Below are 57,138 nucleotides of genomic sequence, written 5' to 3' on the forward strand. Positions count from 1 at the left end.
GTGTCACTGACGCTTTGGCAACAGTGCCTGGACAACCTGCAGGATGAGCTGAATTCACAGCAGTTCAATACCTGGATACGCCCGCTGCAGGCAGAAGAAGGAGAGTCCAACGAGCTGCGCTTATTGGCGCCGAATCGCTTTGTGCGCGATTGGGTGAGCGATAAGTATGCCAAGCGGATTAGTGAACTAATGCGTGAGCTCGCGCCAGCCAAGCCGCCGAAAGTGAGTTTGACGGTAGGTAGTCGCCGCCCGGCCACGCAGGCACCTCAGCATCGCGATTTGGGCAACCCCGTATCGGCTTCTCCATCTCGTCCTTCGGCACCGGCTGTTCATACGCCTCCGCGCGGCGATATTGCCGATGAGCGTGAAATAGACAGGCTGCGTGATGAAGCTCCCAGTCGGCGTAACAATGAGCGTCAGGTACAGGTAGAGGGCAGCCTGAAACATGGCAGTGGGCTAAATCCTAATTTTACTTTCGATACTTTTGTTGAAGGTAAATCGAACCAACTGGCTCGCGCTGCCTCACGCCAGGTGTCTGAAAACCCCGGCGGCGCCTATAACCCGCTGTTTTTATATGGCGGCGTGGGCCTTGGTAAAACTCACTTGATGCACGCCGTGGGTAATGCACTGGCAACGCGGCGCGAAAATGCCCGCGTGGTTTATCTGCACTCAGAGCGTTTTGTCGCCGATATGGTCAAGGCGTTACAGCTCAATGCGATTAACGACTTTAAGCGCTTTTATCGCAGTGTTGATGCATTACTTATTGATGATATTCAGTTTTTCGCCGGCAAAGAGCGTTCCCAGGAAGAGTTTTTTCATACCTTCAACGCACTGTTGGAAGGTGGCCAGCAAATGATCCTTACCTCTGATCGCTATCCGAAAGAGATCAGTGGGGTAGAGGAGCGCCTGAAATCACGCTTTGGTTGGGGGCTCACGGTGGCGATTGAACCGCCGGAACTTGAAACCCGCGTAGCCATCTTGATGAAAAAGGCCGACCAAGCTAAGGTCGATTTACCTCACGATGCAGCTTTCTTTATTGCTCAGAAAATTCGTTCCAACGTGCGCGAATTGGAAGGTGCATTGAAAAAGGTCATCGCTGATTCGCACTTCATGGGCAAAACAATTACCCAAGACTTTATTCGCGAATCGCTGAAGGATTTGTTGGCCCTTCAAGACAAGCAGGTGGGCGTCGATAATATTCAGCGCACGGTCGCGGAGTATTACAAGATCAAGGTAGCGGACTTGCTCTCCAAGCGCCGTTCACGCTCGGTTGCCCGCCCTCGTCAGGTGGCGATGGCGCTTGCCAAGGAGCTAACCAATCATAGTTTGCCGGAGATTGGCGATGCCTTTGGTGGGCGTGACCACACAACGGTGTTACACGCTTGCCGAAAAGTGAAATCATTGCAGGAAGAGAGCGCGGATATTCGTGAGGATTACAAGAATCTGCTGCGCCTGTTGACCAGTTAACCACCCTATGGGACGGGCCTGTTACGCGCAGGTCTTTCAGGATATAGAACCGGAGTATTGATGAAATTTTCGATTTCCCGAGAGGCGCTGTTACGTCCGCTGACTCTGGTCGCAGGTGTTGTCGAGCGCCGCCAAACGCTACCTGTACTTTCGAATGTACTGATTCAGGTAGAGGGCGATCAGGTGTCGCTTACCGGTACTGACTTAGAGGTTGAGCTTGTTGGGCGCACGGTGGCCAGCCAGGTGGATCAGGCAGGTGCAGCAACGGTGCCTGCTCGCAAGCTGATGGATATTTGTAAATCACTGCCTGATCAGTCCGATATTCAGCTAGCGGTTGAAGAGGGTCGTGCGGTCTTACGTAGTGGCCGTTCACGCTTTACCTTGTCGACACTTCCGGTAGCCGAGTTCCCCAATATAGAAGATGCGGATGGCAGTCAGGAAATCAGCGTACCTCGCGGTACCTTAAAGCACCTGATTGAAGCCACCTCATTTGCGATGGCGCAGCAAGATGTACGTTATTACCTCAACGGTATGCTGCTGGAAATCCAAAGCAACCTGCTGCGTACGGTCGCGACTGACGGTCACCGCTTGGCGATGTGCTCACGCCCGATTGAAGTGTCTGTTAGTCAGTCACAAAAACTGATTGTACCCCGCAAGGGTATCCTTGAGCTGTCGCGCTTGCTGGATGACAGTGATGAGCCAGTCAGCTTGACGCTGGGCTCCAGCCATGTACGTGCTCACACGGGCGATTTCACCTTCACCTCTAAGCTCATCGACGGCAAATTCCCTGACTATGAACGCGTAGTGCCGCGCAACGGCGATAAAGTGCTGATTGCAGAACGCGCCGCGCTGCGCCAAGTGCTTTCGCGTACCGCTATTCTCTCTAATGAGAAATACCGTGGCGTCCGGCTATACCTTGAGGAAAACAACCTTAAAGTAATGGCCAACAACCCGGAGCAGGAAGAAGCCGAGGAAAATATCGCTGTTGAGTATAACGGCGGCGCGATGGAGGTCGGTTTTAACGTTGGCTATCTAGTCGATGTGCTGACGGTGCTGAACGAAGAGCGCGTGCAGATTACCCTGGCCGACCCCAATAGCAGTGCACTGCTTGAAGAGCCAGGCGGTGGTGATGCACTCTATGTCGTTATGCCGATGCGCCTGTAAAGGGGTTTTGGATCATAGCATTGCATATGCAAGCTACATTAGCGGCGCTTCTGGTAGCAGAAGCGCCGCTTCCTCATTGGGTGCAATACTCTCTATTTGCGGACTATTTTAAGTGGTGATAATAGGATGAGCCTGACACTGCTTAATTTCCATGGTTTGCGTAACCTCCAGCCAGTCGAAATGACGCCCTCATCACGTATTAACGTTATTAGTGGCGCCAATGGCAGTGGTAAAACCAGCCTTCTCGAAGGCGTGCATATTCTAGGTATGGGGCGTTCGTTCCGTACGCGGCAGTTGAAACACGCCATTCAAGCCGATAAGCCTTATATGACACTGTACGGACGGTTAAGCGGTGAGCCTGAGGTTACCCTTGGTGTACGCCACTTGCGTGCCCAGAGAGAGCTAGAGCTTCGTCTAAAGGGAGATAAAAATGCCCGCTTGGCGGAGCTTGTCGAAGCGATGCCGTTGCAGTTAATCAACCCTGACGCTTTTCGACTGCTTGAAGGTTCTCCTGCTGGTCGCCGTGAGTTTCTCGATTGGGGAGTGTTTCACGTGAAACATGACTTTTTGGGAATCTGGAAGCGTACCCGGCGTGCGTTGAAACATCGGAATGCACTGCTCAGGCGTGGTAGAATACATCCTCAGGAAATGGTGGTGTGGGAGCAGGAGCTCGCCACTTGGGGCGAACAGATGGATGCGTTGCGTCGTGCATGGTTTAGTGACTTTTTGCCTGTCTTTGAAGAGACGCTTAAGGTGCTACTTCCACTACCTGGGTTGTCGATTCATTACGCAAGGGGCTGGGATAAAGAGCGCTCTCTTTCGGCAGTGTTACACGATAGCCGGCCCACTGATCAACAAATGGGCTTCACGCAGCAAGGCCCGCAGCGCGCAGATTTGCGTATCAGAGTAAACAAACAGCCTGCTATCGAAGTGCTTTCCAGAGGCCAGCAAAAGTTAGTGGTGAGCGCCTTGAAACTCGCCCAAGGGCGGTTTCTGGAAAGAACAGCACAGCGGCACTGTATTTATCTCATCGACGATTTGCCAGCAGAACTTGATGAGCAAAATCGGCATCAGTTTTGTGGGTTACTTGAAGACATGCAGTGCCAAGCATTTATTACCAGCGTCGAACCTTCTGCGTTAAGTAGTACCTGGCGGCCTGATACTTTGGTGAAGATGTTTCACGTGAAACATACTGAACAAGGGCTGAGCCAGTTAGTGCTGACTAGCTAGCGCGAAGGGTAAACGATACGGAACGAGACAGACTTCACGACGGAGTGGTCAATGAGCGAGCAGGCTTACGATTCATCAAGCATTAAGGTGCTCAAGGGGCTGGACGCAGTGCGTAAGCGTCCAGGTATGTATATTGGTGACACCGACGACGGTACCGGTCTGCACCACATGGTCTTCGAGTTGGTGGATAACTCCATTGATGAGGCCTTGGCTGGGCATTGCAGCGAAATTCGCGTTGTCATTCACCCGGATGAGTCAGTCACCGTTAGTGATAACGGCCGCGGCGTACCCACTGAACTTCACGAAGGGGAGGGGGTATCCGCTGCTGAAGTTATCATGACGGTGCTGCACGCAGGCGGCAAATTCGACGATAACTCCTATAAAGTTTCCGGTGGGTTACACGGCGTTGGCGTTTCTGTTGTAAACGCACTGTCTGCCGAGCTGCGCTTGACCATTTGGCGCCAGGGCGAAGTGTTTGAACAGATGTACCATCACGGTGTGCCTCAAGCACCGTTGGGCGTTGTGGGCAAAACCGAAAAAAGCGGCACCCGCGTTCATTTCCGCCCCTCTCCAGAAACCTTTGGCAATATCGAGTTCCATTTCGATATTCTTGCCAAGCGGTTGCGTGAACTCTCTTTCTTGAATTCCGGTGTTGCTATCCGATTGTTTGATGAGCGCAGCGGTAAAGAAGAGCTATTCCATTACGAAGGCGGCTTAAAAGCCTTTGTTGACCACCTGAATACCAATAAAAGTGTCATTAACCCGGTATTCCACTTTAACGCTATTCGTGAAGATGGCGTTGAAGTTGAGGTGGCCATGCAGTGGAGCGAAGCCTTCACTGAAAACATCTTCTGCTACACCAATAATATTCCTCAGCGAGACGGTGGCGCTCACTTGGCGGGCTTCCGAGCGGGGCTTACCCGCACGCTCAATAACTATATTGAAGCTGAAAACCTACTCAAAAAGGCAAAGGTTAATACTACCGGTGACGACGCCCGTGAAGGCTTGACTGCGATTATTTCGGTCAAAGTGCCGGATCCTAAATTTTCGTCGCAAACGAAAGATAAGCTAGTCTCCAGCGAAGTTAAGACTGCCGTTGAGCAAGAGATGAGCCGCCTGTTTTCTGAGTATCTGGTTGAAAAGCCTAACGAAGCCAAAGCGATCGTTAATAAGATGCTGGATGCGGCGCGTGCTCGTGAAGCCGCCCGCAAGGCGCGTGATATGACCCGCCGTAAAGGCGCGCTGGATATTGCCGGCTTGCCCGGTAAGTTGGCGGATTGTCAGGAAAAGGATCCAAGCCAGTCTGAACTCTACCTGGTGGAGGGTGACTCGGCAGGGGGTAGTGCCAAGCAGGGCCGTGACCGGCGTACCCAGGCTATTTTGCCGCTCAAGGGTAAAATCCTGAACGTCGAAAAAGCGCGCTTTGATAAAATGCTCTCTTCAGCTGAAGTAGGCACATTGATCACTGCTCTTGGCTGTGGCATTGGCCGTGAAGAGTTCAACCCCGATAAGCTGCGCTACCACTCCGTCATTATCATGACCGATGCGGACGTGGATGGCTCGCATATTCGTACGCTCCTGCTGACGTTCTTCTTCCGGCAGATGCCGGAATTGATCGAGCGCGGCCATATCTTCATCGCCCAGCCGCCGCTGTATAAAATCAAGCGCGGTAAGCAAGAGCTCTACCTGAAAGATGAGCAGGCGATGGTGGACTACTTGACTACCACAGCCCTGGATGGCGCTGGCCTGCACGTTAATGCCAATGCACCAGGCATCTCGGGTTCTCAGTTAGAAACGCTGGTAAACCAGTACCGTAACGTCATGAAACGGATTGATCGCTTGTCACGGGTTTACCCCAATGAAGTGCTCAAGCAGATCATTCATACGTCTGCGCTTAAAGGTGAAGAAAGCCTGAAAGATCGCGTAACCATGCAGAACTGGATTGATGAAATTCAGAAGACCATGGATGACATGGTTGCCTATGAAGGTGGTCCGCGTTATCACTTCCACCTTCAAGAAGATTCTGAACGTGGACTTTTCCTACCTACCGTATCGCTGGTGGCTCACGGTGTGACCACAGAGTACACGTGGGGACTCGACTTCTTTGAAAGCGCTGATTATCGGGGCATCGCTGAGTTGGGCGAAACGCTGGATGGCTTCCTTGAAGAGGGCGCATTTATTGCCCGGGGTGAGCGTCAGAAGCCTGTATCTCACTTCTCCGAAGTGCTGGCATGGCTGATGCAAGAGGGCCAGCGTGGTCTATCGGTGCAGCGTTATAAAGGTCTGGGTGAAATGAATCCGGATCAGCTGTGGGATACGACGATGGATCCTGATAGCCGCCGTATGCTGCGTGTGACGATCGAAGATGCCGTGGGTGCTGACATGATGTTCAACACGCTGATGGGTGATGACGTTGAACCACGTCGCGACTTCATCGAAACTAATGCGCTGGTGGCTAACCTGGACGTATAAGAGACGTTTGCTACTACCGTCATGTGTTTCACGTGAAACATATGACGATCATTAACGAAAAGCGCCGCTAATCTCTCCTAGCGGCGCTTTTTTATTGCAGATCGGTATCTACTGCTTCGTGGTGATCAGCCAGTCCACAAAGTGGGCTAAATCATCGAAAGCATGTGCTTTTTCAAGCCCAATACCCTTGGCTTCTGTTTTTGCTCCTTTTCCAGTTCTAACCAGTACGGTACGACAGCCAACTGCTTCGCCTGCTTGTAAATCTCGCAGACTGTCTCCTACCATCCAGCTCCCTGCCAAGCTTGCCAGCCCCAACTGCTGCTGAATCTGATGCAGCATTCCAGGCAATGGTTTACGGCATTGGCACTTGTCGTCAGGTCCATGGGGGCAGTAGACGATGTGAGTGATGCGTCCGCCTTCCTTTTCCACCAACGCTAACAAGCGATCATGCATACTCTGGAGCGTTGCTTCATCATAATAGCCGCGGGCGATGCCTGACTGATTGGTCGCTACCACTACCGTAAATCCCGCATGACTGAGGCGAGCAATGGCGGCAATTGAAGAGGGGTAGGGAACCCATTCATCAAGGGATTTTATATAGGCATCAGAATCATGATTGATGACGCCGTCACGATCCAGAATGACAAGTTTTTCGGCACTCAGCATAGAAATCCTATTGATACGGTTGTCGGCGATACTTTCTGTCCGCTATTGTTATCGACTATCTTACCTCGGACTCGCAGCAGTGTTTCACGTGAAACATATATTCCCAGTTAACAAAAAAGCCCAACCGTTTATACGGTTGGGCTTGTAGCGACTAATTAAGCGATGACTACTGGGGAAGAAGTGAGATATCGGCCACTTCTAGGAATAGCGCTTGAAGGCTAGCGAGTAGGGCCAAGCGGTTGCGTTGAATAGCTGGGTCATCCGCCATCACCATGACCTGGTCAAAGAAAGCATCCACCGGTTCACGCAGGGTAGCAAGAGTGTCCAATGCTTGCTGATAGTTGCCTGCAGCAAACAGCGGGGCCACTTGTGTCTGGCTTCGGCTCACCGCATCGAACAAAGCGCGTTCGGCATCTTCCTGTAAAAGGTTTTGATCGACCTGGGTACTACCATTGTGCTCTTGCTTAGCCAAGATGTTAGAAACACGCTTGTTAGCGGCTGCCAACGCGGCTGCTTCATCACGCTGGGCAAAGGCCTTCACGGCGCGCAGACGGCGAGCGAAGTCGAGAGGATTGGTCACCGGGCGAGCGCGAACCGCAAGGTACATTTCAGCACTGATCCCTTCTTCCTGGCCCCAGGCGCGGAAGCGATCCAGCATGTAGGTCAGCACATCCTCAACCAGGCCATCGGCCTTGGGTAGGCTCTGGTGCTGCTCAGCGGCAACGGTGAGTAGCTCGCGCAGGTCAAGGTTCAGCTCGCCTTTGATCAGAATGTTAAGCACGCCAATCGAGGCACGACGTAACGCAAAGGGGTCCTTCGCGCCAGTGGGGCGTTGGCCAATGCCGAAGATACCTACCAGGGTGTCCAGCCGGTCAGCCAGGGCTAACGCCTTACCGGTCGCGCTCAGGGGAATGACATCAGTGGCGAATCGCGGCAGGTACTGCTCTTCAAGCGCTTGGGAAACCTCCGCGGGTTCGCCATCCTGCTCGGCGTAGTAACGGCCCATGATGCCCTGCAGTTCGGGGAATTCGAGCACCATTTCGGTCACAAGGTCACATTTGGCAAGCGCCACGGCGCGCTGGGCCTGAGCCACATCGCCGCTAATCTGCTCGGCAATAAAGGTCGCAATGGCGGTGCTGCGGCGCGCTTTGTCCGCCAAGGTGCCCAGCTGCTGCTGGAAAACAACGCTTTCTAGCTGGGGAATGCGCGAGGCCAGTGTGCGCTTGCGGTCGGTATCGTAGAAAAACGCTGCGTCGGCTAAGCGCGGGCGAATGACTTTCTCGTTACCGGCAATGACCTGATCGGGGTCGGCGCTATCGATATTGGCGATGGTAATAAACAGCGGTTTCAGCTTGCCAGCGTCATCCAGCAGGTGAAAATATTTCTGGTTGGCCTTCATCGAGGAGATCAGGCACTCGGCGGGCACTTCCAGGAAACGCTCATCAAAACTGCCGGTAAGTGCGACGGGCCATTCCACCAAGCCGCTAACTTCAACCAGAAGGCCTTCATCAATAACGGCGGTGGCTTCTTGCACTTCGGCTTCTGCCAGCACCTGCTCGCGGATACGTTCACGGCGCTGTTCGCGATCGACTAGCACATAAGCATTTTCCAGCGTAGCCACGTACTCATTGGCATGGGTCAACTGGATGGCATCAGGGGCGTGGAAGCGATGACCGTAAGTAGTGCAGCTTGCCTGCAGGCCTAGCGCTTCAGCAGCCACGACGTCGCTACCATAAAGCGCCACCAGCCAATGAACCGGGCGCGAGAATTCAACCCGTGAAGCGCCCCAGCGCATATTTTTAGGCACAGGGAGGGCGCTGATGGCTTTGCGGATAATCTCGGGCAGCAGCGCTTGAATAGACTCACCCGGCTGCTGCTCGCGGTAGCCAAGCCAAGTGCCTTTATCGGTTTCCAAATGAATCAGCTCATCGACGCTAACCCCGCAGGAGCGGGCGAAGCCTTCTGCAGCTTTCGTGGCAACGCCATCCTTAAAGGCCGCCGCCAGTGCGGGGCCACGGCGCTCAACGTCGCGGTCAGGCTGTTTGTCGGCCAGTTCACGCACTTGAACCGCTAAACGACGCGGGGTCGCAAAGGCTGTCACGCTGGCGAAGGGAACGTCGGCTTCTTGCAGGCCTTTCTCAATGCCTGCGGCAAACGCATCGGAAAGTGCATCCAGGGCCGTGGGTGGTAGCTCTTCTGCACCCAGTTCTAGTAAAAGCGTATTAACAGCCATTAGTCGTCTCCCTGATCGGCGAGTAGCTCTTGTAACAGTTCGCGGCGAAGTGTTTCTGGCGCCATAGGGAAACCTTCTGCTTTACGTGAATCAAAGTAGGCGGTAGCTACATCACGGGCCATGGTACGAACGCGCAGAATAAAGCGCTGGCGTTCGGTGACCGAAATAGCGTGACGGGCATCCAACAGATTGAACGTGTGCGATGCTTTTAAGACTTGCTCATAGGCGGGCAGTGGTAGGCTGGCAGCGAGCAGTTTGCCACACTCTTTTTCCTGATGGTCGAATGCGGCAAACAATTGGTCCACATCAGCGTGTTCAAAGTTGTAAGCTGACTGCTCGCGTTCGTTTTGCAGATACACATCGCCATAGGTGACCTTGCTACCGTCTGGGGCAATGGCCCAAATCAGGTCATAGACGCTGTCGACGTCCTGCAGGTACATGGCGATACGCTCAAGCCCATAGGTCAGTTCGCCGGTAACCGGGTAGCACTCAATGCCACCTGCCTGCTGAAAATAGGTAAACTGGGTGACTTCCATGCCGTTTAACCAGATTTCCCAGCCCAGGCCCCAGGCACCTAGCGTTGGGGATTCCCAGTTATCTTCGACAAAGCGGATGTCATGAATCAGTGGGTCGAGACCGAGCCGCTTGAGTGAGCCCAGATAAAGATCCTGCAGGTTGCTTGGCGATGGCTTCATCACCACCTGAAACTGGTAGTAGTGCTGAAGGCGGTTAGGGTTCTCGCCATAGCGGCCATCAGTAGGGCGCCTTGAAGGCTGCACATAGGCCGCGTTCCAGGTTTCGGGGCCAATCGCCCGCAGAAAGGTGGCGGGGTGGAAGGTGCCCGCGCCGACTTCCATATCGAGCGGTTGAAGGATGACACAGCCTTGTTCTGCCCAGTACTGCTGCAGAGCAAGGATCAAGCCTTGAAAGGTCGACACATCAGGTGTCGATTGGTTTGTCGAAACACTCATCGCGGAAAGCACCGTTGGCCATGAATTCATAAGGCGTCAAGTATACAATCCTAGGCAGATGGGTTATAGGCACGTATGCCAACAAGCCGCGTTAGGTAAGGAGAACAGTATGATTGTGGTAACAGGCGGTGCCGGTTTTATCGGGGCCAACATAGTGAAAGCACTGAACGCCCGTGGCCGAAACGATGTAATGGTGGTCGATGATCTGCGCGATGGCACCAAATTCGTCAACCTGGCCGACTGCACGCTGGCGGATTATCTGGATAAAGATGATTTCCTTGCCAGGATAAAAGCTGCCCTGAAAGGGGAGAGCGTCGACTTGCCTATCATTGATGCCATTTTCCACGAAGGCGCCTGCTCGGATACCACCGAGTGGGATGGTCACTACATGATGGAAAATAATTTCGAGTACTCCAAAGTGCTGCTTAACTACTGCGAGCAGCAAGGGATTCCCTTCCTGTACGCCTCATCGGCGGCGACCTATGGCGGCAGCGAGGTTTTCAAAGAGGTACCGGAGTGCGAAAAGCCACTCAACGTTTACGGCTATTCCAAACTGCTGTTCGATCAGCACGTGCGTGCGCGGTGGAGCGAGTTGACCACACAAGTGGTGGGCTTTCGTTACTTCAATGTCTACGGCCCCCGGGAACAGCACAAAGGCAAAATGGCCAGCGTGGCGTACCATAATCATCTGCAAATCCGTAACGGCGAAACCCTGAAATTGTTCGGCGCCTATGGCGGTTATGAGGCGGGTATGCAGAGCCGCGACTTCGTTTATGTGGGCGATGTGGTCGATGTGAATCTCTGGTTTCTGGATCATCCAGACCAGTCGGGCATCTTCAATCTTGGTACTGGTCGTGCAGAGCCTTTCAAAGCGATTGGTGAAGCCGTTATCGACTTCTATGGCAAAGGCGAGATCGATTACATTGCCTTCCCTGAAGAGTTGAAAGGGCGCTATCAGAGCTATACCCGGGCTGACATTAACCAGTTACGCGCTAGTGGCTGCGATGTGGAGTTTAAAACCGTTGCTCAAGGGGTTAAGGCCTACTTGGGGTGGCTAAATGGCTAACTCGGCTCAGCGCTTGCTGGTAATTGGCCCTTCGTGGGTCGGTGATATGGTCATGGCACAAAGCCTGTTTATGACTTTAAAAGCCCGCCAGCCAGGCGCTACGATAGGGGTGGTCGCGCCCGCGTGGTCGCAGCCTATTTTAGAACGCATGCCCGAGGTAGATGAGGTGTTGCCGCTGGCAGTTGGTCATGGCGAATTTGGCTTGGCTAGCCGCCGCGAACTCGCCAGCCGCCTAAGGGGGCGATTCGATCGCGCGATTGTATTGCCGCGTTCGTGGAAGGCCGCGCTGGTGCCTTTTATGGCACGCATTCCCGAGCGTGTCGGGTTTATGGGCGAGCATCGCTACGGTCTTCTCAAGGAGCGCCGTAAGCTCGACAAGCAGGTGCTGGATCAAACGGTAAAGCGCTTTGTTTCGCTAGGGCTGCCCCTTGAAGAAGCGACCAGCGGCGACTTTGTATTGCCCAAGCCGCGGCTGCAGATTGATCGCGATAATCTGGTTAATTTACGCCTGACGCATTCGCTTTCATCACGCACGGCGATTGGCATGATGCCGGGCGCTGAATACGGCCCCGCCAAGCAGTGGCCGATCAGTTACTTTCACACGTTAGCAAAACGCTTGGTAGAAGAAGGTTTTGAAGTACGGGTGTTGGGCGGCGCCAAAGATCACCCAGCGGGCGAGGAAATAACGCAGGGGCTTGCCCATGCCCATAACCTGTGCGGCAAAACACAGTTGGCCGATGCCGTTGACTTGCTGGCGGACTGTCGGCAAGTGGTCACCAATGACTCGGGATTAATGCATGTGGCCGCAGCAGTAGGCGTTCGCATCCATGCGCTATATGGCTCTTCATCGCCCGCCTACACGCCGCCGTTGACCGATAATGCAGTGATTCACTACCTGGCGCTCTCTTGCTCTCCCTGCTTTCAGCGCACGTGCCCATTGGGGCATACCAACTGCCTTAACCAACTGAGCGTTGACCAGGTCTACGAACAGATTCACGCGGCTCATCAACGGGAGAGCGTGATAGCTAATGGATAAGCTCCACTTCATCGGCTCGGTCAGCGGGTGTCTCTACGGTTTGCTCTTGAGAAGAGGACGCGTCGAGCTCACGGCGCTGGGGTGAGATACCTTCCCAGAGGCGGTGCTGCAGCGCTGTCTCTTCCTGTAGGCGCTCATTGAGCACTTCAATACCATGTGCTTCCACCAGCGTACGCTGATCACTAAATAATGACGTGCCCAGCCCCGCACGCTGGCCTTCCAAGCGAAAGCCCAGCGCATCCAACACGGTGGGGAAGACATCCAGCATGGTGGCATCACGGCGAATACGCTGTGGCTGAATATCATCACCCAGCATGATAAGCGTGTTGTCGCGGTCTAAAGCGGTCAACTGATCCCACACCGACACCCGCATGGTCAGGTGGTCGCTGAGAACCACGACCAATGTGTTGTCGAGAAGCCCCTCTGACTCCAAACGCTCAATTAAATCTCGGGCCAGCCACGTTGAGCACTCTACGGAGTAAAGAATATCCTGCCCGTCAAATTCGCCCTGTTGTTCTACACAGGATTGAGAGGGGTAACCATTGGGCGCATGACCTGCTAAATTAAGAGTTACCACGCCCCAGGGGCCTTTATTCTCTTTGTCGAGACGCCGTATTTCGTCGGCGGTAATGTCATAAAGCGTGTCGTCATAAAGCCCCCAACTGTTTACATATTCGGGATCTGTCAGCTGTGGCTCTAACTCTTCACGCCCTTTTACGGTGTTGAACTGGTGGCCGCGATAGAAAATCCCCTTGCCTGCAAACTGAGTGCTGGCACCACCCAAGTAGCTGAGCTGGTAGCCCTGCGCCGCGAGTATATCGCCAAGGCAATCAACGCCGGGAACGACCTTAGAGAGAGGGTCAAACTGACTGTCGTGAAGGAGGCCCGCAGGCATTAAAGGCACGCCACATTGGCTGGCAATCATTCCCGCCATTGTCCAACCGGTGTTATCCATTTGGCGGACACCTTCAAAGACCGCGCCTCGCTCACCCAGTGTGTTGAGATTGGCATAGGCATCCTCGAATATATCGTTGGCGTAGGTGCGCTCAATGCTTTCTAGATACAAAAGGAGTAAGTTCGGGGCGTCACTAAGCGCTTCAGCGGGGGGCGGCTTATAGCGACGATCAAGCCAAGCACCATCGTCGGTAACAATAGCTGCGCTGCGTTGGCCCAGACCAAAAAGCAGCGGGTTGCTTGCCAATAACAAAATAGCGAAAAAGCGCTCGGCTAACCGCCAGCGCTGGTCATGACGGGACAACCACGTGACGGATGCCAGCACGCCAATCATGATCAGCGTATAAAGCACCGCGGTAAGCATTTTACCGGCGCCGCCGTGCTCGGCCATGCCTGCCTGGAGATGAAAAAACACCGCGCCCAGGTCGACAATGCCGAAGCTATCTGCCAAGTAGACGTAAACGCCCCACAAGCTAAGCGGCAACAGCGACCAGGGCCACATTTTGCGATAACGGGCATTGGTGGGTTGGCCCCAGCGCAGCTTTAAGCCCACACCAATCCATACGGCCGCCACAAAAAATAGCGTCCACCAAGGCAGGCGGGTTAGTACCGTGACGGTATAGCCCAGACAAAGGCCGATAGTGATGATTGCTATTTTTCGAATAGCACGAGGATTCATATGCAACCTACTTTTTCAGGCAAATTCATTTCATTGATTAGCTTTGAGACCATCACTGTTTGAGGTATCACTCAGAGGCATGGCTGCGGCAAAATTATAATCACCAGCATAAACTTTTTGTGCACAGTAGGTGAATTTATCTTTTATTAATCTCCATTTACGTTTGGCGTAAAGGTTTGCTAATACACGGCTGTTGAGAAGTAAGTATGCTTTAAAATTTGTTTTTTTGGGTGAGAACCCATCAACCATAACAATTCTATATTCATCATGAGTGCCGTCTAGAATGAAATTATCAATATTAAAATCTGATGCCGGAACTCCAAAAGTAGAGAAAATCTGGATCGTTTCTTCCACTAATTCTATCGCTTTTTTAACGGTGAGCTCTCTTTTAAATAAAATCTTCCTTAACGTTCGCGATTCACCTTTATCATCGCTAATTCGATCTACCAACAAGCCAGGTCCTTTATCCGTCTTTATCCAATTATAACAAAGGCTTATTGGACATTCTCCTTTTGCTGATTTAATTTTTTCTGATACATACCATTCTGTTAGGCTTTGCTTATGGCCTTCTTTCCAATGTTTTAGATCGCGAGAAACTTTAATTAGTTTTGAAGGTTTTTTTGCGTGGTAGTAGCAAATACGTTTATTGCCATAAGATAAAATATTAGCATCCTTTAAAATTAGCTTTTCGCTGCATTCAATTTTCTTGACTATACTTTTGTATGAAAAATACATGCATTATCCTTTGCGTGTGATTTTTTGTCACTAGCTTAAATGTCCAAAAAATTAAGTGACGTAATTGTCTACAGAATGACAACAGAGGTGTTAGTTAAAACGACAACTACTGAAAGACTGTCGGGTATACTCAAAATATTTCTGCATAACCAATAGGCTGATTAAGCGTTCCCGTTCTGTATCCATGAATTGAGAAAAGTAGCAGTTCGCATTGGCAATGATCCTTTTGGCGGCGTCGGGGTTTTCTTGGTAATAGGTGACTTTCTCCTCAAGATCCGAGTAGTCCTCCTTGAGCTCAACATAGTGATAGCCGGGTAACAGAGTGCCCTCCATGAACCATGTCTCAAAGCGAGGCCGTCTCATCAAGCAGAGGGAATTAGAGGCCATTATCCATTTAAGGTTTGTGGCAACATCCTTTCCTTCGATACTGAGTACGAATTTATACTTCAGCTGCTCCTGCACCGACATGAATTGACGATGCCAAGGCTGACCCAGAGCATTTTTGTGAACATCACCCACGTTGCATAAAGGGTGATCATGAAAATCCCGCACGAATTGGCGTCGATGATCTTGGTGGCAAGCTCCCCGCCACACGACAAGATCAAGCTTGTCATCATAGGGAATAGGGTCTTTGACCGTATAGTAGTGACGTACGCGATTTAACTTAAGTAATACCGAGTTTTGATTATGCTTATTAATAGGGCGACTTTTTACCAAGGTAGCCACGCTTGGTACCGTTGTTACATCGCCGAAGAGATAGCAGAACTTCAGCTCGGGCGAAAAGTAACGCAATAGGCCCAGCAGGTCCAAGTAGTAGGTTCCGCTTTTTTCACGTTTAAAATTAGATAAGCTTATTGCCTGATCAGGTAGTTCAGTGCAGTTATCGAGACTATTACAGTAATTAACGCGATAAAGTATTTTTTTCTGCTCTTCTTTCGATAAGCGCTTTAGTGAGCGTAACAAGCGTTTCCGCTGCCACTGTAATAAAGCAGTGGGGATCAGGCGATGAGCAGTATGTTGAACATAAAAAACCAGCTTGTGAAGGTTCTTATGCGCTTTCGCAACAAGCATAGCCATTAACTCACGATTGCTTGATAGAGATGCCAATATGATGCTGTCATTGACTGAGGACTGTATTGATCTAAACGCTCAGTGGCTCTATGAACCAACCGCTGCTGAAGAGCGGCGTCGTCTCTTAATCGCATAATACTGTTGGCTAATGCATTTGCATCATTGTTTGGTATGAGTAACCCCGTCTGCTCATGCTGAACGATATCGGGTATACCACCAACGTCAGTAGCGATGACAGGAATACCTAACTGCATTACATCCAACAAAACGGAGCCCAAGCCTTCATTGCGTGAAGGAAATGCAAACACATCCAGGCCAGCTAGATAGTCGGCAATATTGCTTTTAAATCCTAGCCAGGAAACATTGCTAAGTGACGAGGATTCTGCTTTTAGCGTTTTTGCATCTTCGCCGTCACCTAAAAAAATAAACTGTATATCAGGCGCTTGTCGCTCAAGTTTCTGCGCCGCCTGCAGTAATAACCGCTGCCCTTTATGGCGATCAACCACGGCCCCTGCGTGGCCTACCAAAAATTTATTGGCAAAATCCTCGCGAAAAATACGTGTGGCGTCAGGTGAAGGGGCTAGCCGAGCGTAAGCACTTGCTATTAATTTAACGTCGCCCCACTGATTTGCTTCCAGAAGACGCTTTATAACATGGGAAAGAGCAACTCGTGCGGAGGCATGAGAATAACATTGCTGGTTAAACCACTTACGTTTGACAGGCGAATCAACGCGTCGAGTAATTAAATAGGGTGTGCCTGTTAGGCGATAGTGTAAGTAAGCCCAATGAACACCTTTTGCATCATGAGCGTGAACAAGCTGGGTATCACCTAATCGATAGTGTCCAGCCAATTGATGATTGGCTGATTGAAAACGGAGCCCCTTTACGTCGAGCAGGTGCTGACGCATGGGAGAGTCCTGTCGGCAAACCAGTGTCTGTGTAACGTGATTCGAAGGCTGCGCTGCCAGCGTCTCAATTAATAGCTCAGTCTGGCGCTCGCCACCGCGAAAACCTCGTGCCAGATTTACATGAGTAATGTGCATGAATCACCAAATCTTATTAAAGTCTTCTGCTTCAAGCACTTTAGGGTCACGCTGGTATTCGAGTAGCTTGGCGTACTTCAAGTAGCTATTGAGTCCTGCGCTGATTGCTACGGTCATTCCATCGACCCCGCCCATAAAGCCTCGCTGAAATATATATTTGCGTACAAAGGCATTCAGGCCATGTACAAACGGTGAAAATGCATTGGCGCGCTTTCCTTTCTGGAACATGATCTTCGCTGCACGACCACTGAAATTGCGTCCTGGCTTCGCAAATAACTGCCCCAGGTTTTCGAACGAGTGGTGCACAATATCGGCGTTGATTCTTTTGGGATTCGCGGCTACTACGCTAGCGTGCTGCTTAACGTCCGCAAAGCGTGCATGCTGTCGGTTGTAGAGACGAATACAGTAATCGGGATACCAGCCACAGACCCTGATCCAGCGCGAACCGATCATGTTTCGCCGACGAAAGGCAAACGCATCATGCTCGGTGGCCGCAAGGTCAAGCTGACGAATGGCTGCGACCATTTCTGTTGTTAAACGTTCATCGGCGTCCAGGCTGAGCACCCAGTCGTGCTCCACATGCTCAAGTGCAATATTTTTTTGGATGCCATCACCGAGATAGGCCTGTTGAACCACCCTGGCGCCTAGCTCGCGAGCAATGGTAGTGGTTTGATCCTGGCTTCCTGAATCTACCACCACGATGTCGCCACATACTTGGCGAACTGACGCAATGCAGTCGGCAATATTGGCTTCTTCGTTAAAGGTAATAATATTGGCCGAAATCATGAAGCAGGCATCTCTTGCAAAAAGGCAGAAGTAATTTGTGCTGGGGAAAAGCGTTCCAGCCAACGCTCATCAATCGCGTAGCCGTCAGCTACAAGAACAGCATCGACACGGGCTGCTAAAGCCTCTGGTGTCATTTCACACAGATAAGCCTCCAGCTCGCCGGTCATAATATCACGTACCCCACCTGGGCAATCGACCGATACAATTGGCGTTTGGCAGGCCAGCGCTTCCAGCAGCACGATGCCCAAGCCTTCATGCGCAGAACTCAAGATAAATAGTCGTGCATGATGCATCCAAGGGTAGGGGTTTAATTGGCGGCCGACAAACGTAACGCGTTCAGCAATACCCAGCTCAGCGACTAGCGCCTCCAGCTCGCTGCGTAATGGCCCCTCACCGACAATGACCAGTGGTAGATGAGTTTGCATTTTGGCATATGCCCGCAGCAGCAGGTGGTGGTTCTTCTGCGGCACCAAGCGCGCGACGTTAAGTAAATAAGGGGTGGTGGGCCGTTCGGGTGTGTCTTCGTGCATTGCGCTTTGGATAGCCGCTATGGGGCATGGATTGGTGATCGTACGCAGCGATAGCGGCTGCACCGTCAGCGCTTGCATAGCCGTGGCAATCTGCTTTTCGACGCCGTGCGAGACGGTTATCAAGTGTTTGTCATGAAACAAGCAACGTGCCTTGAGTCGCTCCAGCCAGGGAGTATGTCCAGGAGAGGTTTTAACTATATTTTCCAGGACGTAACAGGCGCGGGGATCTTTGAAGGACCATACCGTTTCAAAGGTGCCAATGCCGCGAAAAATAATGCGGTCAAAAGTGCCATATTGGCGCTCTAGCCTGCGTATCTCACGACGAAAAAGCTTTCCGCCCCACCAGCCTGACAGTAGAAAATAGCTTTTTCGTACCACGCTATTCAGCAGGCGTGCGGCAATCTCGATCATGCCCCCTACCCCTGACATCCACATGGCCTGAGAAAGAGCGAAGTGGTGAATGTTTACCTGTTCGTTACCTGGTTCAAGTTGAGGAGGGCGCGGCTTGAAGTACATTAGGTGGCTTTCATGGCCGTGCTCGGCAAAGGCATCCGCAAGGTTTACCGCGACTCGCTCCATGCCGCCAATTTTTAAAGTACGCACGACAATTAATACCTTCATGTAGGCGAGTCCTTTTGGTGTGGCGGAAGTTGCATGACAGGGTTGTTTAGTCGCGCTGGCGCCGATTATTAAACCAGGATAGCGCATGCTTCAGGCGCTATGACAGGATGACTTAGGAGATGTGAATAATTTCATGACATTATTGAGTGAAAGTGCCCATACAAGTAATAGGCAAGTGAGAGAAGGCTATCGACGTGCCATGGTTTTCGTTAGCGAAGGAGCCCAGATTATTTCTAAAACAGGTCTGAAAGAGAAAGGTCATAGAAAGAGTCTAAACAATAATATCTATCTTAATCAATAAATTACACCATTATTTTGATTCAAAAAACAGCTCAAGATGCCCAAGACCTTATCCACCTAGCCATCTGTTTGCAATCGCATCTGCTGATGCCCTGCTAAGATTTCGCAGCAGGTTATCCCTATATGAATTAGGCTAGCACCAGTGTGGTTTCTGGTATCCTAATGCCTTTGAAAGAATCAAATGATAACACTTGGTGAGCAACGAGCGACTCGCTGGGTATTTCGAGGCAGGCGGAGAACTCACAACAGGAGTAGGCTGATAGATGGAACGGGTTAGAGAAAGGCCGCAATGCGGTTGGAAGACAAAAAATAATGCTGTTGGTTGGATCGCATTATCTATTTATGCTTTTTCGTGGCTTATCAATTTTGACGTCTCACGTGCGGCGGAGTCAGTATTCCTTTTATGCTTTGTCATTGCTTGGTTCAGAGAGCCTGACCCAACGGTTAAGTGGAATAAAGTTTTTCTACTTTTAATCGCTTTTGTTGCACTTCAGGTCGGAGTGCATTTCTTTGCGATAGAACGCTTTCCAGATGTAGCTGATGGGCAGATCAAAGCTGCACGGCATATGACCAAACTCTTCCTTTGTATCGCAGTGGCCTGGTGGCTGAGAGGCTCTATAAATGCCGCTAAGTATTTATTGTTTATCTTTTTAGCTGGAATCGTCACTTCTTTAGTTATTAATTCAAACACTGAAACTTGGATGGCGGGGCTATCAGGCGTTCGAGTCGATTTTGGGTACACTAATGCCCAACATACAGCCTTTTACTTGGGTCTACTGCTGATCATGGGAGGGGGCTGGTTTGTCAGCTGTCTTCGCTGCGGCGCTAATAAACCCGAATGGGGTCTGGCATTGGTCTTGACGCTACTTGGTTTGGTGGGCGTCGTTGTGACCCAAACTCGGGCGGTCTGGTTAGCCCTGACCGTGATATTACTAAGCTTAATTGTCATTAACTTATTTCGTTTCGTTAAGCAAAGAAAGCGACGTTGGTTGCGCCCCAAACTAGTGTTTCCAGCTGTTGCCCTAGTAGGTGTGTTCACACTTATAATGATCACGATGGTGCCGGTCATTGAAAAGCGGCTGTTAGATGAGCAGGATGTGATCGAAACTATCGGACAAGGCAATCTAGATGACATCCCTCTCAGTAGTATTGGGATTCGTATTCATACCTGGGTGTATGGATGGGGAAAAGTTAAGGAAAGGCCCCTGACGGGATGGGGACCTAAAAGCCGAAACTCGCTGATTGATGAAGGGCCTTTTCCCGAGTGGATAAAAGAAATGTTTGGACATTTCCATAACGTCTACCTGGAAATCCTATTGGCGTATGGTGTCTTAGGGCTGGCAGCGCTGACTGCGCTGACGGTGATGGTGCTCCGAGGAACAATTATATTACTTGGGGGGGGGCACCAATATTTGGGGATGGGAATGCTCGCATCGTGGGCCTTTTTCTTCATCATAAACTTATTTGAGTCCTACCTGATTTTCAGTTCCGGTATGTATTTTTTCATCATTTTCGGTGGGATCGGGATGTCTTTCTATCTGTTCGGTGAAAAACGCCTGACCAATACAGAGGCACAATGAATATTGTTCTGTGTGCAGATGATTCCTATGCTCGGTATGGTTCTGTGGTTATGGCTTCGATTATTGCCAATGCCATTAATATTGAACAGATCCGCTTTTTCATGCTGACGCCTGGCGTGAGCGAGGAAACTAAAAATAGCCTACGCGAATCCGTTGAGCGATCCGACGCTGCCCTTGATATCATCGACGTCGACGTGGCGGCGTTGCAAGGACTCAAGGCGGGTCGCTTTGGTCTCGCGGCGCTGCTTCGCCTGCTGATGCATCGTTATCTGCCTGCCGATTGTAAACGCATCATCTACCTTGACTGTGATGTGTTAGTTCGAAGCGACCTCTCCGAGTTATGGTCTATGCCGCTCCATGGTTATATCGCTGCGGCTACCATTAACCTATATAGCTCTTCCAGCGGGGGGGCTCGAAAGTTACCAGATGGCTACTTCAACTCAGGGGTAATGCTGATCGATCTGATGTCTTGGCGTGAAAAGCGTGTGGGTGAAAGGGCTCTGGAGTGTCTTGAGAGAGAGGGCGACAACTTTCGGTATCCAGACCAGGATGCCCTGAATCGGATACTGGAAGGGGATTGGTGCTCGCTACCGGTTGAGTGGAATTTTCAACCGACGGCCTATGCGGCTGTAGAGAAGCGCTACCCGCATCTGGTTCCCCATATGGCCTCTCTGGAAACGGCTATTCGCCATCCGCGTATCGTGCACTTCATTGGGTCGATTAAGCCATGGCATGCCAAATGTGTGCATCCTTTCCAGGAAGACTTTATTGCCTATTCTCGCCATACTGCTTGGCCTATTGATAGCAAGGCATTGGCGTCCTCGCTATCGTGGAGGGAACGCATCCGTATAGCACTCAAGCAGCCTAAGATTCGCCGTCGTCGTCGATTAACCCAGGCCTAGTCCTCATAATTCAAAAACTGTAACCGAGTTCAATAAAGCGTAGGTCAGCTTGTTGCTCTATATCCTTGAATGATAGGGGAGGTTGGCGTAGCAGGTTTAAATTTGTGTATAGACCTCTCCAGTCTCTCTAAATTCGTTTTCCTCCACTTCCCTGGAGAGCGCAGCCTGCAGCGGTCAAAATCAATCAGCCAAGGCTCACCACTGGGGTCGATCAAAATATTACGCGCGTTCAGGTCGACATGATCTAGCCCTGCTTGGTGAAAGCGTCGAATTATCCCGCCGACGCGGTGTAACAGCGCTTCATCAGCTTGATCGTTGACCAACAGCTCGGCCAGCGCTTTTGCACCGGCAATACGCACGGTAATCAACGCGGCCTCATAAGTAAGCCCATAGCGGATAACACAGCCTGCTACAGGACGGGGCACTGGCAGGCCTTGCTCGAAAAGCGCAGCAGTCAATCGTAGCTCGCGAAATGCTCGAGTGCGCTCAGCGCCGGTCCATAAGTAGCGTTTTTCACTGAGCTTGGCTGCAATGCCGCCTCGGCAATAGGGCCTTAACACCCACTGTTCGGTCGGAGTTACCTGTAAAAACAGGCTGCTGCCCCGGCCTGGGGCTTCACCCACTATTAATCCCTGTTCACGCCAGTATTCATCAGTGAACAGAGCAGGATCCATTTGGTGTGTTCCCGGCGCGTCACATAAACTGTCTACATCATGTAAAATCAGCCCATTTTTCTGCCGGAGTGCCGCTAAGCGCATGAAGCCCTCTCTGCCTGTTCAGCCTAACCACATTGCCATTTTGCGCCTCTCCGCTCTAGGAGACGTGTGCAATCTCGTGCCCACGGTACGGGCGTTGCAGCGCCAGTGGCCCGATGCGCGCATTACCTGGATTATCGGCAAGGGGGAGCACAGTCTACTGGCGGGGCTTTCCGGGGTCGAGTTCGTTGTTTACGACAAAGCGACCGGTATTGCCGGAATGCGTGCGCTTTGGCGACAGCTTGCCGATACGCGCTTCGATGTACTGCTGCATATGCAACAGGCCATCCGTGCCAGCGTGCTGTCCCTTGGGCTTAAAGCCAAGGTGCGTGTGGGCTATGACAAGGCGCGCGCCAAAGATGCTCAGCACTGGTTCACCCAGCATCAGCTTGCGCCGCACCCTAATGCCCATGTATTGGAGTCATTCATGGACTTCGCCCGGGTGCTGGGGGTAGAGGATGAACGGTTAGAGTGGAATCTGCCGGTCACCGACACCGCACGCAATGAAGCACAGGTTATCAGTGGTGAGGCGCCTTACCTAGTGATCAACCCTTGCAGCAACGTGCGCCTGCGCAACTTTCGCAACTGGTCAGTGGAGGGCTATGCCAGCGTCATTGAGCATGCCTGGGTGCAGTACGGTCTCAAAAGCGTGCTGACCGGTGGCGGCAGTGCCCTGGAGCGGGAGATCGGCGATCAAATCGAAGCGCTTTGCCAGCCGGGTAGTGTGATTAACGCCATTGGCGGCACCTCCCTGAAAGGGGTGTTGGCCCTGATTGATCACGCTCAAGCGGTGATCGCGCCGGATACCGGGCCTATTCATATGGCCAATGCGATGGGAACCCCAGCACTGGGCCTGTACGCGTCGACCAATCCCCAGCGGGCCGCCCCCTATTTATGGCGCGACTTTGCGGTCAACGCCTACCCTCAGGCGGTTCGCACCTATCTGCATAAGTCAGTAGACGAAGTGAGTTGGGGCCAACGGGTGCGCCACCCAAGCGCCATGATGCTGATAAAAGCCGACGACGTTATCGCCAAACTGGATACATTGCTGGCGCATGCCGCTTCAACTGCCAGCCCAAGGAGCATTGATGAAAATTGATTTAACCGCGTTAGAGCACGCCCGTGTGCTGGTGGTCGGCGACGTGATGCTGGATCGCTACTGGCATGGCGGTACCTCACGCATATCTCCGGAAGCGCCCGTGCCGGTGGTGCGCGTGGAAGATGTTGAAGACCGCCCAGGTGGTGCGGCCAATGTGGCGTTGAACATTACCTCGCTGGGTGGCCACGCGGTGTTGGCGGGTGTCGTCGGTAATGATGAAAACGCAAAACTGCTCGAAGCCAGCTTAACCGCTTCCGATGTAAGCACTTACTTCCAACGCAGCGCTGAAATACCCACAATTACCAAGCTGCGTGTGATGAGCCGTAACCAACAGCTATTGCGTTTGGATTTCGAGCAGCCATTGGACGGTGTCGAGACTAGTGAGCTAGTGACTCAGGTAGCAAAGGCGCTGCCCGACTGCGACGTGGTGATTCTTTCCGATTACGGTAAAGGCACGCTGAACCAGGTTGAGAACCTGATAGCCAACGCCAGGGCCCAGGGCAAGCGGGTGCTGATCGACCCGAAAGGACAGGACTTCAGCAAGTATCGCGGGGCGAGTTTAATTACACCCAACCTGACGGAGTTTGAAGCGGTGGTCGGTGCCTGTGCAACTGATGCGGAACTATCCACGAGAGGCGAAGCGCTACGTGCCGAGCTTGAGCTGGAAGCGCTGCTGGTGACGCGCAGCGAAAAGGGCATGACCCTGATTCGTGAAGGGCACGCGCCGCTGCATTTGCCGACCCGGGCTCAAGAAGTCTTCGATGTGACAGGGGCAGGGGATACAGTGATTGGCTTGATGGGACTGGCATTAGCGGCAGGGCATGCCTTTCCTGAAGCGATGATGCTGGCCAATTTGGGGGCAGGGCTGGTAGTGGCCAAACCGGGCACAGCCACGCTCTCGATCGCCGAGCTCTACACCGCGCTACACGGCGATAAATTAGCCGAGTTTGGGGTAATTGAGCCTGCTGTACTGATAGAGGCTGTAAGGGCCGCCCAATTGCGCGGTGAGCGGGTGGTCATGACCAACGGCTGCTTTGATATTTTGCACGCAGGCCACGTCGCTTACCTGGAGCAGGCGAAGCGCCTGGGTGACCGTTTGATCGTTGCGGTTAACGATGATGCCTCCATTGGCCGCCTGAAAGGGCCTAAGCGTCCGATTAATCCGCTTAACCGGCGCATGCAGGTGTTGGCGGGGTTAGGGGCCGTCGATTGGGTCGTGCCGTTTAGTGACGATACCCCTCAGGCGCTGATCGAAGCGGTGCTACCCGATATATTGGTCAAAGGCGGCGACTATCGTCCAGAAGATATAGCCGGGGGCGCGGCCGTTGTCGCTAATGGTGGTGAGGTTAAAGTATTGGGCTTTGAAGATGGCGTTTCGACCTCGGCGATGATTAGCTCCATTCTAGATCGCGAGCGCTAATGTCTTCATCCGCCTGGCCCCGGCTTGCCTACTCTGCGGCGTTGTATGCGCTTTCCCCGCTGATTAGTTGGCGTATCTGGCGTGAGCAAGTACTCACTTACTCACGCTTTCAGCGGCTGGGGTTACGCCTCGAGCCGCTGCCCCCCGCGCCACGTATTTGGTTGCACTGTGCCTCGGTGGGAGAAGTACGCGCCGCTCGACCGCTGATTGAGGGACTACTAGCGCGTTATCCAGCGCATAGCCTGCTGGTCACAACTATGACCGCGACCGGGGCCCAGCAGTCCCAAGCGCTCATTAGTGAACAAACACCCGCCGATCAAGCAAGGCTTGCCCACCGTTTTCTGCCATTGGACTTTCCTGGTGCAGCTAAACGCTTTGTGCGTAGCGTTCAGCCCGAACTCGCGATCCTGTTTGAAACCGAGCTATGGCCTAACCTGATTCACGCCTGTCGCCAGCAGGGAGTGCCTGTGGCCGTAGTGAATGGTCGCTTATCGCCCCGCGCCTTTAAGCGTTACCAACGTTTGCGTCCACTAATGGCCAGCACGCTCGCCGAGATTAGCTGGCTAGCCGTCAAATCACCGGCAGATGCCGAACGCTTTAATGCCCTCGGCTGCAGCGCGGGTATCACCCACACAGTTGGCTCGCTGAAATTTGAGATGGCTAGCCAAGATAGGGTGCTGGAAGAGGGTGAGCACTTACTTCAACAGTGGGGAGAACGTCCAGTTTGGGTAGCAGGCTCCACCCGAGAAGGCGAAGAAGCGCTTCTGCTTAACGCCCATCGCCAATTGCTGAAAAGTTGCCCTAATGCGTTGCTGGTATTAGTTCCACGTCACCCCCAGCGCTTTGATGACGTCGCTAAGCTTTGCTTAACAGAAGGCTGGACACTAAGTCGTCGCAGCCAGCAACAGCTCGTAACGGCGCAAACCCAGGTTTACCTGGGGGATACACTCGGGGAGCTGGCGATGCTTTATGCCGCAGGCAGTGTGGCCTTTGTAGGGGGCAGCCTAGTGCCGCTGGGCGGACACAATGTGCTTGAACCGGCGGCACTAGGCCGGCCGGTGCTTAGCGGCCCCTCGATTGAGAACTTTGCCGACGTGGCTGAGCCGCTTCAAGCAGCAGGTGCACTAACACTGGTCGATAGCCCGGATACGTTGGCAGACGCCTTGGCGGGCTACTTTGCTAACCCTGAGCACGCCCAGCAGGCTGGGCGTGCTGGCTGCGCGGCGATTGAAACACAAAAAGGCGCATTGGCCCGGACGCTGTCTGGATTAGAAGCGCTGTTGCCCCGATAACGCAGTGCCTTTATTGACGCATTTTGATTAACGCGCCATTCGCTCTACGCCATCCGCTGTACCCAGCAGTAGAACATCGGCGCCACGGGCGGCAAACAGGCCATTGGTGACCACTCCAACGATGGCATTGATACGCGCCTCCATGGCTACCGGGTCTTCGATCAAAAATTCAAAGCAGTCGATGATTTGGTTGCCATTGTCGGTGACTACCCCCTGGCGATAAACCGGCTCGGCACCAAGCGCTACCAGCTCGCGGGCGACATAAGAGCGAGCCATGGGGATGACTTCAACCGGTAGCGGAAAATGACCTAACTGAGGCACGTACTTTGAGCCATCGGCAATGCAGATAAAGCGTTCGGCACAGGCAGCCACAATTTTTTCGCGAGTTAGCGCAGCACCACCGCCTTTAATCATATGTAAGTTGGCATTTACTTCGTCTGCGCCATCGATGTAAAAAGGGACTGTGCCAACGCTGTTGAGCTCAAACACCTCAATGCCCAGTTTCTCAAGGCGCTCGGCGCTTGCCTTAGAGCTCGCCACCGCGCCTTTAAAGTGATGGCGTAGGGGGCCCAGGCGATCAATAAACAGGTTAGCCGTGGAGCCGGTGCCAATGCCTAAGATGGTATCCTTTTCCAATTGAGATTTAATTTCTGCAATGGCGGCATCCGCCACGGCGGCCTTTAATTCATCCTGGTTCATAGCTTGGTTCATAAAAAGCCTTGTGAGTCAGAGGAGAGTTAGAGAAAAGAGATAGTGGCGCTAGTATAACGACCTAAACGTTGCCTGCCGATGGAAACGCGGCTAGACGCCGCTATACGTAATCTGCTACCAATGAAAGCTTTGTCCGCTCACGTTTTTCTCTTGGGATACCCGCATGCTCGAAGCAACCGTCAAAAAGATCCTCCAAGCCCGCGTTTATGAAGCCGCTTGTGAGACACCGATTTCCCCTGCACCCTTTTTGTCGCGTCGTTTCAACAACCAGATTTTGATTAAGCGCGAAGATCTACAGCCGGTATTTTCGTTCAAGATCCGTGGCGCTTATAACAAAATGGCGCAGCTCACCCAGGCTCAAAAAGATAAAGGTGTCATTGCCGCCTCCGCCGGTAACCACGCCCAAGGGCTGGCCATGGCCGCCAAGCTGATGGGGGTCAAAGCCGTCATTGTGATGCCGCGCATAACCCCCGATATCAAGGTGCAGGCGGTGCGTGCCCGGGGCGCCAAGGTCGTCCTCAAAGGGGATGCTTTCGCCGCTGCCGTCGAGCATGCACAAGAGCTGATCAAAGAGCATGGCTACACCTATATTCCGCCGTTTGACGATATCGATGTTGTGGCCGGTCAAGGCACCATCGGCGTGGAAATTCTGCGCCAACACGCTGGGCGTTTAGATGCCATCTTCGTGCCGGTTGGTGGTGGTGGGTTGATCGCCGGTGTCGCGGCTTATGTGAAGTACCTACGCCCGGATATCAAAGTGATCGGTGTGGAAGCCGAAGACAGTGCCTGCCTAAAAGCCGCATTGGAGGCGGGTGAGCGTGTGGTGCTCGACCAAGTGGGCGTATTTGCCGAAGGCGTTGCGGTGGCGCAAATCGGCGAGGTGCCGTTTTCGTTGATCAAAGATCTGATCGACGGCGTTATCACCGTTAATACCGATGAAATGTGTGCGGCGGTGAAAGATATTTTTGAAGATACCCGTGCAGTGGCAGAAACTTCTGGCGCGCTTTCGCTGGCGGGGCTGAAAAAATATATCCAGCAGACCGGTGCTGAGGGCGAAACGCTGCTGTGCATTAACTCAGGCGCCAATACCAATTTTGACCGCCTACAGCACATTGCCGAGCGCACAGAGCTAGGCGAGCAGCGTGAAGCGATCCTGGCGGTGACCATTGCCGAGAACCCCGGCAGCTTTAAAAAGTTTTGCCGCACGCTGGGCAAGCGCATGGTGACCGAGTTTAGCTATCGCTACGCTGACAGCAGCGAAGCGCATATCTATGTAGGCGTGCAGGTGAAGCCCGGCGGTGAAGATCGTCAGGCAGTAATCGACAAGCTGCGTGACGGTGGCTACCAAGTGGAAGACCTGACCGACAATGAGTTAGCGAAGTTGCATATTCGCCACCTAAGCGGCGGCCGTCCCAGCGAGCGTTTTGAAGAAGAAGTGTACCGTTTTGAGTTCCCCGAGCGCCCCGGTGCGCTGATGAACTTTTTGACGCAGTTACCCCACGACTGGAACATCTCGTTGTTTCACTATCGCAACCATGGCGCAGCCTATGGTCGCGTATTGGTGGGTATGCAAGTGCCCAACGGTGATCGCACCCATGTGGCGGAGTATTTAGACGCCATCGGTTACCGTTACTGGCGCGAAAGCGATAATCCGGCCTACCGACTGTTTATGGCTTAAAGTTGCCTTGCGGTGAGTAAAAGGTATGAGCAAATAGTTGTGTGTAAGTGGTTGCTTACCTTAAACGTCAGAGCTGCTAGTGGCTTAACGTAACTTAATCCTCAGAAATGGGGCTAAAAAATGTCGTTAAACCAGTTGTCAACGGTGGCCTAATAGCCCTATAGTCGTGAGCGAAATTAAGCAAATCTGCCACCCTTTTAAAACAGTAAAGTGTGGTGGATTTAGCACATTCGGCAACGGCAAAGGTGTTGGAGAAGCGGCATGCGGCGGAAGAAGCCTGATATGGTAATGGCGTTGATGGTGGTTTTTGCATTAGGTGTACTTGCTACCGGCTATGCGCAGGCGTTGTCGGGAAGCTAATCCCCGCAAGGTGACAAATAGCATATGAGAGAGGCTGATCCTTTATTGGGTCGGCCTTTTTTGTAGCGGTTTATTGGCGGCGTACGCAGCCTTGGTCGCTGACGACTACCTGTAAAGGCACATCCCATGGCTCCACAGGCAGAGAAGCCACCTGTTGACAGGCATGGGCGACGCCGATCAGGGTAGGCGACGGCCCAGGGCGATGCATGAACGCCAAGCTACGGTCGTAAAATCCGCCCCCCATGCCCATGCGGTTAGCATTACCATCAAAGCCAACCAGCGGCACAATCAGCGTATCTAGCGCCCAGGCCGGTAGCCGGTTGCGCTGCTGAGCGCTAAAGCGTAAATCGGGCTCCCAAATACCAAAGCGGTTTTTTACCATTGGGGTATCGGGCCGGTAGGCGACGAACCAGAGGGTATTCGTGCTGAAAGGACGTAAAACAGGTAAATAAACCTCGACGTTACGTTTGCGCAGCCAGGGAAGCAGCGGCATTGGGTCAATTTCACCGTTGACGGGCAGGTACAGGCTTATACGCCGTGCGCGGCGGATTTCAGGCAGGGTTTTCAGGTGCTGACACAAGCGCTGGGCCGCAAGGCGCTGCTCATGCTGAGAAAGGGCTTGGCGTTGGCGACGTAAAAAGCGGCGAAGTGCGCGCTTATCCTCGTCGTGATGGAGGCTTTCCATGCATAGGTTCTCTCTTGCAGGGGTGTTCTCCAGAGTGCCGCTGTCGTTCTGGCCCTGAACCTACTGGTTCAGGTGGGTGGCCGCAGCCAAACCGTCAGGCTTTCCGACGCACGGACATGCACACGGGTCTGGCTAGCATTTGGCCCCCTGGGTATTACGCATAGGCTCGAGGGACTATAACGACTGGCGCACACCCCAGAGAACCCCGCCATCCTAACAGAGCGATGGCTAATGCCAAAGGGCTGGGTGAAACGTTCGCTGAGTTTTTAGGCCGTTTGTAGCGCTTTTAAACAATGTCCAGGGGAAACAACGTATGGGTAAACAACGCCTGAGGTAAACAATGACTAGGGCTGGCGTGTTTTGGCCAACGCCCGTTCAAGGCGATCATTTAACCGATTCAGGTTCGCCTCACCGGCGCGGTGTTCGTCCATGGCTTCAAGCAGCTCATGGGTGATATTGAGGGCCGCCATGATAGCAATTCGCTCACTACCCAGTACGCTGCTTTGGGCATTGATACCCTGCATAGCGCGATCAAGATAGCGCGCGGCGCGGTCAAGTTTGGCTTCTTCGCCCGTGTCGCAGGCAATGATATAGCCGCGCCCTAACAGGGTTATTTCTTTGGTTGGCCGCTTGGCATTACTCATCAAAGACTCCAGCACGGGCCAGCAGGGGGCCCAATGCGTTAACATCACAGCACAGGAAGATAGGTGCCACTCACTATAAGAGAGGCGCTTGTGCGCGGTCAACGCGCAAGCCCTATCACCCATACTCCCAGTGCCACAAATGAATACGAGGTTATCAAATACTATGTCATTGATTGATGAGCGTCAGGACTTTTCTGACGTCGCGGATGTTTTTCTACTGCATGGCAGCATGCAATCTCCGGCTTTCTTGGATGGCCGTTTGTGCGCGCTGCTGGCGCTGCGCGATGTGAGTGCTGAGGACTGGTTGGACGAAGTCTGCCAGAGCTTAGGCGTTGAACAGCCACGCGATCAGCCAAGTGCCGAGCGGCTATTAGGCTGGCGGCGGCAAACCGTAGAGGCGCTCAGCGCCAGCGACCTGGACTATACGCCGCTGCTGCCGGATGAACTGTTCTCACTGGCCGAGCAGGCGCAGGGCCTGAAAGAGTGGACGCTAGGCTTTATCGAGGTGGTCGACGAGGTAGCTGACAGTGAATTGCGTGAGCGTTGGTCACAGGCGCTGCGCGAGGCACTGAGTGACCTGGAAGGGTTAGGCCGCATCGATACCGATATTGATGACAGCCCCGAGAACGAAAATGACCTGTTTGCGCTGACTGAGCATGCTCGTATGGCCGCCATGCTGCTGTATACCGAGCAGCACCCCGGCATGCCGCAAGTAGAGCAAACCGACGCCCCCGTTCATTAATCACTTAGCCTGGAGCCTTTATGCTGTCAGAGACCGTGCTGCCCGAGATGTTACCTCGCCCCCCCGCCATTAGCGTAGCGGAGTATCGCCAGCGCCGTGATGCCTTGATGGCGCAGCTACCGGATAACGCCGCGGTAGTGCTTCCCGGCGCTGGGCTGATGACCCGCTCACGGGACAGTGAATTCGCCTTCCGTCAGAACAGTGATTTTTACTACCTGACCGGCATTCGCGAACCGGACGCGCTGCTGGTGCTGCTGCCGGGGCGAGCAGAAGGCGAAAGCGTGGTGTTCTGCCAGGACCGAGACCCCACCATGGAAGCGTGGACAGGGCGTCGGCTGGGAGCCGCTGGCGTGGTGGCCGAGCATGGGATTGACCAGGCATTCGAAAACGCGGATCGCGATGAGCAGCTGGTCGAGCTGCTGACGGGGCGCGAATTGCTCTATCTACCCCTTGATAATGGTGAGGCAGTCGCCGTGGCTGAAGAGGCCCTACACAGTGCTCAGGCAGGGCTTAGGCGCGGGCGGCCAGCGTTGAAGGGCTGGTTGGACATTAGTCCATTGATCCACGCCATGCGGCTGATCAAGAGTGAGGCCGAGATTGCCCTGCTCAAGCATGCGGCGATGATATCCGCACGGGCTCATCGGCGTGCCATGCAAGTATGTCGCCCTGGGCTCAGCGAATTCCAGCTCCAGGCCGAACTAGAGCATGAGTTTGTCTGGCAAGGCGCCAGTGGCCCGGCCTACAGCACGATTGTCGGCAGCGGTGCCAACGCCTGTGTCCTGCACTATATTGAAAACAGCGCGCCGCTGTGTGATGACGGTCTGGTATTGATTGATGCGGGCGCCGAATTTGAGCTGTACGCCGGCGATATCACCCGTACGTTTCCGGTCACTGGGCGGTTCAGCGATGCTCAGCGGGCGCTGTATCAGGTTGTACTCGACGCCCAGGTGCGCGCCGTTAGCGCTGTCCAGCCGGGTGCCACACTGGCGAATATTCATCAGGGCGTGGTGCATGACTTAACCGCTGGGCTGATTGAACTTGGCCTGCTGGAAGGTGACGTTCAGGCGCGCATTGATGATGAGAGCTATCGACGCTTTTATCTGCACTCGACGTCACACTGGTTGGGGCTGGACGTACACGATGTTGGTACCTATCGCCTGGACGAGCAAACGCCGCGCCCCCTTGCTCCAGGCATGGTACTCACCGTAGAGCCCGGCCTCTATATTCCCAGCGATGACGATATTCCTGATGCCTATCACGGTATTGGCATTCGTATTGAAGACAATGTGGTTGTGACGAAGGATGGGCATGCTGTGCTGACGGCGGACGTGCCCAAGCAGGTGGCTGATATTGAGGCCTTAATGGCTAAATAATAACCAGTATTTAGAGCATTAATTGTACGTTATGTAAATTACGTTACGAATTATTAGTTGCCTCTAGAGTGCGGCGGTATGGCGAGGGAGAAGCCGATGCAACGGGCTAAACAGATGACTGATCATGACACTGCTCAAGCGCTGACCCATGACATTGTGATTGTGGGCGGTGGGTTAGTGGGGGCGAGCCTAGGCTGTGCTCTTGCGCCGCTGATTGAGCGCTACGGCTGGCGGGTAGCCGTGATTGAATCGGCACCGTTAACGGCGCAGTCGCTGGAAAGCGCCTGGCAACCCAGCTTTGATGCACGGGCCAGCGCGATCGCCGAAGGCTCTGCTCAGCGCTTCGAGCAGTTGGGTGTGTGGGAAGCGATGCGTCATGAGGCGACACCGATCAAGCGTATTCATATCAGTGAGCGTGGACGCCTGGGGGCGACACGGCTGAGTGCTGACGAGCTGGGCGTCGCGGCACTGGGCCACGTGATTCCCAACGCCTGGATGGGGCGTGTACTGCATCGGCATCTAGCCGAGCTACCGCTGGAGTGGCACTGCCCCGCGAAGGTGGAGCAGCTAACCCCCGTAGCGGGCGGGCATCATCTCAAGCTCTCGGATGGTAGCCAGCTTACTGCTGGCTTGACGGTATTGGCAGATGGGGGGCGGTCTGGGCTTAAAGAGCAATTGGGTATTGGCAGCCGCCGAGAGCCTTACCAGCAGACAGCTTTGATCGCGCATGTGGGCGTTAGCCAGCCTCATGAGGGGGTCGCTTACGAACGCTTTACCGCCCAAGGGCCAATGGCCCTGCTGCCACTGCCGGGTCAAGCCATGGAGTTGATATGGACGCATCCTAGCGGTAGCGAAAAAGCGCGTATGGCACTGCCGGAGCGTGAATTTCTGCTTCAGCTACAGCAGGCGTTTGGTGATCGAGTGGGCCGGTTTACGCAGCTGGGTGCCCGACATGCTTATCCGCTCTCACTGGTAACCGCCGAGGAACCGGTACGGCCGGGGCTGGCGGTATTGGGCAACGCTGCCCACGCTCTGCATCCGGTCGCGGGGCAAGGGTTTAACCTAGCACTGCGCGGGGTGATGGATCTGGTCGATGCCTTGGAGCAGGGGGAACTGGCGAAGCGACCGCTGGGGGATATGGTCACACTGCAGGCCTTCGAGAAGCAGCGCTCACGGGATCGCGCCAATGTGATTCGCTTTAGCGACGGCCTGGTGCGGCTGTTCGGGCTCTCCTTTCCGCTGTTGCCCCATGCTCGTGCGGCTGGCTTGATTGGCCTGAACCTGGTGGGGCCGTTAAGACGAGGACTGGCCAGACGTGCCATGGGCCTGGAACGCTAGGCTATCTACAATCAATAGCTGCGCTCGCTGGCGCTAGTTAAAAGGATTTCTATGCAGACTGACTCAGCTACTGCAAAGCCGCCGGTTGAGCGCTTTGAGGCCATCATTGTCGGCGGCGGCATGGTCGGTACCGCGCTCTGTGCGCTGTTGGCACAGGCGGGGATGAAAGTCGCGTTGGTCGAGGCAAGGCCTGCGCCAATAGGTCTTGATAAGGCCACTGGCCCGCTACCTGCTCCGCGCGTTAGCGCATTAACGCCGGTTTCCCAGCGCTTGCTGGCGCATGTGGGCGCTTGGCCCGCCATGCAGGCAACCCGTGTAACGCCCTACCGCGGCATGCAGGTGTGGGATGCCGAAGGCAGTGGCGAAATCGCTTTTTCCGCTGATGAGGCGGGCGTGGCGGTGCTTGGCCATATCGTTGAGAACACGGTCACGCTGGCCGCACTCAATCGTCAAGTGCTAGACCATCCCAACGTCACGACGTTTTTTGGTGCTAGCCCGCAAGCGCTGCAGCGTGCCAATAGCCATGCTGCCAATGGCAATCGTGCTAGCGGGGACTGGCTGATACTTGACGATGGGCGCCAGCTACACGCGCCGCTTATCGTGGCCGCCGACGGTGCTCACTCGGTGCTGCGTGAGATGGCGGGTATTGAGGTAGCCAGCGACGATATGCAACAGCACGCTGTCGTGACCACGGTGCAGTGCGCCAAGCCTCATGGCGGCACGGCGCGGCAAGCATTTATTGATGGCCGGCCGCTGGCATTCCTGCCTTTAACCGTGGAAGGCAATGAGCATTACTGCTCTATCGTCTGGTCAACCACCCCAGAGCACGCCGATGAATTGAGCGCGCTGTCTCGTGGCGCACTGGGGGAGGCGCTTGGGGAAGCGTTTGGTCATCGTCTAGGAGGCGTTACTGCCTGCGACAAGGCCCACCGTTTTCCGTTAGTGCAGCGCCATGCCCGGCACTATGTGCAGCCGCATTTTGCGCTGGTGGGGGATGCGGCCCACAGTATTCATCCGCTGGCAGGCCAGGGGGTGAATCTGGGGCTGATGGATGCGGCGGTACTGGCCGAAGAGGTGGTACACGCATGGCAGCGTGGCGCTCCTTGGGGAGAACTGAGTACGCTAAGGCGCTATGAGCGGCGTCGGCGCTTTGATAATAGCGCCATGCTGGGGTTGATGAAGGGCTTTAAGGTACTGTTTGGCAGTCACGATCCGGCGTTGACGCTGATGCGCAACCTGGGCATGAGCGGCATGAACCAGTTGGTGCCACTGAAGCGTGTATTGATGCGGCAGGCGACCGGAGAGCGTGGCCGCCTGCCGCTCACGTGCCGTTAAATTAGGCTGTCGTTAACGCCGCTGGCGATCCACCACATTAAGTGCCTTGAGTAGGTTGAGTGCTTCGCTAAGCTGGTAATCGTCAAGTAGCCGCTCGGCCATCTCCTGTCGATCACGGGGCGCCTGCTGGGCGCTTAGGTGGCCTTCAAGGTCGGCTTCGCGAATTTCACGGCGGCTTTCGGCGACTTCCAGGCGACCGCGGACCACTTCTACATCGGGTTCAATACCCTGGGCCTGGATAGAGCGCCCGTTGGGGGTGTAGTAGAGCGCTGTCGTCAGCTTCAAGCCTTCGCCATTGCCTAGCGGCATGATCTGCTGCACTGACCCCTTGCCAAAGCTATCGGTGCCCATGATGACGCCGCGTCGTTGATCCTGCAGCGCACCGGCGACAATTTCTGCCGCTGACGCACTGCCGCCGTTGATCAGCACCACCAGCGGCACATCACTAGCCGGCGTGGTGGGGGAGGCAGAGAACGACATTTCGGTATCCGAGAGGCGACCCTCGGTATAGACGATCAGCCCTTCGTCCAGGAACAGGTCGGTAATGCCAACGGCGGCCTGCAGCACACCGCCGGGATTATTACGTAAATCGAGTATCAACCCTTCCAGTGGCTGATCCTGTGCCATGCGCTCCAGCGCTTCGCGGGCCTGATCAGGCGTGCGCGATTGGAATTGGCTGATGCGTAGGTAACCGTAACCCGGTTCAAGCAGCTCGTGCTTAACGCTCTCGCTGCGAATAATTTCGCGGGTTAGGGTGAACTCGCGCGGCGTGTCTTCCCCTGAACGCAGCACGCTAATGCGAATCTCTGTGTCGGGTTCGCCGCGCATCAGGGTTACCGCTTCCTGCAGCGACATGCTGTCGGTAGGCGTACCGTCGATGGCCACGATAATGTCGCGGGACTGTAAACCGGCGCGTGAGGCCGGGGTGTCATCGATAGGCGTGATGACCATCAATTGGCCGTTCTCTGTGCCCACTTCGATACCAATGCCGCCAAATTCGCCCTGGGTCGACTCTCGCAGGCTTTGGTACTCCTCCTCGTCCAGGTAGGCGGAGTGGGGGTCAAGCTCGCTCAGCATGCCGCGCATGGCATTGCGCAGCAGCGTGCGATCGTCGACCTCTTCAACGTAAGCACGTTTGATGCGTTCAAACACCTCGGCGAAGGTCTGGATATCTTCAAGGGGGAGTTCGTTAGAGACAGGCTCATCCACCACGCTGCTACTGGCTGGTTGAGCAAGTAACGGTAGCGGGGCCGACAGTAAAACAATCGGCAGCAGGGTAGCCAAGAAGCGCTTGGCGGGGGTGGATACCCCGGTAACAGATAGCGTCATGCAGACTCCGCAGGGCGATAGGTGGCGTCGTGGTGCGTCACCTTGAAATAGTAGCTGGAATAACATTAACAACTGAGTCATTTATAAACTGAGATATTTATAATAGTGCAGCTTATCCCGTCAGCGGCGCGCAATCCAACGCTGCGGATTAATGGGTTCACCGCCTCGGCGCACTTCAAAGTAAAGCGCGGCGCGGTTCTGGCCACCGCTGACCCCCACACGGCCGATTTCATCGCCGCGGCTGACCTGCTGTCCAGGTCTAACGCTGAACTGCTGCAGGTGTGCGTGCAGCGTCATGATTTGGTCGCCATGATCGATAATGAGCAGGTTGCCAAACCCCCGCATCCAGTCGGCAAACACTACGCGGCCGGTATGAACAGCGGTCACCGGCGTGTCTGCGTTGGCTTGAATGACAATGCCGTTGTAGTGCACACCATCGCGATGGTGGAAATTGCTACTGATGGAGCCCTGTACTGGCCAAGGTAAATCACCTTGGGTACTGACAATATGCGTAGTGGGCGATGGTTCGGCAAGTTTTGCCATCTCGGCTTGGATATTGCGCAGCACCCGTTCGGCTTCTTCGCGGCTTTGATTGAGATCGGTTAGCCGCTCTTCTTCGCTGCCGTAACGGTCATCCAGGTTAGAAACAACGCCACGCCGTTCGGTCGTGCGCTCGGCAAGCAGCGCGCTTTGTTCTTCAAGCTCCTCGGCCAAGTCATCAAGACGCGCTTGCCGCTCGGCTAATTCACGCTGGGTATCGGCCAGGGCAGAATCGAGGCGGGCAATATCACTCAAACGGCGATTGCGAGCGTCCGTTAGCCGGTTTAAGTACGCCTGCATGCGATCAAGCTCAGCCGGATCGCCTTGGTTAAGCAGTAGTTTGAGCTGCGGGGTTGGGCCTAGTCGGTAAAGCGCTGAAAGCTGCTGGCTTAACGCGGCATACTGGTCATCGCGTTCACTCTCAAGCCGGTCGCGGTGCTGGCGTAGCTGAGTCGTTTCATCATTTAGCTGGCGGCGTTCAGCTTGCAAGGCGTCTAAGCGCTGATGCGTCTCGGCAAGTTCGGTTTCGACCTGCTGGAGCTCGCGTTCTGCGTCATCGCGGGCCTGCCCGGTGGCACTGAGGCGCTGGGCGACGGATTCGATCTCCTGGCCAATCGCATCCAGCTGCTGGCGCGCCGCGCCTTCATCCTGTTGGGCGATGCCTGCCGGCGCATAAATAAGCGCCAGCAGGAGTACCCCTGCCACATGCCAGCAAGTGCGCATTATTTAAAGTGAATCAATGATTTTCCAGTCATCGCCTCGGGCTGTTGCTGATCCATCATGGCTAACAGGGTGGGCGCTAGGTCGCATAGTTTGCCCTCCTCAAGCGTGGCAGGGCGTTCACCGGCGTAAATCAGCGGCACTACAAAGGTCGTGTGGGCGGTTTGGGGAGCGCCCGTTTCGGGGTGCACCATTTGCTCGGCATTGCCGTGGTCGGCAGTAATCAAGCAGGCGCCGCCAGCGCGCTCAATCGCTTCAACGACACGGCTCACACAGGTATCAACGGTTTCAATGGCCTTTACCGCGGCGTTGAAATCACCGGTGTGGCCGACCATGTCACCGTTGGCGTAGTTGCAAACGATCAGGTCGAAGCGGCCGTCATCAATGGCCTCTACCAGTTTGTCGGTGATCTCAAAGGCACTCATTTCAGGCTTTTCATCGTAAGTTCGCACATCACGTGGCGAGGGCACCAGGATGCGCTCTTCGCCTTCGTATTCGGCTTCATTACCGCCCGAAAAGAAGAACGTCACGTGCGGATACTTCTCGGTTTCGGCGATACGCAGCTGTTTCAAGCCGCGCTTGGCGACGACTTGCCCTAGGGTGTCGTTGAGATCCGACGGCGGGAAAGCGGCAGGGGCAGGGATATCAGCGGCGTACTGGGTCATCATCACCAGCCCCTTGCCCGCAAGCTTAGGGCATACACGCCGCTCGAAGCCCTTGAAATCCGGCTCGGCAAAGGCGCGAGTTAACTCACGGGCGCGGTCGGAGCGGAAGTTAAGGAAAATGGCGGCATCGCCATCCTGTAGCGTTACCGCATGCTCTTTGGTGCCGTCTTTCTGCGGTATGCTGCTCGCTGCTACAAATTCGTCAGTTTCACCGCGCTGGTAGGCGTCGCGTAGCGCGGTTTCGGCGCTGGTGGCGTAGTGCTCCGCATGACCATCGGTCAGTAGGCGGTACGCTTGCTCAACACGTTCCCAGCGGTTGTCACGGTCCATGGCGTAAAAGCGACCAATAATTGAGGCTACAAAGCCGTTATCAGCGCCCACCAGTTCTGCCAAACGGGCATTGGCGCGCTCTATTGATGATAGAGCGCTTTGCGGTGGCATATCGCGGCCATCGAGAAAAGCGTGAATAAAAATACGCTGGGCACCGCGGCGTGCGGCCAGTTCGGCCATGGCAATAAAGTGCTCTTCATGGCTATGGACGCCGCCGGGGGAGAGCAGGCCAATCAAGTGTACCGGCTTGCCGTTGGCGACGGCTTCGTCAATCGGCTGGGTAAGGTTTTCATTGACGTCCAGGTCGCCGTCTTCAATCGCTTTGCTGATGCGGGTGAAGTCCTGATACACGATACGCCCGGCACCGATATTCATATGCCCGACTTCCGAGTTACCCATTTGGCCTTCGGGGAGCCCCACGTTAAGGCCATCGGTATGAACGAAGGTGTGCGGGCAGGTTTCCCACAATTTATCTATCACCGGTTTATGGGCAGCGGCGACGGCATTATGGTCGCTGTCGGGGTTGTGGCCGTAGCCATCAAGAATAATCAGCGCCACTGGGCGCGGGGTACGCGAAGTATCCATAAAAACCTCGTTAAGATTGGCAAGCCGAACGACTCGAAAATTCGGGGTCGCGACGGACGCACGCTTGGGGCATCATAACGCAGGCAACTGCCAGGCGTCATGAGTTAGGAGCCTGCTCGGCTTAACACTGATCTACTGCGAATCCCGGTATTTTGGCCAACTTTTATCGATCAATTTCGTTAAATAGCGCGCTATTCGCCTCAATTGATCGATAAATTTGGCTCAAAATCCGTGCTTCTCGCGACGATCGGCTAAGCCGGACAGGCTCCTAGGCCTGCGCGGGAAGCTATCTGACGTGTATACTTGTCGCGTTTTGGCAGCGGTTAGGCCGCTTTTTTCTGCATTGACCAAGAGATTGTGTTCGCGATGATCGATCAGGTGTTCGAATTCGTACAGAACCACCCCCTGCTAGTTGGGGCATTTTTGCTGGTGCTAATCGCGTGGATCATTTATGAAACGCGTAGCGCCTCTACAAATGCACTGACCGCCTCGCAGGCCACTCAGCTTATTAACCGCGAAGACGCGGTGGTGCTGGACATACGTGAAAGCAAAGACTTCAAAGCCGGGCATATCGCGGGGGCGCGCAACATTCCGCAAAGCAACCTCGATAGCCGCATGAGCGAACTGGAAAAAGTAAAAGCCCAGCCGATCATCGTGGTATGCAAGCACGGTCAGAGTTCTGGTGCCGCACAGGCCAAACTCACCAAAGCAGGCTTTGAGCGCGCTTATAAGTTAAGAGGCGGTATGGCGCAGTGGCAAGGCGATGGCCTTCCGGTGGTTAAGAAGTAAGCGACGTTATTTTTATTTAATGAACAATCAGGAGTTATATCATGGCGGAAGATAACAATACCCCACAGGCCGGTGCCGCAACGGATGAAAAGCCGCAGCTGAAGTTTTCGCTGCAGCGCATTTATGTAAAAGATATTTCGTTTGAAGCGCCGAACTCCCCGTCGGTATTTAAGCAGGCGTTCAAACCCAAGGTGAACCTGGATCTGAATACCACCAGCACCAAGATTGCTGACGACCAGTACGAAGTCGTTGTCAAAGTGACCGCTCAGGTGAACGATAACGAAACGGGCACAACGTCTTTCCTGGCCGAAGTTGAACAGGCCGGCCTGTTCCGCATTGCCGGTATCGAAGGCGCACAGCTGGAACAAACCCTGGGTGCCTTCTGCCCTAACCTGCTGTTCCCCTATGCGCGTGAATGCGTGGATAACCTGGTCAACCGCGGTGGTTTCCCGCCACTGATGCTGGCACCGGTTAACTTTGAAGCAATGTACGCTCAGCGTAAGCAGCGCGAAGCCAAACAAGCCGAAGAGAACACCCACTAAGCGATGTCAAACGCCATGTCAGCAACCCACGCCGCTGATTGGTATGCCCAGCATGGCAAAATGCCACGCCTCTATGTGCCTGTTGATTTTGTGGCAGGTAAGGAGCTGGCACTGCCTGAAGGGCCTGCTCGTCATGTCACCCGTGTATTGCGCATGGGTGAAGGCACGCCGCTGGTGCTATTTGACGGCCAAGGACTTGAGGCAGGGGTGCGCTTGGTGGACGTTAGCCGTAAACAGACGCTAGCGCGAGTCGAAGCGGTGTGGACGGGCAGTGGTGAATCGCCACTGTCCGTCCATTTAGGCCAAGCCATCTCTAAAGGCGACCGAATGGATTATGCCATTCAAAAAGCCGTTGAGTTGGGCGTGGCGGCCATTACGCCGCTCTACACCGAGCGTGGCGATATGCGATTGAAAGGCGACCGTGAAGATAAAAAGCTGGCGCACTGGCAAGCGGTGGCTGCCAGCGCCTGCGAGCAGAGCGGTCGAGCGGTAGTTCCGCCAGTGCATCCACCCATGGCACTCCAAGCATGGCTTGCAGAGCGCCAGGAGCCGCTGCGCTTGATGCTGCATCTAGCGACCGGCAATGCGTTTGATCGCCAAGACCGACCGGCGTCGGTGGCACTGCTGATTGGTCCAGAAGGCGGTTTGAGCGAAAGCGATATCGCTGCCGCTCAAGTCGCTACCTTTACGCCGCTAACGCTCGGTCCCCGGGTATTGCGAACAGAAACAGCACCAATAGTGGCGCTTTCCCTGCTACAACACTACTTTGGCGATTTGTAAGCACTTACTATCAGCAAAGTTCTATCAAATTGCCTTTTTCCTTCTTTCGCTTGCCCCTGAACTCTCTCCATTTTGATATGTCTGCTTAAGCCCCTTAAGCACGATGGGCTTAAGCATCGGTAGCGTTTCTCCCGATAACCCGCTAATCACCGTTAAACGGAGTTGTCGGCCATGTGCGTAGCCCAGCCAGCAGGGCAGCCATATCGGTACGGGCGTGCTATCCAGCATCTGGATTCGCCAGTGGCGCGGGGTGGCTATGCGTTCCCATAGCCACAGTCGGTCCAGCGCTTTTGGCGTTGGCGGTGAACCGCTATCAATTTTAACGCCTGCACTGGGTTCTTCTTTTTGAGCGGGTAGTTCGGCCCCCACCAGTAGCAGTGCTCGGCGCATTTCATGAGCAGAGAGTAACCACGCCCCTGGCTTGCCATCAGCCACTCCCAAGCCTGCGGCCCACAGGCGAACCCAGGCCGGTTCGCAAGCATTGGCCCCAAGACGCTGTAGCCGCTTTTGAGCCGCTGTCGTATCAATACGCCGGTCTAGCGTTAAGCACTCAACCATTCGTCCACCACTCATTCGCCCAGCCCTGTAGTAGCGCTAACATGCCCAGCATGATGCAAAACCAAGCAAACAGACCGATACAGCGTCGGCGCGTCAGGCTGGCCTCTTTGCCAATCACCTGGGCGTTATCAGCTCTGGATGCCAGCACGGCCTGCATGTCTGGCGCAGCTTCTGCCATCATTACATCGCTCAACTGTTCTTGGCTGGGGGCTGGCGCTGTCAGGCTAACGAGATAGCCAACGCTCATCGACACCGCTACGCCGACCGTGTTGTTGTACAGCCAGGAGATATCGAGTAGCGCAGAGACTGCCCATACGGCAAACATGCCGGTAATGAGTCCAGCCATGGCGCCGCGCGCATTGGAACGGTGACTGAAAATAGCCAGCAAAAAGGTACCGAGCAGTGCCCCATAGAACCAGGAGCCAATCTGGTTGACCGCCTCGATCACGGGCCCTAGGTTACCTGCAAAAAAAGCAAACAGCGTGGCATAGAGCCCCCAGAAAATAGTGGCTAGCCGTGAGGCTTTTAAGTAATGGGCATCGCTGGCATTGGGTTTGAGATAGCGGCTGTAAAAATCCCGTACGGTCACCGCCGACAGCGAGTTGAGCGCCGAATCGAGGCTCGACATGGCCGCAGCAAACACCCCGGCAATCACCAGCCCGGCCATGCCTGAAGGGAACGCGTTGACGACATAGCGGGGCAACAGCTCATTGAGGTCATCAGGGGGCGTTAGCCCATGCTGCTGGTAATAGGTCGCCAAAATGACGCCAATAAATAGAAATAGCAGCATCTGTGGAATCAGTAGATAACCGCCAATCAGCAACGAGCGCTGGGCATCGAGCACCGAAGGGCTGGATAAGACACGCTGTATCTGGCTCTGATCGGTACCGAAGTAAGCCACATGCAGGAAAAACCCACCGAATAGCCCTGCCCATAGCGAGTAGGTCACGCTGGGGTCGAAGGACAAATCAATGGCGTTGAACATGCCGCTGGCCGCACCAAAGCTGAACACATCACCCCAGCCGCCGGGAAGGCTGGTTACCAAAAAGAAGATGCTTAATAGTGCGCCAAACCAGAGCACGAACATTTGCAATACATCCGTCCATATGACGGCGCTGATACCGCCCATGACGGTATAGCTGATGGCCAGTACCGCCATGATGATAATAGTAAGGTTGACGCTCCAGCCGGTTACCACTGCAAGCACTAACGCTGGCGCATAAAGCACCACGCCAGTGGCGAGGCCGCGGGCAATAAGAAACAGCAGGGCGGTAAGGGTACGCGTGGCCGGGCCAAAGCGACGTTCCAGCAGTTCGTAGATGCTATAGATGCCCGCGCGGTGAAAAATAGGCACCAACACTAAAATCAACACGATCATGGCCAAAGGTACATTGATAAACGTCACCAAGCGTTCAAGGCCGCCCTCGAAGCCCCAGCCAGGTGCTCCGATAAAGGTGATGGCACTGGCTTGAGTCGCCATCACCGAAAGGCCAATCGCCCAGCCCGGTATTTTGCGGCCGCCTAGAAAGTAGTCCTCAGGATTGTGCTGGTCTTTGCCAAAACGCGAACCAATCCAGGCAATAAGGCCGATATAACCGATCAGCACTACCGTATCAAAAAGCGTGAACCCTTCCATGTTCGCTCCCCCTACGCCTAATTTCGTCTAGTGTTTTGATAGTAGCAGGTTGTGAGGTGGTTGCTTTTCAGGTGCCACAAGCGTTTTCGACCACTAAAAAATCGACAACTCGCTTTGCCCTGTGTGTGCCAGACACCATAATGTTGTTCTATATTTCTTGAAGGACGTTCCCCATGGCCCGTGAGTCACACTCATCCCCCCGATCCGCCAGCGATGCATCTGCCCAGTTGGGCGAAGTGGCGTATCTAACGGTCACGGCCGTCAATAACATTGGCGCATTTTTGCAGTGGGGGCAGCCAAAAGATGTGTTGCTGCCCTTTAGCGAGCAACATTTTCGCCCTGATCCCGGCAAGCGCGTGCTGGTAATGCTGTATAGCGACGACCAGGGGCGGCCTGTTGCTACGATGAAACTGGATCGTTTTTTGACCGATGATGCCTGGGCATTGGAAAAAGGCGATGAGGTCGCCGTCGTGGTGGCGGAGCGTACAGATCTGGGTATGAAGGTCGTGGTAAATCACCGCTACTGGGGGCTTATTTACCAAGACGATGTCACTCAACCCTTGCGCCGTGGCCAATCAGTTAAAGGTTATGTGAAGCAGCGTCGTGAAGATGGCCGCCTAAATATCTCGCTACTACCGCCAGGTGCTGCCCGGCTCGATGTGGTGGGCGATAAGATAATGCAGGCATTGCGTGAAAGTGGCGGCTATTTGGCGCTGGGGGATAAAAGCCCCGCCCATGAAGTTAAAGCACGCTTAGGCGTGAGTAAAAGTGCCTATAAACAGGCCATTGGGCGGCTTTACAAGCAGCAGTTGATCACCCTCGAGCCTGACGCTATTCGCTTAGTGCCCGGCGCGCTGAGTGAGTAGTTAGCTGGGGCAGTTGGAGCCTAGCGGGCAGTGCGGCATACTGGGCCTCTATTGTTCATGTTTGGATAGTGCCCCCGATGAGCCAATCAAATCTGCATCTCGGCGTTGTGATGGATCCCATCAGCGACATCGCTTACAAGAAAGACACCACCATGGCCATGCTATGGGCCGCCCAGGAACGAGGCTATACCCTGCACTATATGGAGCAGGAAGATCTTTTCTTGAATGCGGGGCAAGCCTACGCGCGTATGCGGCCGTTAACGGTGCACCGTGATCCCAACCACTGGTACGATTTGGGCGAACCTTCTGCGCGCCCATTGGTTGAGCTGGACGTAGTGTTGATGCGTAAAGACCCGCCCGTCGATGCTGATTTTACTAACGCCGTACATCTTTTGGGCTTTGCCGAACGTGAAGGGGTGCTGGTGGTTAACCCAACGGCGGCGCTGCTGCAGTGTAATGAAAAGCTGTTTGCCCAGCAGTTCCCTCAGTGCTGTGCACCCACGATAGTCGCAAGCCGCGATGACGTTCTGCGCGCCTTCCACGCCGAGCACGGCGACGTGATCTTCAAACCACTGGATGGCATGGGCGGTACCGGCATTTTTCATATTGGCCCAGATGGTCGCAATATCGGCGCAGTGATTGAGCAGCTTACCTTTCGCGGCCAACGCCAAATCATGGCGCAGCGTTATCTTCCCGAAATTAAGGATGGCGATACGCGCATTCTCTTGGTCGATGGTGAACCCGTACCCTTTGGCCTGGCACGTATTCCGTCAGCGGGCGAAACCCGTGGCAACTTGGCTGCTGGTGGGCGGGGCGTCAGTCGTGAACTCACCGAACGTGACCATTGGCTTATTCAACAGGTGCAGCCAATGATTCGTGACAAGGGCTTAATGTTCGTTGGTCTCGATGTGATCGGTGACTATATTACTGAAATCAACGTCACCAGCCCCACCTGCGTACGTGAAATAGATGACCAGCGGGGAACGAATATCGCCGGTTTGCTGCTGGATGCCATTGAGCGCCGCTTAGCCTAAGCGCGGCTTCACTCTTATAATGACACTTATTACGTTATGCCTGTTGGAGTACCAACAGGCAGTGGGAGACGCATGCAAAGTTTGAAACATCACTTTTTAATGGCCATGCCACATTTAGAAGATCCTAATTTTGCCGGTAGTCTGATCTATCTTTGCGATCACGATAGCAACGGCTGCATGGGGGTGATTACTAACCGTCCGTTAGAGATCACCCTTGAAGCCCTGTTTGATCAACTGGAACTGGGTGGTGAGGCAAGCCCGCACCGCAATGCACCAGTCTATTACGGCGGGCCGATGCACAAAGATCGTGGCTTCATTCTGCATGTCGGGGATAGCCAGCAATGGGACTCGAGTATCCAGGTGGAGGATGGCATCGCGCTGACTACCTCGTTGGATATTCTTCAGGCCTTTGCTGCTGGCGAGGGGCCCGAGCACTTTTTAGTTTGCTTAGGCTGCGCAGGCTGGGAAGTAGGGCAGTTGGAAGAAGAGCTAAAGGAGAACAGTTGGCTAACGGTAGAAGCCGAGAGCAGCGTGCTCTTCAACACCCCACCCGTTGAGCGCTTAACTGCGGCGGCTGGTTTACTGGGTATCGATCTTAACCTAATGACCCGAGACGCGGGGCACGCCTGATGGCTGAAGCGGGGCAGCGCTTAATCTTGGCCTTTGACTACGGCACTCGGCGTATCGGTGTGGCGGTGGGCAACGAGTTACTGCGCAGTGCGCGCGAGCTCACTCCGCTGACGGCACGGGATGGGATTCCCGATTGGAATGTCGTGTCACGGCTACTTAACGAGTGGCAGCCGGATCTGTTGGTGGTGGGGTTACCGCTGAATATGGATGGTAGCGAATCAGAGATGAGCACTCGCGCCCGCAAATTCGGCAATCGTCTGCATGGCCGCTACGGCAAGCCGTGTGAAATGGTCGATGAGCGTGGTACCACGCGGGAGGCGAAAATGATCGCCCGTGAGGCGGGGCATAAAGGCAACTATCGGCAAGATAGTGTCGATGGCATTGCGGCTATTCTTATTCTTGAAGGCTGGTTTGCCCACCAGGAAGGTTTGCCAGGTGGGCGTCTTTCACTGTAACGCCTATGAAGCCCTTCTTTTAGCGATCTAGCGTGCCTGTTTGAGTTGGCACGTACCAGCGCACCGGCCGTAACTCCTGCTCAATTAGTTCGTCGACCTTTAGTAACGTTGCGAAAATTGCCATCCGCATGGGAATGCCGTTATCGGTTTGGCGGAAAATCGCCAGACGCGGGTCGCCGTTCAGATCCACGTTTAAATCATTCGCACCGGGGCGGCTGTCCCTAGGCAACGGGTGCATCACTATTGTGCTTTGGCTGCAGCGCTGGTCCAGAAAATCGCGGTTGACCATAAAGTCGTCGGAAAGCCCCTGAAAACTCTCATTCAACTCGTCGGTAAAGCGCTCTTTCTGAATACGCGTTGTGTACACCACATCTAAATCTGCAAAGTCGTTGGCTAATGAGTCGCGCTGCTCAATGCGATGGCCGCGCGATGCCACTAGATCAATCAGTTTTGAGGGCATTTCAAGACCTGGCGGTGATACCAGCGTAATGCGCAGCGGATCATAAAGTGATAAGAGCTTGATCAGTGAATGGACGGTGCGACCGTATTTCAAATCCCCAGTGAGTAAGATATGGGCATCGGTCAGCGATTTACCCAAGCGCTGAAACTCTTTATCAATCGTATAAAGGTCAAGCAGCGCTTGGCTGGGGTGCTCGCCAGGGCCGTCGCCGCCATTAATCACTGGTACATTAGTAGCTGCAGCAAATTCAGCCACTGAACCCTGATCGGGGTGGCGCATCACAATGGCGTCACAGTAGCCACTCATTACCCGGCTGGTGTCGTAGAGTGACTCGCCCTTCGCCATAGAGGAGAAGGTAAAGCCAGTGGTATCGCACACGCTGCCGCCCAAGCGGCAAAAGGCTGCATTAAAGCTGACCCGTGTTCTTGTGCTGGCTTCAAAAAATAGATTGCCGAGTACCGCCCCTTCCAACACGCGCGTCACTTGGCGTCGTTGAGCGATTGGCTCCATGCGCGCAGCAACACGCAGTAAATGATCAACGCTTTCACGGTTTAATGAGTCGACAGTTAGCAGGTGGTGGCTCATGGCGGACCTCAGCAATGTGGTAGATGAGGCTAGTGTAACCGCCAACGAGGTTGGCGCCGAAGGGGTTTAATCCACTAGGAGCGGCTAATCTGTAATTTTTCTACAAAAGCCCTTGCCAACGCGTCCGCGAAACCGTAAAGTACGCATCCGCTGCCGGGGACGCCAAGCGTTACCAGCGGTGAATAAGGTGTAAAAGCCTTGGTTTGTCAGGAAGTTAGCGCAAGTTTTATCGCTCGCTTCATCCGCTAAATACAGCGGTTGACAACCACCAGGAAATGCGTAGAATACGCCTTCCTCGCTGAGGCAAGCCAAGTCAACGGCAAGCCGGTTACTTTCACAGTAACCATGACAGCGAAAACGCTCTTTAACAATTTGATCAGGTAATTCATGTGGGCGCTTGCTGACGTTGGTGACAAATCACCAAATATCAAGGCAAGCGGTCATGACAATGTAAATTGAAATGAATTCGTTTGAACCTTGAGCCAAGTTTGATTCGCTTTTGCTGCCTTCGGCTAGTCCTTGGGTAAGCGAGTAAGAATCACAATGATTGTAAACTGAAGAGTTTGATCATGGCTCAGATTGAACGCTGGCGGCAGGCCTAACACATGCAAGTCGAGCGGTAACAGATCTAGCTTGCTAGATGCTGACGAGCGGCGGACGGGTGAGTAATGCATAGGAATCTGCCCGATAGTGGGGGATAACCTGGGGAAACCCAGGCTAATACCGCATACGTCCTACGGGAGAAAGGGGGCTCCGGCTCCCGCTATTGGATGAGCCTATGTCGGATTAGCTAGTTGGTGAGGTAACGGCTCACCAAGGCGACGATCCGTAGCTGGTCTGAGAGGATGATCAGCCACATCGGGACTGAGACACGGCCCGAACTCCTACGGGAGGCAGCAGTGGGGAATATTGGACAATGGGGGCAACCCTGATCCAGCCATGCCGCGTGTGTGAAGAAGGCCCTCGGGTTGTAAAGCACTTTCAGCGAGGAAGAACGCCTGTCGGTTAATACCCGGTAGGAAAGACATCACTCGCAGAAGAAGCACCGGCTAACTCCGTGCCAGCAGCCGCGGTAATACGGAGGGTGCAAGCGTTAATCGGAATTACTGGGCGTAAAGCGCGCGTAGGTGGCTTGATAAGCCGGTTGTGAAAGCCCCGGGCTCAACCTGGGAACGGCATCCGGAACTGTCAGGCTAGAGTGCAGGAGAGGAAGGTAGAATTCCCGGTGTAGCGGTGAAATGCGTAGAGATCGGGAGGAATACCAGTGGCGAAGGCGGCCTTCTGGACTGACACTGACACTGAGGTGCGAAAGCGTGGGTAGCAAACAGGATTAGATACCCTGGTAGTCCACGCCGTAAACGATGTCGACCAGCCGTTGGGTGCCTAGCGCACTTTGTGGCGAAGTTAACGCGATAAGTCGACCGCCTGGGGAGTACGGCCGCAAGGTTAAAACTCAAATGAATTGACGGGGGCCCGCACAAGCGGTGGAGCATGTGGTTTAATTCGATGCAACGCGAAGAACCTTACCTACCCTTGACATCCTGCGAACCCGGAAGAGATTCCGGGGTGCCTTCGGGAACGCAGAGACAGGTGCTGCATGGCTGTCGTCAGCTCGTGTTGTGAAATGTTGGGTTAAGTCCCGTAACGAGCGCAACCCTTGTCCTTATTTGCCAGCACGTAATGGTGGGAACTCTAAGGAGACTGCCGGTGACAAACCGGAGGAAGGTGGGGACGACGTCAAGTCATCATGGCCCTTACGGGTAGGGCTACACACGTGCTACAATGGCCGGTACAAAGGGCGGCGAGCTCGCGAGAGTCAGCGAATCCCTTAAAGCCGGTCTCAGTCCGGATCGGAGTCTGCAACTCGACTCCGTGAAGTCGGAATCGCTAGTAATCGTGAATCAGAATGTCACGGTGAATACGTTCCCGGGCCTTGTACACACCGCCCGTCACACCATGGGAGTGGACTGCACCAGAAGTGGTTAGCCTAACGCAAGAGGGCGATCACCACGGTGTGGTTCATGACTGGGGTGAAGTCGTAACAAGGTAGCCGTAGGGGAACCTGCGGCTGGATCACCTCCTTAAACGATGCGTCACGCGTCGGTAAGCGTCCACAATGAATTACCTGATCAGATAGCTGCTGATACGCAGTGATAAGTGCTCTGTTTTTTCACGTTAAAAAGAAAAAATAGCTTTTAAGGTTTTGTAAATCTTTAAAGGTCTTTTTCTTCTTTTTAAGCCGAAAGAACGCTTATCACTGCTTATAGCAGTCGCTCTTTAACAATGTATATCATGCTGACAAGAACATACCGCAAGGTATGGTCTTAAATTGTGATACGTCTCAAGCGTATCCGGCAAAATGAAACGTGATCATTGCGAGTCCAGACTCCTTGGGGTTATAGGGTCAAGCAATGAAGCGCACACGGTGGATGCCTAGGCAGCCAGAGGCGATGAAAGACGTGGTAGCCTGCGATAAGGCTCGGTGAGGTGGCAACAACCTGTGACCCGGGCATTTCTGAATGGGGAAACCCACCGACCATAAGGTCGGTATCGTACACTGAATACATAGGTGTACGAGGCGAACCAGGGGAACTGAAACATCTAAGTACCCTGAGGAAAAGAAATCAACCGAGATTCCCCTAGTAGCGGCGAGCGAACGGGGACCAGCCCTTAAGCATGTGACTGATTAGGCGAATGCGTTGGGAAGCGCGGCCGTAGCGGGTGATAGCCCCGTAGTCGAAAATCTGATCATGTGAAATCGAGTAGGTCGGGGCACGAGAAACCTTGACTGAAGACGGGGGGACCATCCTCCAAGGCTAAATACTCCTGGCTGACCGATAGTGAACCAGTACCGTGAGGGAAAGGCGAAAAGAACCCCGGAGAGGGGAGTGAAATAGATCCTGAAACCGTGTGCGTACAAGCAGTAGGAGCAGACTTGTTCTGTGACTGCGTACCTTTTGTATAATGGGTCAGCGACTTATATTCAGTGGCGAGGTTAACCGTATAGGGGAGCCGTAGGGAAACCGAGTCTTAACTGGGCGACACAGTCGCTGGATATAGACCCGAAACCGAGCGATCTATCCATGAGCAGGGTGAAGGTTGAGTAACATCAACTGGAGGCCCGAACCAGGATCTGTTGAAAAAGATTTGGATGACTTGTGGATCGGAGTGAAAGGCTAATCAAGCTCGGAGATAGCTGGTTCTCCTCGAAAGCTATTTAGGTAGCGCCTCACGTAGTACCGCCGGGGGTAGAGCACTGTTTCGGCTAGGGGGTCATCCCGACTTACCAACCCGAGGCAAACTCCGAATACCGGTGAGTAACGCGTGGGAGACACACGGCGGGTGCTAACGTCCGTCGTGAAAAGGGAAACAACCCAGACCGTCAGCTAAGGTCCCGAAATCCTGGTTAAGTGGGAAACGATGTGGGAAGGCTCAGACAGCTAGGAGGTTGGCTTAGAAGCAGCCATCCTTTAAAGAAAGCGTAATAGCTCACTAGTCGAGTCGGCCTGCGCGGAAGATGTAACGGGGCTAAACCAGGTACCGAAGCTACGGGTTCATTCTTAGGAATGAGCGGTAGAGGAGCGTCGTGTAAGCCAATGAAGGTGAATTGAGAAGTTCGCTGGAGGTATCACGAGTGCGAATGCTGACATGAGTAACGATAAAGGGAGTGAAAAACTCCCTCGCCGGAAGACCAAGGGTTTCTGTTCGACGCTAATCGGAGCAGAGTGAGTCGGCCCCTAAGGCGAGGCCGAAAGGCGTAGTCGATGGGAAACGGGTCAATATTCCCGTACCGGACATGGTTGCGATGGGGGGACGAAGAAGGCTAGGTGAGCCAGGCGTTGGTAGTCCTGGTGAAAGTGAGTAGGCAAGCGGTTTAGGTAAATCCGGACCGCTCTTTCAAAGAGAATGCCGAGACACGAAACGAACTGACCACGGTCAGGAAGTCACTGATGCCACGCTTCCAGGAAAAGCCTCTAAGCTTCAGATCATGTGCGACCGTACCCCAAACCGACACAGGTGGTCAGGGTGAGAATCCCAAGGCGCTTGAGAGAACTCGGGTGAAGGAACTAGGCAAAATGGTGCCGTAACTTCGGGAGAAGGCACGCCGGCGTAGGGTGAAGAGACTTGCTCTCTAAGCCCGAACCGGTCGAAGATACCAGGTGGCTGCAACTGTTTATTAAAAACACAGCACTCTGCTAACGCGCAAGCGGACGTATAGGGTGTGACGCCTGCCCGGTGCCGGAAGGTTAAATGATGGTGTTAGCCGCAAGGCGAAGCTCTTGATTGAAGCCCCGGTAAACGGCGGCCGTAACTATAACGGTCCTAAGGTAGCGAAATTCCTTGTCGGGTAAGTTCCGACCTGCACGAATGGCGTAATGATGGCCACGCTGTCTCCACCCGAGACTCAGTGAAATTGAAATCGCCGTGAAGATGCGGTGTACCCGCGGCTAGACGGAAAGACCCCGTGAACCTTTACTATAGCTTCACACTGGACGCTGATGTTGCCTGTGTAGGATAGCTGGGAGGCTTTGAACTCTGGACGCCAGTTCGGAGGGAGCCAACCTTGAAATACCAGCCTGGCATCATTGGCGTTCTCACTCAGGTCCGTTATCCGGATCGAGGACAGTGTGTGGTGGGTAGTTTGACTGGGGCGGTCTCCTCCTAAAGAGTAACGGAGGAGCACGAAGGTACCCTCAGCACGGTCGGACATCGTGCATTGAGTGCAAGAGCATAAGGGTGCTTGACTGCGAGACAGACACGTCGAGCAGGTGCGAAAGCAGGTTCTAGTGATCCGGTGGTTCTGTATGGAAGGGCCATCGCTCAACGGATAAAAGGTACTCCGGGGATAACAGGCTGATACCGCCCAAGAGTTCACATCGACGGCGGTGTTTGGCACCTCGATGTCGGCTCATCACATCCTGGGGCTGAAGTCGGTCCCAAGGGTATGGCTGTTCGCCATTTAAAGTGGTACGCGAGCTGGGTTTAGAACGTCGTGAGACAGTTCGGTCCCTATCTGCCGTGGGCGTTGGATGTTTGAGAAGGGCTGCTCCTAGTACGAGAGGACCGGAGTGGACGACCCTCTGGTGTTCCGGTTGTCACGCCAGTGGCATTGCCGGGTAGCTATGGTCGGACGGGATAACCGCTGAAAGCATCTAAGCGGGAAGCCCCCTTCAAGATGAGACATCCCTGAGGCCTAGAGCCTCCTGAAGGGCCCAGCGAGACCAGCTGGTGGATAGGCACGGTGTGGAAGCGCTGCAAGGCGTTGAGCTAACGTGTACTAATGGCCCGTGAGGCTTGACCCTATAACACCCAAGGGGTCTGGTCGTAATGATGACGCACCATTAAAAGCCGGATATGCATGCTAAGCCAAGTGGTTAAGACACAGGGCTTGGCAATGAGACGATCACAGTTTAGTTAAAACAGTCAGCATGATATATAGCCAGTTACGCCTGACGACCATAGCACGCGTGAACCACCTGATCCCTTGCCGAACTCAGCAGTGAAACCGCTTAGCGCCGATGGTAGTGTGGGGTCTCCCCATGCGAGAGTAGGTCATCGTCAGGCACTTATACCGCAGAAAACCCAGCCACCCGGCTGGGTTTTTTGTGTGTGTGGAAGAAAAATATCTCACTCTTCCTATTCATACTAACGTGCGGTTTTCTGGCGTTTTATGTCAGAATGCACTCCTCCAGGAGGATTGCCCATGACTCAGATGCGCTGGGAACAGCTACTTTCCCCACGTCGTCTTCACGACCAACGCTCGACAAGTACTCGTGAAATCGGTCGTAGCCCGTTTCATAAAGACCATGACCGGATTGTTTTCTCAGGCTCGTTCAGGCGTCTTGGTCGCAAGACACAGGTGCATCCACTAACAGAAAACGATCATATCCATACTCGCCTAACTCACTCGTTAGAAGTTGGCTGTGTCGGCCGTTCTCTGGGTATGATTGTCGGAGAATTACTGCGTGATCGCTTGCCAGAATGGATAACGCCCGCTGATCTTGGGGTCATTGTGCAAACGGCGTGCCTGGGCCATGACATCGGGAACCCCCCCTTTGGTCATGCCGGTGAGTATGCTATCCGCGATTGGTTTCAGCGTGCTCAAAGCAGTGGGCTATTAGAAGGCCTTTCAGACGCAGAGCGCGAGGATCTGTTGACCTATGAAGGCAATGCTCAGGGCTTTCGGGTGATTACCCAGATCGAATATAACCAGTTTAATGGTGGTATGCGGCTATCAGCAGCCACCCTGGGTGCACTGCTTAAATACCCTTGGACGGTTCGTTACAGCGGACGCGCGGGCAAATTCGGCGCTTACCAGTCAGAGCAGGTGTTGCTCAAAGAAGTGGCTGAAGCGGTAGGTTTGTTGCCGCAAGGCGAGCAGCGCTGGTGCCGCCACCCGTTGGCTTGGCTTGTCGAAGCCGCCGATGATATTTGTTACGCCCTGTTAGACCTGGAAGATGGTTTAGAAATGGGTATTCTGCGCTATGAAGAAGTCGTCGAAATACTGCGTCAAATTGCCGGAGAGTTCCCGCCTGAATATGCCGATATGCAAGCCCGTAATGTCTCCCAGCGGCGGCGTATCGCGTTACTCCGTGGTGCTGCTATGGAACGTGCCGTCAATGATGTCGGCGCGGTGTTTGTACAGCATGAGCAGGCCCTGCTAAGCGGCACCCTCAGTGATGACCTATTAGAGCTGTGTCACCCCGACCTTGGATGGGGTGTTCAGGCGGCGAAGCAGCTTGCCCGAGAGCGTATTTTCCAAAACGAGCGTAAAGCGAAATTAGAGATTGGTGCCTATACGACGCTAGGTATTCTCTTGGAAGCTTTTATTGGTGCTGCCCACGAGCTACATCACACCGGGCATTCATCGTTTAAACATCAGCGTGTGTTGGCCCTGATTGGCGAAAACACGCCGCTGCCTTCTTGGCCGCTTTATGATAGCTACCGCCGAATGCTGGACTTTATCGGTGGGATGACGGACCACTATGCAGTCGATCTTGCCCAAGAGATGGGCGGGCGGTTACGCGGCGACTAAGCCGCACATTATACGGACGGCTGGCGGAGATGTTTGAGTTCCATCAGCCGTGCCCGCTCCAGCAAGATATGGATAACTTTATCGTGAATGGCATCGCTCATCTGTCCCGGCGTTATCTCGGTGAGCTGTTGGGCAAGTTGCTCGCCACTCACCACTAAGATATCCGGCGAGGCCTCGCTGGTATCAATCTCCCAGCCGGGCAGCACTAATACTCCTTTAACCGGTACCGGCATACCGCAGCGGCGCTCTAACCATTGACTGAGCCAGCTAACGCCTTGGCGCGTTTTATGCAGTGGCCGGCGCTCTTGCCAATGTGGAAAGCGTAGCCGCTCACGCTCTACCGCCACTGTGTTGAGTTCGTTGCCATCAGTACCAATAGCGAGCGTTCTTGCCCTTGTTTCCACCACAAAAACACCGTGAGGAGTTACCACCACGTGATCAATCGTGAAGCTATCGGTGGGGACATCATGAAATACGTAGTAGGGGTGGGCCTCAGGGCGGACTAAACGCTCAAGCTCTTGGCCAACGGCAAGCTCGCAAGCGAGGCCTAATTTTAGTCGCCGAATACGTTGATAATCACGCACCAGCAGCAGTGAAAACGTCAGTACTAGCAGCGTGCTGAGTAGCCCATATAAAGCCCATTCGACCCAATCTTGTTGGTCCACAAAAAGCATGCGGCCCATGCCATACACCAGAGGGGCTAAGCTAATGATGGGGCCTAACGCCCCGTTTAGAAATAGGCTGGAAAAAGCTTGGTCAAGGCGATAGCGCAGCGCCTGGCCCGGTTCATGAAGGGGAGCCTTGAAGGGCGAATGGACGCGCGCATCGTGTAGGTTGCGCAGCGCCAGGACAATACTGGCCATTGCCGCCATGGGGAATAAAAAAATGAGGGGTAGCAAGTATTCCAGCCAAGCCATTGCAGTGCCTTGCCCTATAGCGACTTACTTAACGGTAAGTCTTGGTGGTGTAGAGGCTTTAACCCCCTGCGAGTTTAACCTGATAGCCGAGTGCACTGAGCTCCTGGCGCAGAACATCACGATGGTCGCCTTGTATTTCAATAATACCGTCTTTAACGGCTCCGCCCGTCCCGCAACGTTTTTTAAGCGTTTTTGCTAACGTTTTAAGTTCCTCACCAGACAAAGGGATGCCGCTAACCGTGGTAACCCCTTTGCCTTTACGGCCGCTGGTTTCGCGTCGAATGCGCACTATGCCATCTAGCTCGGCTAAGCGCTGTTGTTCGCTTACATCATCACAGTGACAGGCTTCAAGTGCTTCCCGACAGGTGGGGCAGGTTTTACCATGTTCGGTGGAGTAAACCAGCCCACCCAATTGGTCACGTAAAGAGGCCATTATTATCCTCCGATAGAGTGTTGGGGCACGGGGGTCTGCCAATATTCACGCGTGAGACGCTCCACTACGGCGGGTAACTGATACATATTGCTGATCATAATGGCATTTTCAGGCGTTTCTTCGGCATCCGGGAAACGATTTAAATGAATCACCGTCATCCCCGCTTGCAGTGCTGCGCGAACACCGACTAATGCATCGTCTATTGCGATACAGTCACGCGCTGCATAGCCCATGATACTGGCTGCGTGTAAATGTAAACAGGGTTCAGGCTTCCAGCAATTGGCGGTATAGCCACTGAAAAAGCGGTTTCCAAAATAATGGCTAAGTCCTGTGGCTTCTAGCGCCGTAAGAATTTTACTTTCAGGCCCATTAGAAACAACCGCACTCGGATAAGAATTCAGTATATCCAGCGCTTCACGGGCACCTGGTATGGTCGTCAACTCCTGGGCAAGCCGAGTCGCTAGATTGGCTCGCATAGTGATTTCCATGCGCTCAAGCCGATCAGGATCAACATCACCATAGCGCTGTTGAAGTTCAGCAACGATACGCCGAAAGCGCGCTCCACGAAATTCACCGAGGTAATCGGTAGTAGCAAACGGCAGCCCTACTGAATTAAGCCCGGCGGCCATCTCTTCGGCCAGTAGCGGTTCGCTATCGACGAGGGTGCCATCACAGTCAAACAGCAAAAGTGGGAGCGGCATTACGGTTCCTTGCAGCGACTTTAGCGCTGCCAGTGTTAGTTGAAGCCATCTATACTGCTATTGAACGGGATTTTACGCCATTTGTGAACACTGTTTTGTTATTTTTTGCTTGCCTGAACGCGACTCTTGAGACAGCTTAAACGGCTACGCTCATTTTGGTGGCTGCTGTTGTCTGTCATCTAGCTTCAGAACACGCTGTCGCGCTAGCGTTGGAAACGGCCAAGCTGCGCTGAAGAGATAGTAGGGATACACTATTCTGTCATAACCAAAACATGGAGAACGTCCGATGCGATTCACCCCTTGGATCCTACCCTTAGCCCTCAGCGCTGCTTTGCTAACGACGACTGGCTATGTGTTTGCTGATAATCATGAAACGGAAGGCGAACAGCACGAGCCTCTTAATGATGAAGCGCTTGAAAAGGAATACGGTATTAAAGCCGGATCGGTAAAACGTGACGACGTGGCGTCATCTAGCGATGCCGAGGATACTAATGAGCAGACCCGTGTGCGTGAAGAAGAAGAGGAGGAAGAGAAGAACGAAGAAGTAGCCACCAGCGCAGGCGAGGATGACGTAGAGTTAGAGACTGGCAAGAGTGAAGAGCGAAACCC

General features: G+C 54.0%; 47 protein-coding genes, 3 rRNA genes and 1 other RNA gene (1 of these 51 only partly in view). 28 read left to right on the plus strand and 23 right to left on the minus strand.

Features of this window, described 5'->3' with window-relative positions; genetic code table 11:
- The 4 genes from dnaA to gyrB all read left to right on the plus strand — a co-directional run bounded on the left by dnaA (nt 1) and on the right by gyrB (nt 6,333).
- The gene (gene dnaA, locus ACWI0H_RS00005) at nt 1–1,467 is read left to right on the plus strand and encodes a chromosomal replication initiator protein DnaA (RefSeq protein WP_008959106.1); all 1,467 of its coding nucleotides are present in this window, start codon (nt 1–3) and stop codon (nt 1,465–1,467) included.
- 60 nt (nt 1,468–1,527) lie between these two features.
- Complete coding sequence (gene dnaN, locus ACWI0H_RS00010; protein WP_101145074.1) at nt 1,528–2,631, plus strand: DNA polymerase III subunit beta; 1,104 nt, start codon at nt 1,528–1,530, stop codon at nt 2,629–2,631.
- Nucleotides 2,632–2,757: 126 nt separating this feature from the next.
- On the plus strand, nt 2,758–3,861 hold the full coding sequence (gene recF, locus ACWI0H_RS00015) for a DNA replication/repair protein RecF (protein WP_485874505.1): 1,104 nt from the start codon (nt 2,758–2,760) through the stop codon (nt 3,859–3,861).
- Between the two features lie 51 nt (nt 3,862–3,912).
- Entirely contained in the window at nt 3,913–6,333 is a 2,421-nt protein-coding gene (gene gyrB, locus ACWI0H_RS00020) for a DNA topoisomerase (ATP-hydrolyzing) subunit B (protein ID WP_008959109.1), read from the plus strand.
- 108 nt (nt 6,334–6,441) lie between these two features.
- On the opposite strand, the gene gmhB is transcribed toward gyrB, so the two are convergent.
- From gmhB to glyQ, 3 genes are all read right to left on the minus strand, one after another.
- Nucleotides 6,442–6,999, minus strand: a complete 558-nt coding sequence (gene gmhB / locus ACWI0H_RS00025) for a D-glycero-beta-D-manno-heptose 1,7-bisphosphate 7-phosphatase (RefSeq protein WP_336270256.1) — start codon at nt 6,997–6,999, stop codon at nt 6,442–6,444.
- Nucleotides 7,000–7,165: 166 nt separating this feature from the next.
- On the minus strand, nt 7,166–9,232 hold the full coding sequence (gene glyS / locus ACWI0H_RS00030) for a glycine--tRNA ligase subunit beta (RefSeq protein WP_485874506.1): 2,067 nt from the start codon (nt 9,230–9,232) through the stop codon (nt 7,166–7,168).
- The gene (gene glyQ / locus ACWI0H_RS00035) at nt 9,232–10,203 is read right to left on the minus strand and encodes a glycine--tRNA ligase subunit alpha (protein ID WP_485874507.1); all 972 of its coding nucleotides are present in this window, start codon (nt 10,201–10,203) and stop codon (nt 9,232–9,234) included. Before glyQ ends, glyS begins: the two co-directional genes overlap by 1 nt.
- 109 nt (nt 10,204–10,312) lie before the next feature.
- Between glyQ and rfaD the strand changes: the two genes are divergently transcribed.
- Both rfaD and waaF read left to right on the plus strand, forming a co-directional pair.
- Nucleotides 10,313–11,269: an ADP-glyceromanno-heptose 6-epimerase gene (rfaD, locus tag ACWI0H_RS00040; protein WP_472954739.1), complete on the plus strand. Its 957-nt coding sequence runs from the start codon at nt 10,313–10,315 to the stop codon at nt 11,267–11,269.
- On the plus strand, nt 11,262–12,305 hold the full coding sequence (gene waaF / locus ACWI0H_RS00045) for a lipopolysaccharide heptosyltransferase II (RefSeq protein WP_472954740.1): 1,044 nt from the start codon (nt 11,262–11,264) through the stop codon (nt 12,303–12,305). Before rfaD ends, waaF begins: the two co-directional genes overlap by 8 nt.
- Here the strand turns inward: waaF and ACWI0H_RS00050 are convergent.
- The 6 genes from ACWI0H_RS00050 to ACWI0H_RS00075 form a co-directional block, all read right to left on the minus strand.
- Nucleotides 12,295–13,938: a sulfatase-like hydrolase/transferase gene (locus ACWI0H_RS00050; RefSeq protein WP_472954741.1), complete on the minus strand. Its 1,644-nt coding sequence runs from the start codon at nt 13,936–13,938 to the stop codon at nt 12,295–12,297. The two genes, waaF and ACWI0H_RS00050, sit on opposite strands and share 11 nt — an antisense overlap.
- Nucleotides 13,939–13,968: 30 nt before the next feature.
- Nucleotides 13,969–14,673 (minus strand): YrbL family protein, encoded by a 705-nt coding sequence (locus ACWI0H_RS00055; protein ID WP_472954742.1) that lies wholly within the window; start codon nt 14,671–14,673, stop codon nt 13,969–13,971.
- 90 nt (nt 14,674–14,763) lie between these two features.
- Nucleotides 14,764–15,750, minus strand: a complete 987-nt coding sequence (locus tag ACWI0H_RS00060) for a glycosyl transferase family 90 (protein WP_472954743.1) — start codon at nt 15,748–15,750, stop codon at nt 14,764–14,766.
- Nucleotides 15,750–16,652, minus strand: a complete 903-nt coding sequence (locus ACWI0H_RS00065) for a glycosyltransferase family 4 protein (RefSeq protein WP_336270249.1) — start codon at nt 16,650–16,652, stop codon at nt 15,750–15,752. The genes ACWI0H_RS00060 and ACWI0H_RS00065 overlap by 1 nt, the downstream gene beginning before the upstream one ends.
- Before the next feature lie 138 nt (nt 16,653–16,790).
- Nucleotides 16,791–17,573 (minus strand): glycosyltransferase family 2 protein, encoded by a 783-nt coding sequence (locus ACWI0H_RS00070; RefSeq protein WP_336270248.1) that lies wholly within the window; start codon nt 17,571–17,573, stop codon nt 16,791–16,793.
- Entirely contained in the window at nt 17,570–18,724 is a 1,155-nt protein-coding gene (locus tag ACWI0H_RS00075) for a glycosyltransferase (RefSeq protein WP_336270246.1), read from the minus strand. The genes ACWI0H_RS00070 and ACWI0H_RS00075 overlap by 4 nt, the downstream gene beginning before the upstream one ends.
- 563 nt (nt 18,725–19,287) lie before the next feature.
- On the opposite strand from ACWI0H_RS00075, the gene ACWI0H_RS00080 reads away from it, so the two are divergent.
- The gene (locus ACWI0H_RS00080) at nt 19,288–20,604 is read left to right on the plus strand and encodes an O-antigen ligase family protein (RefSeq protein WP_336270245.1); all 1,317 of its coding nucleotides are present in this window, start codon (nt 19,288–19,290) and stop codon (nt 20,602–20,604) included.
- Nucleotides 20,601–21,506, plus strand: a complete 906-nt coding sequence (locus ACWI0H_RS00085) for a glycosyltransferase family 8 protein (RefSeq protein WP_336270244.1) — start codon at nt 20,601–20,603, stop codon at nt 21,504–21,506. The genes ACWI0H_RS00080 and ACWI0H_RS00085 overlap by 4 nt, the downstream gene beginning before the upstream one ends.
- 44 nt (nt 21,507–21,550) lie before the next feature.
- On the opposite strand, the gene ACWI0H_RS00090 is transcribed toward ACWI0H_RS00085, so the two are convergent.
- Nucleotides 21,551–22,264 carry a 3-deoxy-D-manno-octulosonic acid kinase gene (locus ACWI0H_RS00090; protein ID WP_336270243.1) on the minus strand — a complete coding sequence of 238 codons (714 nt, stop codon included), beginning with the start codon at nt 22,262–22,264 and terminating at the stop codon, nt 21,551–21,553.
- Here ACWI0H_RS00090 and ACWI0H_RS00095 point away from each other — a divergent pair.
- Genes ACWI0H_RS00095 through waaA form a run of 3 tightly spaced genes read left to right on the plus strand, consistent with a single transcriptional unit; the run spans nt 22,263 to nt 26,072 of the window.
- Nucleotides 22,263–23,360 carry a glycosyltransferase family 9 protein gene (locus ACWI0H_RS00095; RefSeq protein ID WP_485874508.1) on the plus strand — a complete coding sequence of 366 codons (1,098 nt, stop codon included), beginning with the start codon at nt 22,263–22,265 and terminating at the stop codon, nt 23,358–23,360. The genes ACWI0H_RS00090 and ACWI0H_RS00095 overlap by 2 nt on opposite strands.
- Complete coding sequence (gene hldE, locus ACWI0H_RS00100) at nt 23,350–24,780, plus strand: bifunctional D-glycero-beta-D-manno-heptose-7-phosphate kinase/D-glycero-beta-D-manno-heptose 1-phosphate adenylyltransferase HldE (protein ID WP_485874509.1); 1,431 nt, start codon at nt 23,350–23,352, stop codon at nt 24,778–24,780. The genes ACWI0H_RS00095 and hldE overlap by 11 nt, the downstream gene beginning before the upstream one ends.
- On the plus strand, nt 24,780–26,072 hold the full coding sequence (gene waaA, locus ACWI0H_RS00105) for a lipid IV(A) 3-deoxy-D-manno-octulosonic acid transferase (protein WP_485874510.1): 1,293 nt from the start codon (nt 24,780–24,782) through the stop codon (nt 26,070–26,072). Before hldE ends, waaA begins: the two co-directional genes overlap by 1 nt.
- A 27-nt stretch (nt 26,073–26,099) precedes the next feature.
- On the opposite strand, the gene rpiA is transcribed toward waaA, so the two are convergent.
- The gene (gene rpiA, locus ACWI0H_RS00110; protein ID WP_336270235.1) at nt 26,100–26,771 is read right to left on the minus strand and encodes a ribose-5-phosphate isomerase RpiA; all 672 of its coding nucleotides are present in this window, start codon (nt 26,769–26,771) and stop codon (nt 26,100–26,102) included.
- Between the two features lie 175 nt (nt 26,772–26,946).
- On the opposite strand from rpiA, the gene ilvA reads away from it, so the two are divergent.
- On the plus strand, nt 26,947–28,461 hold the full coding sequence (gene ilvA / locus ACWI0H_RS00115) for a threonine ammonia-lyase, biosynthetic (protein WP_133733107.1): 1,515 nt from the start codon (nt 26,947–26,949) through the stop codon (nt 28,459–28,461).
- A gap of 430 nt (nt 28,462–28,891) precedes the next feature.
- On the opposite strand, the gene ACWI0H_RS00120 is transcribed toward ilvA, so the two are convergent.
- The 3 genes from ACWI0H_RS00120 to ACWI0H_RS00130 all read right to left on the minus strand — a co-directional run bounded on the left by ACWI0H_RS00120 (nt 28,892) and on the right by ACWI0H_RS00130 (nt 30,150).
- Nucleotides 28,892–29,506, minus strand: a complete 615-nt coding sequence (locus ACWI0H_RS00120) for a 5-formyltetrahydrofolate cyclo-ligase (RefSeq protein WP_336270234.1) — start codon at nt 29,504–29,506, stop codon at nt 28,892–28,894.
- Nucleotides 29,507–29,528: 22 nt separating this feature from the next.
- Nucleotides 29,529–29,711, minus strand: a non-coding RNA gene (ssrS, locus tag ACWI0H_RS00125) — 6S RNA.
- 139 nt (nt 29,712–29,850) lie between these two features.
- Nucleotides 29,851–30,150, minus strand: coding sequence for a cell division protein ZapA (locus ACWI0H_RS00130; RefSeq protein WP_101145053.1), 300 nt, complete (start codon nt 30,148–30,150; stop codon nt 29,851–29,853).
- Between the two features lie 163 nt (nt 30,151–30,313).
- Here ACWI0H_RS00130 and ACWI0H_RS00135 point away from each other — a divergent pair, with 163 nt between their 5' ends.
- The 4 genes from ACWI0H_RS00135 to ACWI0H_RS00150 all read left to right on the plus strand — a co-directional run bounded on the left by ACWI0H_RS00135 (nt 30,314) and on the right by ACWI0H_RS00150 (nt 34,938).
- The gene (locus ACWI0H_RS00135; protein ID WP_101145052.1) at nt 30,314–30,892 is read left to right on the plus strand and encodes a UPF0149 family protein; all 579 of its coding nucleotides are present in this window, start codon (nt 30,314–30,316) and stop codon (nt 30,890–30,892) included.
- A gap of 35 nt (nt 30,893–30,927) precedes the next feature.
- Nucleotides 30,928–32,265: a Xaa-Pro aminopeptidase gene (gene pepP / locus ACWI0H_RS00140; RefSeq protein ID WP_101145124.1), complete on the plus strand. Its 1,338-nt coding sequence runs from the start codon at nt 30,928–30,930 to the stop codon at nt 32,263–32,265.
- A 96-nt stretch (nt 32,266–32,361) separates the two neighbouring features.
- Complete coding sequence (ubiH, locus tag ACWI0H_RS00145; protein ID WP_101145051.1) at nt 32,362–33,603, plus strand: 2-octaprenyl-6-methoxyphenyl hydroxylase; 1,242 nt, start codon at nt 32,362–32,364, stop codon at nt 33,601–33,603.
- 51 nt (nt 33,604–33,654) lie between these two features.
- On the plus strand, nt 33,655–34,938 hold the full coding sequence (locus ACWI0H_RS00150; protein ID WP_472954747.1) for a UbiH/UbiF/VisC/COQ6 family ubiquinone biosynthesis hydroxylase: 1,284 nt from the start codon (nt 33,655–33,657) through the stop codon (nt 34,936–34,938).
- A 12-nt stretch (nt 34,939–34,950) separates the two neighbouring features.
- On the opposite strand, the gene ACWI0H_RS00155 is transcribed toward ACWI0H_RS00150, so the two are convergent.
- From ACWI0H_RS00155 to gpmI, 3 genes are all read right to left on the minus strand, one after another.
- Nucleotides 34,951–36,267, minus strand: a complete 1,317-nt coding sequence (locus ACWI0H_RS00155) for a S41 family peptidase (protein ID WP_472954749.1) — start codon at nt 36,265–36,267, stop codon at nt 34,951–34,953.
- Nucleotides 36,268–36,387: 120 nt separating this feature from the next.
- Nucleotides 36,388–37,530, minus strand: coding sequence for a murein hydrolase activator EnvC family protein (locus tag ACWI0H_RS00160; RefSeq protein WP_472954750.1), 1,143 nt, complete (start codon nt 37,528–37,530; stop codon nt 36,388–36,390).
- Nucleotides 37,530–39,107: a 2,3-bisphosphoglycerate-independent phosphoglycerate mutase gene (gpmI, locus tag ACWI0H_RS00165; RefSeq protein WP_485874511.1), complete on the minus strand. Its 1,578-nt coding sequence runs from the start codon at nt 39,105–39,107 to the stop codon at nt 37,530–37,532. The genes ACWI0H_RS00160 and gpmI overlap by 1 nt, the downstream gene beginning before the upstream one ends.
- A gap of 366 nt (nt 39,108–39,473) precedes the next feature.
- Here gpmI and ACWI0H_RS00170 point away from each other — a divergent pair, with 366 nt between their 5' ends.
- From ACWI0H_RS00170 to ACWI0H_RS00180, 3 genes are read left to right on the plus strand one after another with little or no spacing between them, the layout of a single operon-like run.
- Nucleotides 39,474–39,896 carry a rhodanese-like domain-containing protein gene (locus tag ACWI0H_RS00170; RefSeq protein WP_008959138.1) on the plus strand — a complete coding sequence of 141 codons (423 nt, stop codon included), beginning with the start codon at nt 39,474–39,476 and terminating at the stop codon, nt 39,894–39,896.
- Nucleotides 39,897–39,937: 41 nt separating this feature from the next.
- A complete protein-coding gene (gene secB / locus ACWI0H_RS00175; protein ID WP_008959139.1) occupies nt 39,938–40,438 on the plus strand; it encodes a protein-export chaperone SecB in 501 nt (166 codons plus the stop codon).
- 3 nt (nt 40,439–40,441) lie between these two features.
- Complete coding sequence (locus tag ACWI0H_RS00180) at nt 40,442–41,218, plus strand: 16S rRNA (uracil(1498)-N(3))-methyltransferase (protein WP_485874512.1); 777 nt, start codon at nt 40,442–40,444, stop codon at nt 41,216–41,218.
- Between the two features lie 24 nt (nt 41,219–41,242).
- Here the strand turns inward: ACWI0H_RS00180 and ACWI0H_RS00185 are convergent, their stop codons facing one another.
- Nucleotides 41,243–41,791, minus strand: a complete 549-nt coding sequence (locus tag ACWI0H_RS00185; RefSeq protein ID WP_485874513.1) for a hypothetical protein — start codon at nt 41,789–41,791, stop codon at nt 41,243–41,245.
- The gene (locus ACWI0H_RS00190) at nt 41,769–43,412 is read right to left on the minus strand and encodes a sodium:solute symporter family protein (RefSeq protein ID WP_485874514.1); all 1,644 of its coding nucleotides are present in this window, start codon (nt 43,410–43,412) and stop codon (nt 41,769–41,771) included. Before ACWI0H_RS00190 ends, ACWI0H_RS00185 begins: the two co-directional genes overlap by 23 nt.
- Before the next feature lie 173 nt (nt 43,413–43,585).
- Between ACWI0H_RS00190 and ACWI0H_RS00195 the strand changes: the two genes are divergently transcribed.
- From ACWI0H_RS00195 to ruvX, 4 genes are all read left to right on the plus strand, one after another.
- The gene (locus tag ACWI0H_RS00195) at nt 43,586–44,278 is read left to right on the plus strand and encodes a CvfB family protein (protein ID WP_485874515.1); all 693 of its coding nucleotides are present in this window, start codon (nt 43,586–43,588) and stop codon (nt 44,276–44,278) included.
- A gap of 77 nt (nt 44,279–44,355) precedes the next feature.
- Nucleotides 44,356–45,312 (plus strand): glutathione synthase, encoded by a 957-nt coding sequence (gshB, locus tag ACWI0H_RS00200; RefSeq protein WP_008959144.1) that lies wholly within the window; start codon nt 44,356–44,358, stop codon nt 45,310–45,312.
- A 72-nt stretch (nt 45,313–45,384) separates the two neighbouring features.
- Complete coding sequence (locus tag ACWI0H_RS00205; RefSeq protein WP_485874516.1) at nt 45,385–45,942, plus strand: YqgE/AlgH family protein; 558 nt, start codon at nt 45,385–45,387, stop codon at nt 45,940–45,942.
- Nucleotides 45,942–46,397 carry a Holliday junction resolvase RuvX gene (gene ruvX, locus ACWI0H_RS00210; protein WP_485874517.1) on the plus strand — a complete coding sequence of 152 codons (456 nt, stop codon included), beginning with the start codon at nt 45,942–45,944 and terminating at the stop codon, nt 46,395–46,397. The genes ACWI0H_RS00205 and ruvX overlap by 1 nt, the downstream gene beginning before the upstream one ends.
- 19 nt (nt 46,398–46,416) lie before the next feature.
- Here ruvX and ACWI0H_RS00215 read toward each other — a convergent pair whose 3' ends face one another.
- Nucleotides 46,417–47,442, minus strand: a complete 1,026-nt coding sequence (locus ACWI0H_RS00215; protein ID WP_485874518.1) for an aspartate carbamoyltransferase — start codon at nt 47,440–47,442, stop codon at nt 46,417–46,419.
- A 551-nt stretch (nt 47,443–47,993) separates the two neighbouring features.
- Here ACWI0H_RS00215 and ACWI0H_RS00220 point away from each other — a divergent pair.
- The 4 genes from ACWI0H_RS00220 to ACWI0H_RS00235 all read left to right on the plus strand — a co-directional run bounded on the left by ACWI0H_RS00220 (nt 47,994) and on the right by ACWI0H_RS00235 (nt 54,478).
- Nucleotides 47,994–49,526, plus strand: a 16S ribosomal RNA gene (locus ACWI0H_RS00220).
- 318 nt (nt 49,527–49,844) lie between these two features.
- Nucleotides 49,845–52,745: ribosomal RNA gene (locus tag ACWI0H_RS00225) — 23S ribosomal RNA — on the plus strand.
- 146 nt (nt 52,746–52,891) lie between these two features.
- Nucleotides 52,892–53,007: ribosomal RNA gene (gene rrf, locus ACWI0H_RS00230) — 5S ribosomal RNA — on the plus strand.
- Together the 16S, 23S and 5S rRNA genes form the textbook arrangement of a ribosomal RNA operon.
- A gap of 139 nt (nt 53,008–53,146) precedes the next feature.
- Nucleotides 53,147–54,478, plus strand: a complete 1,332-nt coding sequence (locus tag ACWI0H_RS00235) for a deoxyguanosinetriphosphate triphosphohydrolase (RefSeq protein ID WP_339935558.1) — start codon at nt 53,147–53,149, stop codon at nt 54,476–54,478.
- Nucleotides 54,479–54,486: 8 nt separating this feature from the next.
- Here the strand turns inward: ACWI0H_RS00235 and ACWI0H_RS00240 are convergent, their stop codons facing one another.
- Genes ACWI0H_RS00240 through ACWI0H_RS00250 form a run of 3 tightly spaced genes read right to left on the minus strand, consistent with a single transcriptional unit; the run spans nt 54,487 to nt 56,529 of the window.
- A complete protein-coding gene (locus ACWI0H_RS00240; RefSeq protein ID WP_485874519.1) occupies nt 54,487–55,395 on the minus strand; it encodes a nuclease-related domain-containing protein in 909 nt (302 codons plus the stop codon).
- Between the two features lie 58 nt (nt 55,396–55,453).
- Entirely contained in the window at nt 55,454–55,828 is a 375-nt protein-coding gene (locus tag ACWI0H_RS00245) for a translation initiation factor Sui1 (RefSeq protein ID WP_485874520.1), read from the minus strand.
- Nucleotides 55,829–55,830: 2 nt separating this feature from the next.
- Nucleotides 55,831–56,529 (minus strand): HAD family hydrolase, encoded by a 699-nt coding sequence (locus ACWI0H_RS00250; RefSeq protein ID WP_485874521.1) that lies wholly within the window; start codon nt 56,527–56,529, stop codon nt 55,831–55,833.
- A 286-nt stretch (nt 56,530–56,815) separates the two neighbouring features.
- Between ACWI0H_RS00250 and ACWI0H_RS00255 the strand changes: the two genes are divergently transcribed.
- On the plus strand, nt 56,816–57,138 hold the 5' portion of the coding sequence (locus tag ACWI0H_RS00255) for a hypothetical protein (protein WP_485874522.1). The gene runs 103 nt beyond the window's last position; 323 of the gene's 426 nt are visible here — the first part of the coding sequence; it begins with the start codon at nt 56,816–56,818; its stop codon lies beyond the right edge, outside the window.

The sequence above is a fragment of the Halomonas sp. NYA30 genome (assembly GCF_976980765.1).

Excerpts from the sequence above, each read along its gene's own strand:
- ACWI0H_RS00250 (WP_485874521.1), bottom strand. The coding sequence starts at position 56,529 with ATGCCGCTCCCACTTTTGCTGTTTGACTGTGATGGCACCCTCGTCGAT.
- waaF (WP_472954740.1), top strand. The coding sequence starts at position 11,262 with ATGGCTAACTCGGCTCAGCGCTTGCTGGTAATTGGCCCTTCGTGGGTC.
- ACWI0H_RS00055 (WP_472954742.1), bottom strand. The coding sequence starts at position 14,673 with ATGTATTTTTCATACAAAAGTATAGTCAAGAAAATTGAATGCAGCGAA.
- ACWI0H_RS00160 (WP_472954750.1), bottom strand. The coding sequence starts at position 37,530 with ATGCGCACTTGCTGGCATGTGGCAGGGGTACTCCTGCTGGCGCTTATT.
- ACWI0H_RS00170 (WP_008959138.1), top strand. The coding sequence starts at position 39,474 with ATGATCGATCAGGTGTTCGAATTCGTACAGAACCACCCCCTGCTAGTT.
- dnaN (WP_101145074.1), top strand. The coding sequence starts at position 1,528 with ATGAAATTTTCGATTTCCCGAGAGGCGCTGTTACGTCCGCTGACTCTG.
- gmhB (WP_336270256.1), bottom strand. The coding sequence starts at position 6,999 with ATGCTGAGTGCCGAAAAACTTGTCATTCTGGATCGTGACGGCGTCATC.
- ACWI0H_RS00235 (WP_339935558.1), top strand. The coding sequence starts at position 53,147 with ATGACTCAGATGCGCTGGGAACAGCTACTTTCCCCACGTCGTCTTCAC.
- ACWI0H_RS00130 (WP_101145053.1), bottom strand. The coding sequence starts at position 30,150 with ATGAGTAATGCCAAGCGGCCAACCAAAGAAATAACCCTGTTAGGGCGC.
- ruvX (WP_485874517.1), top strand. The coding sequence starts at position 45,942 with ATGGCTGAAGCGGGGCAGCGCTTAATCTTGGCCTTTGACTACGGCACT.
- ACWI0H_RS00195 (WP_485874515.1), top strand. The coding sequence starts at position 43,586 with ATGGCCCGTGAGTCACACTCATCCCCCCGATCCGCCAGCGATGCATCT.
- ACWI0H_RS00090 (WP_336270243.1), bottom strand. The coding sequence starts at position 22,264 with ATGCGCTTAGCGGCACTCCGGCAGAAAAATGGGCTGATTTTACATGAT.
- ubiH (WP_101145051.1), top strand. The coding sequence starts at position 32,362 with ATGCAACGGGCTAAACAGATGACTGATCATGACACTGCTCAAGCGCTG.
- gshB (WP_008959144.1), top strand. The coding sequence starts at position 44,356 with ATGAGCCAATCAAATCTGCATCTCGGCGTTGTGATGGATCCCATCAGC.
- ACWI0H_RS00080 (WP_336270245.1), top strand. The coding sequence starts at position 19,288 with ATGGAACGGGTTAGAGAAAGGCCGCAATGCGGTTGGAAGACAAAAAAT.
- ilvA (WP_133733107.1), top strand. The coding sequence starts at position 26,947 with ATGCTCGAAGCAACCGTCAAAAAGATCCTCCAAGCCCGCGTTTATGAA.
- ACWI0H_RS00185 (WP_485874513.1), bottom strand. The coding sequence starts at position 41,791 with ATGAGTGGTGGACGAATGGTTGAGTGCTTAACGCTAGACCGGCGTATT.
- glyQ (WP_485874507.1), bottom strand. The coding sequence starts at position 10,203 with ATGAGTGTTTCGACAAACCAATCGACACCTGATGTGTCGACCTTTCAA.
- waaA (WP_485874510.1), top strand. The coding sequence starts at position 24,780 with ATGTCTTCATCCGCCTGGCCCCGGCTTGCCTACTCTGCGGCGTTGTAT.
- ACWI0H_RS00050 (WP_472954741.1), bottom strand. The coding sequence starts at position 13,938 with ATGAATCCTCGTGCTATTCGAAAAATAGCAATCATCACTATCGGCCTT.
- ACWI0H_RS00215 (WP_485874518.1), bottom strand. The coding sequence starts at position 47,442 with ATGAGCCACCACCTGCTAACTGTCGACTCATTAAACCGTGAAAGCGTT.
- ACWI0H_RS00205 (WP_485874516.1), top strand. The coding sequence starts at position 45,385 with ATGCAAAGTTTGAAACATCACTTTTTAATGGCCATGCCACATTTAGAA.
- ACWI0H_RS00120 (WP_336270234.1), bottom strand. The coding sequence starts at position 29,506 with ATGGAAAGCCTCCATCACGACGAGGATAAGCGCGCACTTCGCCGCTTT.
- ACWI0H_RS00180 (WP_485874512.1), top strand. The coding sequence starts at position 40,442 with ATGTCAAACGCCATGTCAGCAACCCACGCCGCTGATTGGTATGCCCAG.
- gpmI (WP_485874511.1), bottom strand. The coding sequence starts at position 39,107 with ATGGATACTTCGCGTACCCCGCGCCCAGTGGCGCTGATTATTCTTGAT.
- rfaD (WP_472954739.1), top strand. The coding sequence starts at position 10,313 with ATGATTGTGGTAACAGGCGGTGCCGGTTTTATCGGGGCCAACATAGTG.
- ACWI0H_RS00150 (WP_472954747.1), top strand. The coding sequence starts at position 33,655 with ATGCAGACTGACTCAGCTACTGCAAAGCCGCCGGTTGAGCGCTTTGAG.
- ACWI0H_RS00190 (WP_485874514.1), bottom strand. The coding sequence starts at position 43,412 with ATGGAAGGGTTCACGCTTTTTGATACGGTAGTGCTGATCGGTTATATC.
- rpiA (WP_336270235.1), bottom strand. The coding sequence starts at position 26,771 with ATGAACCAGGATGAATTAAAGGCCGCCGTGGCGGATGCCGCCATTGCA.
- ACWI0H_RS00155 (WP_472954749.1), bottom strand. The coding sequence starts at position 36,267 with ATGACGCTATCTGTTACCGGGGTATCCACCCCCGCCAAGCGCTTCTTG.
- ACWI0H_RS00095 (WP_485874508.1), top strand. The coding sequence starts at position 22,263 with ATGAAGCCCTCTCTGCCTGTTCAGCCTAACCACATTGCCATTTTGCGC.
- ACWI0H_RS00135 (WP_101145052.1), top strand. The coding sequence starts at position 30,314 with ATGTCATTGATTGATGAGCGTCAGGACTTTTCTGACGTCGCGGATGTT.
- ACWI0H_RS00065 (WP_336270249.1), bottom strand. The coding sequence starts at position 16,652 with ATGCGTCAGCACCTGCTCGACGTAAAGGGGCTCCGTTTTCAATCAGCC.
- ACWI0H_RS00070 (WP_336270248.1), bottom strand. The coding sequence starts at position 17,573 with ATGATTTCGGCCAATATTATTACCTTTAACGAAGAAGCCAATATTGCC.
- ACWI0H_RS00075 (WP_336270246.1), bottom strand. The coding sequence starts at position 18,724 with ATGAAGGTATTAATTGTCGTGCGTACTTTAAAAATTGGCGGCATGGAG.
- hldE (WP_485874509.1), top strand. The coding sequence starts at position 23,350 with ATGAAAATTGATTTAACCGCGTTAGAGCACGCCCGTGTGCTGGTGGTC.
- glyS (WP_485874506.1), bottom strand. The coding sequence starts at position 9,232 with ATGGCTGTTAATACGCTTTTACTAGAACTGGGTGCAGAAGAGCTACCA.
- ACWI0H_RS00240 (WP_485874519.1), bottom strand. The coding sequence starts at position 55,395 with ATGGCTTGGCTGGAATACTTGCTACCCCTCATTTTTTTATTCCCCATG.
- recF (WP_485874505.1), top strand. The coding sequence starts at position 2,758 with ATGAGCCTGACACTGCTTAATTTCCATGGTTTGCGTAACCTCCAGCCA.
- ACWI0H_RS00245 (WP_485874520.1), bottom strand. The coding sequence starts at position 55,828 with ATGGCCTCTTTACGTGACCAATTGGGTGGGCTGGTTTACTCCACCGAA.
- ACWI0H_RS00085 (WP_336270244.1), top strand. The coding sequence starts at position 20,601 with ATGAATATTGTTCTGTGTGCAGATGATTCCTATGCTCGGTATGGTTCT.
- gyrB (WP_008959109.1), top strand. The coding sequence starts at position 3,913 with ATGAGCGAGCAGGCTTACGATTCATCAAGCATTAAGGTGCTCAAGGGG.
- secB (WP_008959139.1), top strand. The coding sequence starts at position 39,938 with ATGGCGGAAGATAACAATACCCCACAGGCCGGTGCCGCAACGGATGAA.
- ACWI0H_RS00060 (WP_472954743.1), bottom strand. The coding sequence starts at position 15,750 with ATGGCTATGCTTGTTGCGAAAGCGCATAAGAACCTTCACAAGCTGGTT.